The sequence below is a fragment of the Pseudomonas sp. SMSB3 genome, from assembly GCF_052041965.1.
GTDB lineage: Bacteria > Pseudomonadota > Gammaproteobacteria > Pseudomonadales > Pseudomonadaceae > Aquipseudomonas.
In genome coordinates this window covers 112205-160823 of the sequence record NZ_JBKGGV010000004.1, presented here as the reverse complement: position 1 = coordinate 160823, position 48619 = coordinate 112205, and the positions used below count along the sequence as shown (strand labels likewise).

Genomic DNA, 48619 nt, shown 5'->3' with positions numbered 1-48619 from the left:
GTCGTTCAAAGCAGCTGGACGGTTTCTACGCTCACTACGCGGGCGTGCTTTCATTGATTTTCCACCAGATTCGCGAAACGAAATCTAAGGCCGGAAGGCCTGTTGGATTGCTCACACTTCGAGCATGTGAGGTGTAGAAAACCAATGCGCATGGCGCATGCAAAAACCTCACTCAGGTGAATTAAACCGCATTTCTCATCGGATGTCAGCACGTCTTCGCAGAAAAACGGCGATCCAAATCGCAAACCTCGAGGCCTACAGACGGCATTGGGTCCGCATAACACACCGCAATGCTACCGGACAAATCAACGCTTCATTCCATTATTTCCGACATGACGGCCATGGCTTCAACCTCCATGACGCGGAGATCGGGGAAAATGTTTGTGAGGTCGCGGCGATTGATGCCGAGCATTGAGGCAGTTGCGGGGATGGCGGTGTAGTCCAGGCCGGACGGGCCGCCCGGAGCCACCCGCCACTGCGTGCCAAGAGCATCGAACAGCCGGAAGGCTGGCCATGCATCTGGCCAGACCTCCACCACCTCCTCCTCAATGTCATCAGGCGTCAGGCCCAGCGCCGCCAACTGCTCGACGGAGGGGCCCCGCTCATAGCAGGCCCGGGCCGCCGCCCTCAGTTTCCCAGGCGGGCCGGGCTGTAGGCAGCCTGGTAGGCATCGATGACCGCCTTCGGAGCGCCGGTGCAGGTGCACACCAGGTCTACGATGGCCTCAGTACTGAACTCGTCCTCCAGATCCCAGCCAGTGACGATCTCGCCCAGCTGCTCGGCCTGCAGGGCGATTTCACCGGTGGTGACCTCCTCCCAGTTTGCCCCGTCCTTCTGGGCCTTCGCCGCCCAGGCGTCGCGCGCCTTGTTCCAGCGATCGAACATCGCGGACAGAGCTACGCGGTCCATGTAGCGGAATTGGAACTCCACCGGGGCCGGCTCGGCGCCAATGCGCGGAACCTGCACCACAGCGGCAAACGTGGGGTTCTGCGCGATCTTGATCTTTGCCATGAGTACTCCTTACGCGCCAGCCAGGTAACGAAGCGAGCGAGCCGACAAGCCGACGCTGATGGTTCGGGTCATCACGTTGTTCCGCTCCATGGTTGGGTCGGGCGTGATGCTGACATAGCCCGGGTACAGGATCTGGTCGCCGTTGCGGAGCTTCATGCGGATCACCGTCAGCTCTTTAGAGGCGTCGTAGCCCTCCACGGTTTCGACGTAGGCAGCACTGGGCTGATCCTCAACCGAGATGGTCAGGGACCGAGGGTTGCGGTTCGACGGATACTGCTTGTCGTCGTCATCCTCCAAATACCCGACGGTAGTGTACTGCTGCTCACCACCTGCGGAGTTGAAACCGGTCACCTTGGAAATCTGCACCCAGTCCGATACAGGCAGAACGGAGCCGACGCCTGCGCCAGCGGTGAAAAATTCGGCGTCGCTGGTGTCCAGGCCGGCCAAGGAGAAGCTGTCGGCGGCGACCCCGGAAGCCTTGACGGCTCGGTCGTTGATCAGCGCCCAGCCGGAGTTGACCAGCAGAATGTCGCCGTTCGCGATGCTGTGGCCGACTGCGGTAGCGACCGGCGGCTTTGCGTTGGACAGCGCGGTGAACGGGACGGCGGCGCCGATGACGCGTGCGATTTCCAGCACGGCGCCGTTTGGCAGCGGGAAGCGTGCGGCCATGTTGTGTTTCCTCTTGATAGCCCGCCGGGCGGCGGTTGGTTATGCCCCAGCGGGCGGTTGGTCCGCGACACCGCGGTAAGTGAAGCTGGCCGGAACCGTGTAAGTTGCCGACTCGGGAATGGTTGGGCCCTGGTCAACCGGTTCGGTGACTAGGCCCTCGAAGCCGTTGCGGCTGAGTTCCGAGTCAACCCGGAAGAGACTCGAAAGCTCGCCGACCAAGGCCTCGGCAGTAGCTAGTGGCTGGCCAGCCGGGCAAACGATGCTGACCTGGTACACGCCGGTGTACTCGTAAGCCTCTCCGCCCAGGTAGCGGCAGGTGGTGCCGGCCGGGAGCAGGTAGGCACGCAGGTAGGTCTCGCTGGGCTCGGCCTCGAACTCCTGCTCGAAGTTCGCCACTCGAATCGGGCGCGCCGAGGCCCAGGCCATCAGCTTGATTTCAATAGCCTGGCGGGCTCGTGCATGGCTCATACGCGGTTGTTCCTGATGGCTTCGTCGACGATGCGCTGGAAGTTGGCCAGGGTCACTCGGACCATGCCGTTGGGTGCCTGGGTGGAGTGGCCGTACTCGAGCGGAATGGCATACGCCAGGTTGTTCACGATGTAGGCCGTCTGGCCGATGGTAAGGGCCTGCACCTGGGCTATCAGATCGGCGATCGTCACGCTGCCCGATGGGTCGATGCGATCCAGCTCACCGGTCGCCGGCGAGTCGATGGAGAACTGCCAGTTACCCCGGAACCGCCCGCCGACGTAGCCCTGTCCCGCTACCAGGCCGTTCACAGAGAAGTTCTGCTCCCGCTCGGTCTTTGTCAGGGGCTTGGCGTACTTCACACCCTTGCGCAGCTTACCGGCCTTGGTGAAGTTGCTCTCATTGAGGTTGATCAGGGTGTTGCGGACGGCCACCTTGAAGTCGTAGGCGTCGGCAGCGCGGGTATTGGCCGCCCTGTGAGCCACGTTGGCGGCCCAAATCTCCGGATTGCCTACGGGTGACATGCGGATGACGCTGCTGCCGATCTCGATCACGATCTCGCGGAAGGTGGCGTCCAGCGCTTGCTCGGCCTGCTCGGCGAAGGCCCGGATGCTTTCGGCAAAACCACCCTCAAGCCCGCCGTACCGCTGCGTCATGTGTGCGCCGCGTGGCATGGTCACTTCCTCAGTTGAATGGTCCAGGTGGCCTGGGCAGGATCCTCGGACACGTTGAGTGCTCGATAGCCGCTCACCTGGTCGCCAATCTTGGGCGCCGCAAGGGTTTCGCTGGTCTGGCCGTCCCGCTCTTCGAACAGCTCGTTCTGCAGCACCAGCAGCTTCACGTCTTCGGTCTGGATGCGTGAGCCGTCGATCTCCTTGGCCAGGTAGCTGCCGAACACGCCTCGCCCGGTGTAGTGCACAGTCGACGCCGGCATCGTGCCGCCGATGGCCGGATCGTAGCCGCCCTTTATGGAGCGCGACCCCGCTACCGGTCGAACTGCATCGGCCAGCCCTTCTGGATCGTCGAACGCCTCGGCCAGGTCCGCTTGGATTTCTTCGCGCATGCTCATCGACTAGATCCTCTTGAGCAGCACGGTGCCCGGGCGGCGGGTCCAAGGCGCGATCAAGTCCAGTGCGAAGTTCTCGGCGGTTGAGCGATCGGTTGAGCCGGCGACGTAGGTCTTGCTCGTCGAGGTACCGGCCTGCGCCGAAACAGTCTTGCTCTGCACCTCGCGCTGGGTGTCCTTGTAGAGCTTGCCGGCTGCGGCCAGCTTGGCCACCTGTGCGCCGGCGCTGACGATTGCGTCCGGCACCGGACTGGGTAGTGGACGCTTGATCTTGGCCGTGAGCCAGGCGTTGGCCATGACCACAGCAAGGACCGCATCACCGGCACCTGCCCAGCCCTGGCCGAGCTTTGCATCGACGTCAGCAACGGTGATGAAGTCGGTCATCGCTTACTCCTGCGGGATCAGGACTTGCAGGTCGGGCTTCTTCGCGCTGGCGTCGAACTCGATACCTTTGGCGGTGAGCCATTCCTTCAGCTCGGGGACGTTCATCTTGTGCGGGTCAGTTTCAGGCTGATCCTGGCCGCCTTGGTCGCCAACCTTGATGCCGGCCGCCTCGTAGGCCTCGACGATCTCGGGCGCCTCGCCCTCGACCACAACCTGCGTTGCGCCGTCGATCACTCCGAAGAACTGGTCCAGACGGCGATAGCAGGTGCCGCGCTCGCTGCCCGGGGTGTTGGTGTAGATGACTTTCATGCTGATCTCCTGCGTAGGGCGCCAGGCCGGCGCCCCGCATCATGGGGTCAAGGAGTGGCGGTGCCGCTGATGACTGCGGCGAACGGCACCTGTTTGCGGTCGAAGACGCGCTTCCAGTTGGCCGCCGACGCGTACTGGGCGGCAGTCGGGCTCAGGTTGCGGTTCTCGCTGCCCTGCCAGCTGAAGCCGGCCGGCTGGAGGATGTAGGTCTTGCGCTCCCACAGCACCTCGGCACCGCCGCCGTTGCCGCCATCGGGCTTGCGCTGCATCTCGACCGGCATGTGCGGGTCGCCCTCGCCATAACCGAAGGCGCCCTGGCCGAAGAACAGCGAGAGGAACTGACCTGGCGCGTAGGTCAGGCCATCGTCCATGAACACTGGCTTGCCCAGATAGGTGGCCAGGATGATCTTGCCCTGCGAGTCGCGCAGGTACTCGATCATGTCCTGCTTGACCATCTGGTTCATGACGACCGAGTGCACGCCGATGGCGCCGAACATGTCGGCGGCGTCGCCTGCGGTGAACGCGGCATCCTGGAATGCGTTGGCACTGATCGAGGCGCCCGCATCCTTGACCATGTCGCCGCCGTTCTGGGCGATGTTGGCCGCGATGATGCCGCGGCCGGCGCCCATCAGGTAACGCTGCCACTGGCGCGTCCAGTACGTGCCGAAGCGGTTGCGGATGTGCTGCATCGGCTCGGAGTTGGCCAGCTCGGCGGTCAGGTCGGAGACGCCGTAGCCTTTGTTGAGGTACAGGGTCCGCGCGCGCATGCTGCCCTGCTCGGCCTTGCCGACGGCGCCGAGGTCGTCGGGGTCATCGTTAGAAATGTTCGGCGCCTCATCGGCGTCGAGATCCTGCCAGTAGCTGATTTCGGAGGTGCCCTGGCCGTTCTTGGCGATGTTGTCCAGGGTGGCCGAGCGGGTGATGATGCCGGACTCGTAGACGGCGGTCTTCTCGGGCGAGTTCACCGGCTCCAGAGTGCCGTAGTAGTCGGCAACGAAGATGTCCGACAGTTGGGTAGATGCCATGGGTTAGGTTCCTCGGGTGGCTTGGAGTTTTTTGAATGCGTCGGGGTTGTCACGAGCCATCGCAGCACGCTCGGTCTCGGTGTACTCGCCCCATTTCTTCGTGGCCTTGCCACCGTTGTCGCCGGTCTGTCCGGCACCCTGAGCCCTTGGCCACAGGTGGGTAGCGGTTTCGCGCAGCGATTCCGCCCATTCGAGGGGAGACAGCGGGGTCTTGCCGTCCTTCCCGTACACGACTTCGCCGGCACGGTCAGTGGCAACAGGCTCACCGTCTTCGCTCAGTTTGAAGGTGCCGCGGGCGCGGAGGATGATGTCCTCGGCAGCCTCAGGCAGCGCGCCGGCCTTGATGGCGGCAGCGCGGATGGAGTCAGCCAGCACCTTGTCGCTGTACTTGGCAGCAAAGGCTTCGGCCTTGTCGGCGCGCTCGTTGGCGGCCTTGACCTGCTTGTCCAAGTCGGTGCGCAGGCGCTCGGTGCGGCGGCTGATGACCTCGTCCAGCTTGCCCTCGGCGATCAGCTTGGTCTCTTCGTCCTGCCCGGCCTTGGCCAGCAGACCCTTGACCGCTTCAATATCCAGACCGTCGAACTGGCCTTTCAGCTTGTCCAGTTCGGTCTTGATGGCCTTATTGGATCCGATCAGCTCGGTGTTTTTGGACTTGAGGCCCGAGACCTCGCCGTCCAGGAATTTCTGCACCTCGCCGCCGAGCGCCGCCTTCAGCGCGGCAGTTTGGGTTTCGTCGAGGGTGAGGCCATGGGCGGCCGGGTCGAAGTCAAAAGGCATGTCGCTATCCCCTGGGGACTGGTGAGCCCGCCTGGCGGGCAGAAAAAAGCCCCGCAGTGCGAGGCCGTAATGCGCGCCACGAAACCGTGGCTACGTGTTTTGTGGCGCAGATCAGCTAATACCGGCCCTCTCGAACGCCAGCGGCTCCAGCTCCTTGAGCTGGTCCAACGTCAGAGGCTTGAAGTTCTTGTCCAGTTGCAGCGAGGCGAACCGCTCAGCAGTGAGCCCGCCATCGCGGAATAGCTTGGCGCGCACCGGCCCCAGCGCCGCGACCTGGAACGCCGGTGGCTGCGTTTTCAGCCACTGGTAGTAGCTGAGGCTGGCGGAGACCTGCGCGCCACCAGAAGCACCCACTGAGGCGCGTGTTGCACCCTTCGCAAATGCCGCGGACAGCTTAGTGATCGGTGTGATAGTCGTGCGGCAGTTGATGTGGAAAGGCGGCACCGGGCCCTTCCCTAACTCAAACTCGCGACCGTCCAGGCTCTTGCACTGCTGGCTGGTCTTTCGGTCGAGGGTAGCCACGATCCGGTAGCCCGGGACGAACTCAGCGTTCGCGGCCAACGTCTCCATTCGCGCTGTTGCGGAGACGTGCTGCACGGCGGTGTACACGACTGCCTTAGCGTTGCGGTTGCTGACCGCCAGCACGCCATCGGTGAAGTTCTGTGCGGCTGTGCCGCGGATGGCCTGGGTTATCTCGGCATTTGTCTGGCCCTGGACTACGCCAAGGCGGATGGCGTTGGTCACGCGGGTGGATTCATTCCTCGTCCAGCCGCTCAGGAAGGGCTTCAGCAGCGTACCGCCTTCGATCCCTGCTACCTGAAGAGGCTGTGTGTTGATCGCGGCCCGGATCAGCGCGTCTGTCGGCATGATGGCGTCGATGAGCAGCGCCTTCGCCAGGCTACGGCTTTCGAAAGCGGACAGGTACTGCGCGATGTCCACCAGGTCGGCCTGCATGCGGTCGCCGAAGGCTTGGTAGATGCCCAGCAGCTTGCCGCCAACTCTCGACAGGAACTCTTCCAAGCGACTTCGGCTGTAGGTGGTCAGCTCGCGGCGTGTGAGTTGGTCCCGCACCTGCGTATCCACCTGGCGCAGGATCGTCTCAAACTTCTTGACCTCACCGGCCTTTAGCCGCTCCAGCAGCACCGCGTGCCGACTGACCTGCTCCAGCAGCATTTCGTCCGCCGTCTGCGTTGGTTTCGTCGCCATCGTCAATGTCCAAGTTGATGCCGGCTGACTCGCGCTCGTCGCTGATCAGCCCGGCCTCTTCGTCGTAGGCCCGCTCGGGCAGCTTGCCAGTGGTGAGGTACTGCCAGTAGGTGTCGGCGCTGATGGTTCCGGCCATGACGCTCTTCTGCAGCTCGGCCAGCACCTGGGCATTGACCTCGGGAATGATGAACTCAGGCTTGACCTTGAACACCACCTCTTCGGGGTTGTAGCCGGTCCACTCCGCCGCGTAGCGTAAGGCCTGTTCAATCGCGCTGGCAGCGGTGATCACTATGCTGTGCAGCGTGGCGTGCTGGTCGTTTTGGCGCGTCTTGCGGGCCTCGCCCGACTCGGTGCCGGACACGTCCATGACCTTGGCGCCAGCCTCGAGGGCTGCGCTCTTTTGATCGGCCATGGCGGTGCGTACCGCCTGCACCCCAGCGCCCTGAAACTCGAGGTAGCCGCAGGTGCCGGTCTTGCCAAGGTCCCAAGCCGCCGACGGCCCTGTCACGCTCAGCTCGACCTCTTCATCCAGGCCGGATACCCAGGGCTGCGGGTGGCTCGTCTGGTGCAGCGCGGTGAAGTAATCAGCACTGAGCTGGTAGGACTTGATCGCGGCCCGTGCCATGGTGAGCAGCGGGATCTCGTCGACGTCAGGCGAGTTGTCGGTCGAACCACAGTAGATGACCGGGATGTACTCGAGTCCGCGCACCAACTGGTTGCCAGAGCCGACCGTCCCGAGCGGCTTCTCGTCCTCAATCAGCTCGCCAGCCTCATTGCGGACTGCCGTGTAGCAGACCTCGCCGTCCATGTAGAACTCGCGGTAGACCGTCTGACAGTCGTGGCTGTAGCGATCTTCGGCCTTTTTGCGGAACTCGCGGAACACGGCCAGCACCAGATCTTGGCGCCCGCCTTGGTCGGCAGTGTCCCAGTTGATGCCATTCCGGGCAGCGTAGGTTGCGAAGTACGGCTGGCCCTTGTCGTCCACGTTGACCACCAGCGGTACTCGGCCGTGTGAGATCGTCTGACGCACGATGCGTAGGAACAGCTGGGTCAGCCCGAAGCCGTCGGCGGTGGCGTTCTCTTCGACGCCCTTGAGGCCGCTGGGCAGCTTCACCTCAGGGATGAGCCGCGACACCAGGCCCATCATCGAGCGCAGCGAGTCGCGCACCCAGTGTTCGTACTGCGCCCGGGCGGTGTAGTTCTGGTAGAGGTACGCATTGGCAGCGCCGTCCAGCTTCTCCGCCTCGACCATTCCGCTCGGCTTGGGCAAGTTGCGTACGTTGGCCTTGATGGCGCATTCGCCCTCTAGGGCATCGTCCATCATCCGCCACTCATCGATGTGGACGTCGTAGTCAGGGTTAGTCGATTGGACAGGCATTACGCCAAACCTCCGATGCGGCGGGTACCAGCCGACTGTGTCTTGATTGGGAAGCGCTTGGCGATGAAGTAGCCAGCGGCGTCGTTCATGTGGTCGTGCCCTTTCTTCGGGTCTTTGTCCGGCTCGCCCTTGTCCGTGTAGGTCTGGCGCTCCAGGCACTGCGTGAGCTGCGGGCACTGGTCAATATTCACCTTGAGGCGACGCTCTCCATATGTGTTCAGGAACATGGAGTTGACCGCGTTAATGCGGTCCTTGACGCCAGGATTCTGCGAGTCGACCACGACGGTGAAGCCGGCCTTCTTTAGCAGGGACAGGTCCGACTCACTGGCGTTCTTGCTGCTGGTGTTCTGTCCGCTGGCGTCTGGATACACGGAGATGCCATGCCCAGGAAATCGCGCCTTGATCTTCTCGATCATCTCCGGCGTGTCACGCACCGAGTGGAATTCGTCCAGCGCCAGCGGCAGGCCGTCACGCACGACGTATACCACCGCAGCCATCTTCATGACGTTGAAGTCCATGCCGATGTGGAGAGCCTCACCTGGCTCGATGCGCGCGCTGGTGCGGCACTCTTTCCGGTCGAAGGTGTAGTAGACGACACCCGCGTAGTTTTCGAATCCGGCTTCGTATTCCTGGCGGAAGGTACGCGGGTCCATCTTGCGGCGGGCCGCATCCAGCTCCTCGGCTGGGACGTTGCCGCCCTGCAGTGAGGTGTACTGCCAGCTCTTGTGGTCGGGCTCGCCGCCAGGCTGTCCGTCGCGGTAGGTGTCGTAGCAGTGGTTGAAGCCCTTCGGTGTGCCGATCCGCAGCGCATGACCGCCCTTCCTCGACTCCCCCGTCTGAGGGATCGTGTACTGGCAGGTCGAGAGCATGGGACGCAGCACTTCTTCCCATGCTGCCCATGGGCAGTCGGCCCACTCGTCCACTAGCACAAAGAACAGACCGGAGCCGCGAAGGTTGTCGTAGTTGTCTAGGCCGACCACACGCATGATGTGGCCCGACTTAAGCGTGATCGCGCACTCGGTCTCGTTTGGGCGTGCCGCGCGCCAGGCCTCAGGAATGGCCTGCTTCAGCCGGCGCCAGAATACCCGCTTGGCTTGTTTGAACGTAGGCGCGCCGTACCAGATCTCGTCCTCAACGCTCACGCCCCACTCCGCAGCCAGCCGGGCCGCGCGGCGCATTTCTGCCTTGCCAAGGAAGGTCTTGCCGAATCGACGCCCGCACACCGCATCACGGAAACGCGCCTCAGGCTGAAAGCCCCACACGTAAATGTTCGCCTGCTTCGGCGTCAGCTTAACCGGCGGGTCATAGGTGCGGGGTAGTCGGGGCATTCTCGTCTGGCTCCAGCGTGTACTCAGCAACGGCGTGCTGCTGGTCCGCCTGGGAGCCCAGGGGCTTATCGGGTTCGATCTTGCGGTTGACGTACATGTCGCCGCACTCTTTGGCGGCCTGCTCGTACAGCTGGGCGGTAAGCGCCAGGTTGCGCATGTTCTCGGCCTTCTCGGCCATACGCCCGAGGCCGCGAAGGCGAAACGCACGGTTGGCGATCGGGATCTCAGCTGTCTCCTCGCGGAAACGCTTGCGGGTGTCGTTGAACAGATCGATCCACTTCTGAGCAAGGCCACGCCCTGCGTACTTGGTCGGGTCATGCCCTTCGCACGTTTGGCGGCTCAGCTCGATGCCGAATTCCTTCTTGACGGCCTCCACCACCTGCGACGGTGTATCGAAGCAGGCCAGAGCCTGAACAATGAAGGCTTTGACCTCGCTTCGTAGTGCTGCCATGTGAATGTCGTCCGTCAGGACCTGTCAGGATTCAGGCCGACTTGAGCAGGCAGGTTCCGCAGGCCCTCGCAATGTTGATCTTGGCCACCTCGGGCGGCCGGCTTGCAGCGTCGATCAGCTGCTGTACGTCGTTGCTCGCACCGTAGCGACGAACCACACCGATGAACTCTTCGATGTCGTGTCCACGCATCTCCAGCTTGGGCAAGCCGTCTTGGGTGAACTTGGGTGCGCCGTACTGATCGGTCGCTTGAGCGATGTGGTAGAGCTGATGCTCGACCAGGGCGCAGAACTCCGCTTCTGTGCACTGGGCGCAGTAGTCGGCTGCCAGGGTGATGAGGAACTGAGGCTCTTCGCCGAACCACTCACGCATCTGCTGCTCTTGCCGGGCCTTCTGCCAGCCGCCTGCGCGGTGCATCACCTGCTCAGCTTGGCCAAGGACTGTTCTGCCCTTCTTCGCGAATGCAGAGGAGGCCCACAGCACACCGATACTCGCATCGATGAGGTGGGTGTGCTCTTCGTTGTGGATGCTGCCGGTGGTGGCAAGGATCTCGGCCTGTATCCACTCCCACACATCAGGGGTTGGCTGCAGGGTTAGCCATAGCGATTCGAGCAGGTCGGCCGGCGGCATTGGTCTGCTCATGGCTCACCTTCCTCTTGAAACGGTGGCCATGGGCCGGTATTTATAACGATCAACTCAACTCAAGGTGAATGGCATGTCTAAAACCCTTCAGGAAGATGCGTTACACGCTGGCGTGGATATGCGAATCCAACCAGGTTCTAAGCGCGCATATGCCGTGGCAGCGGCTCTTGAACTCATTGCTACGCGCGCATCAAGCCCGACTTCGGTGGATCTCGAAGAGGAGCTCAATAACCTTTCAAAGTACGCTGATCAGATCCAGGCTGCCTTGAAAGGCTGATCGATTCGTGCCGCTTTCCCGTGCGGCACACCTATCCTTCCCCACCATCCAGCAGCACGTCGATCAGCTTTTGCTCGGCCAGCCTGAACAGCGCCAGGGCCTGCAGGTCATCCGCTGCCGGGCCGAACCCGAATATCTCGACCTGGCCCTCGGGGCTGCGCATGGCCAAGGTGCCGATGTTGCACGGGGGAAGCTCGCCGCTATCCAGCTGGTCGGCGATCGTGCGCAGCGTCTTGGCTGCATTGCGCCAGTTCTCGCGCTGAAACTCGACGACCTTCATGTGACCACCATCTTGTGCGTCTCGGCGTGCGCGTGACCATGCAGCAGGCCAACCAGCAGACCCTGCGGAAGCCCCGCATCCTTCGCAGCCTCAATGGCTTTCGCCAAGGCAGCGTCAAGATCTGCTACCGCAGCAGCGATGTCCTGGCTCACCGGTAGCGCGTGTCGGATTCGAGTCACGTTGCTCATGGGTACTCCCGCGCCACGAAACGGCGCATATCGATTTTGTGGCGCGTCTCAGGGTGTAAAACGGTTGAGCGCTTCCCCGGCCCTATCTACAGCTTGGTCTGCCTTGTCGGCTGCTTTGGTGGCTGTAGTTGCGGCTTTCGACGCCTTGGCCGCTGCACTACCCGTCTGCCTGGCCAATTCATCCAGGCGCTGATCACGCTGCTGGCTGGCTTCGTCATAGGCGCTGCGGATCTCGGCGACCTGTTCCAGGTAGTTCCGGGCTAACGCCCATTGGGCGAGCTGGTAACCGCCGAACCCGCCACCCACTACAAGCAACAGGGCGATCACCCAAACCTCAATGCGGCGCCACCAGCGGCGGGCGATAAATTCAAGTGCGCATCTGTCCATCACGACATACCTCCGAGCTTGGTGCGCAGGCGGGCGATCTCTTCGCTTTGCAGCGATACGCGCTCAGTGAGCTGGCCGACTTGACTGGTCAGCGCCTCGATCTTCCCTTCCATGCGCCCAACGGTGGCAGCCAGGTCGTTGCGTTCCTTGGCGAACTGGTCAGCCCGGGCTTCGGCGAGCTTGCGTGCCTCGCGCTCGGAGTCGAGCAGTTCGTTCAGGCGGCGCACCGTACCGATGTCGGCATTGTCCATCGCGCGATCGGCCGCATCTTTCGATAAAAACTTGCGCAGCCAAAGGAAGCCGCCCAGCAGGACGGTGCCCGTACCGCCCAGCCAGGTGGCTGTGCCTGGGCCGAGATCGGTCGGGTCCATCAATTTCTCCTGAAAGGAATGAGCTGCGGCGAACGTCGGGGCCGGTAATTCTGTTGTGTCGGACAGCGCGACTTGATGTCACACTTCAAGATCGATTTTTCTGCCCTACCAGGAGCGCCGCAGTGCCCAGGTCAAGAAGTCACTATGAAACAACTCTGCGCCTCTATCAGGCTGAAGCAGAGATGGCCTACATCCTTGATGTTTTTGGAGATCACCTGGCAAAGACCCACCTACTGCCGCCAGACCTGTATGGTATTTCGGCAGTAAATTACTATCTGATGCAGAAGCACAACTGGACTAAATCGCAGCTTGAGCAAATGAGCTCTGAAGAAAAGCGGTTTGCTCTGAGTGCCGAGATGACCGGCTACAGACTCCCGCCTGAAGCTCAATTCGATAGCTGAGACGAGATTGTCTCGCAGGACAGGCGCCGAACCCCAATGAAAGGCAAAAAAAGCCCGCGCTAGGCGGGCAAGGGAGGGTCTGTAAATTAGATCTGGTGGCTGTAGAACAGCGAGTATGACTCGATGCCGTCGTTCGGTTGCTTGATGCCAGCGTTGGAATAGTGGATCGCTCGGATACCGACCTTTTGCGTTTCGCCAATCTTCAGGCCTGCACCAATACGGTCTTCGAAGTTGAAAGCCGAGCCGAACTCCTGGTCACCTGCAGAGGTGCCCGAGAACACTGCGAGCCCAATCCCCGCTTCGATGAAAGGCTTGATGTTACCGCTGCCAAATTCATAAACGAACACAGGGGCGAAGGACAGCGAATGGGCTCCACCAGAAGCGTCTCCAGCTTCCCAATAGGTGTAGCCAGCATCCCAGTACCCGGTTAAGCGGCCGGTGCTGCTCTCAAACCAGCTCTTGTCCCAGTTGAAGCCCACAGCTGCGCGAGCGGTCAAGCCGCCCTGACTAGTTGCACCGATTGCGCCAGATAGATCAGCAGCCTGTGCACTGGTGGCCAATAGGGAGAACACCGCAGCAGCGATGATTTTTTTCATAATCACGGAATCCTGATGGTTTTTCTTAGCAAGCTATCAGAATCATAGTGCTATCAATTCGTTCCGTGCACTCTGAAAAATCAGGCATTCACCAAAGTTTGTGTTCTTCGGGACTCTTGATGGCCTCTCGGGGCAATAAAAAAACCCGGCTCAGTGGCCGGGCTCTATGTGCCATTCCTCAATGTGCGCAGGAATGACAGGATGGACAAATATTGCGACATTGCGACATAAACGTCAAGGATTTTCGAAAATCGCGTTTTCGCTAGAGTCGAGGGCGCGCAGCACCCGTCCGATCTGCTCATTGACATGGTCATACTTGAATGAAGCATCCTCCAAAAACTTGTTCGATTCAGATTCGCTGCCGGCAACGCTAACACTTGTGCAGGTCAGGCTCAGGTCCAGGATCGCTGCGCGCAATGCTTCGTCTTGCACCCTCACTCGAAACAGCGTTACCTGCCTGAAAGCCACTCTTGATTTTTCATCAAGATCATTAGGAAGCTTACCCTTACCCCATTTGCCCGAATCTCTCCAACTGGTGATATCTGCAAGATTCACTAAGCCGGTGCATCGCATTAATTCCAGTAACGCCTCCTGCAGTTCAGGCAATAGCTTTCTCTGGGTTTCAAGCCGATGCATCAACAGCACCTCTTGCCGCTTTTCGAATCTGACGCGATGCTCGATTGAGGCCTTACGGGACTCAGCAAGCCAGTCAAATAGGCCCTTGAGTACAGCGCCGGCTATGAGAGTCACTACGGGAAACCAGATGGATGGAGTCAGCTCTTCCATTAAAAAACCTTTTGGAATGTGAGTTGCCCCCCAAAAATCTGGAAGGCATTTGATCGCCGGCTACGCGGATCAGCCGTCAAGCTGCTTCGGAATTTAGCACGCCTACTGCCTCCAGCATGTGCTGTGCTTCGACCAGCGCTTCGTTGACCAGACCTTCGAGCGAGCCGCGAATGGCCTTGCTCCAGCGCTGGTATGTACGCTCCGTTAACCCTTGATCGTCCCAGGTGGTCATGTCGTAGTTAGAAGCTGCCAGAACGATCATTTCACCCGGCCGCTGCTCGGCAACCGCCTGGGCGTGAGCGTTGGCGCGCCGCACATTGCGCTGGGCGGCCTGGTTGCGCCATTCCAGTTTGCAATGCTTCTTGCAGCCACAGTTGTCTTTGCACTCCACCGGCTTGGCGGGCTTGATTTGGGTGGCAATGCGCTGCACACCTTTGCGCTGCTCCGGTACGGCCCACACCAGTACGGCTTGCTGCGTGAATCGCTTGGGCGCTGGCGTGGGCACCACTGGTACCAATCTGCCGATCGCATCCACCTTGCGCCCCTTGTGCGTGCTGTACTTGGCCAGCAGCGCGTGCCAGTGCCTGGGGCTGAGCTGAGCATGCAGCATCTTGTGCACAATACAATCGGCCAGCAGCGCCGCGTCTTTGCCGGTGATTTCCCCTTTCAGTTTGCTGGTCTGCACCCGGGGCTCAACGCTGCAACCGCCCGCGCTGTTGATCGTCTCGGCCGCCAGGGCGCGCACTACTGCGGATATCACGTTCTGATACTTCATGCTGCGGCCCTCCGGAGGTCCTTGAGTTTCTGGCGATAGGTGGCCTTGATGGCCTGCAGGTCTTCAATGGTGTAGCGGCGCGGCGCCTGGTCAGCCTCCAGAGCTTCGACTGCGGCCAGCCCGATGCGCTGGATCAGCCCCAAGCGGTACTCGGCTACGTTGCCCGAGAGGTAGCGGTTGTCGTGTTTGCTTTGTGCGTGGCAGTTGTTTTCATCGAAGCGGAGGTGTGGGGCAGCACCTGTACTGCGATAGTGCCCCGCATCTACGGCGTTGCCGTTCCAGTCCAGGGGCCGGCCGCTGGAGATGCACGCATACCCCGCCAAACGGTCCCGCTCGCGTATGTAAGCGTTGAACGCCTGCTGGGCCTCCCGCAGGTGCTCCCCCTTCGTCTTCAGCTTTTCCCGGCGTTCCTGAAGGTCCTGACGCTTCTGCTTGGTGATGGCCTTGGCCGCTACCTTCTGCAGCTTCGGGTCTTTGGCCATGGCCAGGGCGCATGCCGGGCTGCATACCTTCTGCGTCGAAAGTATGGGCTTGAAGCGCTGGCCGCAACCTGGCGCCTTGCACTTCTTGGGCTTGATCTCGGCTACGCGCATGGCTCGGCCTCCTTGGCTTTCTGCTGCTCGAGGGCGAAGTCGCCGCGCAGGGGCATGAGATGCCTGGGCTCATGGATACCGAAGTCGAAGCTCACAGTCTCGCCGTCGATTACGGCCGCCAGTCCTTCCCCACTGATTGTCCAGCAGGGAACGTCGTCCTGCCGGTACATGCGCCCGTTCGGCGCCAGATAGATATCGCCAGGCTCAACGTACTCGCGAAGCTCTCCGTGCTTTCCGATGTTCTCGGTCAGCGAGTTGGCTCCCACGATGACCACAAGGTCACCCGGCTTGAATTGATGGCTCATCAGTAACGCCCCTCCCACAGATCCTTCTGGCTCCACCGCACCTGGTGCTCGGCGCCGAACGCCTGAATCCACTCCAGCAGGCTCGCGCACTGCTTCATGCTGAGCTGGCTTGTGCGCTCGTACACGACGTCGAAGCCGTTGCCGTCCACCGCTGGTATCAGCTGGGGCTGTTCGCCGCTCTCGCGCAGCCAGGCGGCTGTCAGGAGGCGCTTCCAGATCAGGACGTCCCATTTCTTGCCGGCGTGCTCGACCTGCTTGGCGATATCGCTCAAGCACGCGTGAAGTTTCTTATTCTGCTCGCCGCTGCGGTCCTGGTCCTTGATGACGATCTTCTTGGGGCGGGTGAAGTCCTGGGCCTGGAGCACACCCATCAGGCGGTTGGCGTCGGCCATGCTGTGCATCACGAAGTCAGTCATAGCTTCCTCCGATCATGGAAGTTCCCGCCGCGGCGCTTGAACGTTGTATTGACCTGGGCGTAAGCGGCATGCCCAGCATCACGCAGGCTCACATCGGGGTTGTCCGCGTAGCCCTTCCAGACGACCTCGTCCCCGGCTTTCCCGGAAAGAACGAGCAGCAGCGCCTGGGGATCGCACTTGACGTCGTCAGCCTGAATCCACTTGGCGACTGTACGCAGGTATTCAGCCAGTTCGTTGCGCTTCGCTTGCTCGGAAGCAACTCGACGGTTATGAGCAGTTCGCGAGGCTGGGAACTGATGGATTTCAGCGGTCATGGCTGCACCTCACACTCAGGCCAGATCAACTGCGCCTCACGCAGCGCGCCGGCTTGATCCAAGCTCTGCTCCATCAGCACCATCTGGAAGGCCTTGGGGCCTACTATTACGGTCCATACGCGCTTCATGGGGTCACCTTCAGGCCTTGGGCCTCAATGCAGCGGCCACAGTCTTCCAATGCCAGCCGGTACAGCCCACCTGAGACATCAATAGGCAATCCAACCACCAGGGCCTCGCGGGAGGCCAGCCAGCCTTTCTGGAACGACTCCCAATCGGCCTGGGCCATCGGATCGATGTAGTTGTTTCCCTTCGGCGGCTGGCGGCGATGGTCGCGGGAGTTGGTGCGCTCGAAGGCATCGCGCATTTCGCGCATTTTGTTGGTGTCCATCAGTGCTGCTCCAGGTTCAGCCCAAAGCCGTCACAGGCTTCGCACTTGTGGTCGTCATAGCCATCGGGAGTCATGCCGCCTACCCGGCCTTCCCCATGGCATTGCTCGCAAATGAGAGCCGTACGGTCCTCAAGCACTCCAATCCAGGATTGAGGGATGAACTTGCCCGCGTACGGATCTGGGTCGGCGTAGAAGGCCTTGAGAGCGTGAGCGATGTTGCGCATCGCGATCACTTGCCTGGTAGTCAGGTAAATCTTCATACCCCCTCCCCAGCCGGCTGCTCGGCGCGCTTGATGTTCAACTGAGCGACTGCGGCGCGTGTCTGCCGCTTGCGCAGATAGGTTTCAACTCGGCGGCGCTGGGCATCCTTGACGCGCTGACGGTCTTTTTTGGCTTGAGCTGCCTGGATGATGCAGCGGACCTCGGCGAGCTTTTGCCGCATCTCGGGACTGGCTTTCTCCCGCACCTGTCCGTTGATCAGCCCAGCAATAGCTAATCCATCCTCGCGGGGCGGCGCGATGCGCAGGTGAGCAAGATGCTTTGCACCAGCTTCTTGGCTGATCAGCTTCGAACGCACGGCGGATTCGATCGCGGTTACGCGACGCGCAGGGTCGTAACCCAGGGAGACTTCCCACTTGGCTGGGGTCGCCTCAGCTCTTGCTGCGATGACCAAGCGCTCATAGGCGCTCATGAAGGCCATACGCGCGCCGACCTTGTCGCCAGCCTCCAGCACGGGACCTGAAGCGGTCATCGCCTGGCGAATCTCGGCGGTCATCACCACGGTCTCGCTTTCGTCGCTGGCCGACAGGGCTATGGCCCAGGCCTCGTCCTTGCCTGGGTGGCCATCAGCGGCCTGGGCGTGCTTGAGGATCGCGGCCACCGTCAGCCGACCACCTTCACGGCGACAGTTGCGGAGCGCACCGCTCAGAATGGGTTCGCTGTACTCGCGTAGGTCCTCGACCATCAGCAGTGCTGCGCCCTGGGTGAGCTGCTGACCCATCACCTCTGCGGTGGCGAACAGGGACAGCAGCAGTTGGTCTTGCTGGTCTTCACTCAGCATGGGTTGCAGCCCTCTTGGCTCGCTGCGCTTGCAGCGCCTGCTCGGCAGCGCTGACGTTGGCTTGGGTTTGCTCGATCTGGCGGGCAGTGGTGCCAGTCATCTGGCGATTGGTGACCCACTGGGTGTGGTATGCCTCGGCGTTCTGGAGCAGGTCACCAAGGCTGTGCAGGCGGTTGACCAGCTTGCTGTCGTTGATCCGGACGAAGTACGCGGCGACGTGATGGGCAACGTCGATACCGAGGCGATCCACCAGCTGGCCGATCTGGCCACCGGCCTTGGCGTTCCACACTGGCCATGCGCCGTGGCGGCTGCGGTAGGCCATGGCGTAGTTGGCCCAGGCCTTGAAGGTTTTGCAGGTTGGATCTTTCGGCCCTGGCATGTCGGCTGGGATTTCGCAGCGCGGCGCATCGGACGAAACCAAGGTCAGCGCGGCAGGTTGCGACGGCAGAGCCGGGGCGTCCTGCACACTGTGACTGGTACCCTGATTGGTATCCTGATTACTGGTATCCTGATTTGTCGGAGATTTTTCCGACCCAGGCGCGGATTTTTTTCCGACCTTGCTCGGAGATTTTTCCGACCCTGCTCGGATTTTTTTCCGAGGTGATGGCTCGGATTTTTTTCCGACCTTCTCTTTGTTGGTCGGATATTTTTCCGACCCGTCCAGTTTCTTGTTCCACTCCTTTCCCTTGGTAGTGAGCTGCACGAGCGTGATGTTGTTGGTGCTCGAAAGGTTGATCAGGCCGGCGCCTGCAATCGCCTTCAGCAGGCGATAAGCGGTATCTGGCTTGTCGGTGAGCAGCGGCAGTTCCTCGACGATCTTTGCCTTACTCAAGGCGTAGAAATCGCCCTTGTCCGTCTTGACCAACTTGGCCCAGCTTGGGCACTCGTAGACGAACGCGAACAGCAACGCCTGCTGGGCATTCAATCCCCAGTCCAGCGCCTTCGCCTGGTTGATCGTGACGGTGAACTGCATGTCAGTCCCACCCCAGCGGGCCCGGCCGCTTCTTCTCAGCCTTCAGCCCGATCCTGGCCATGGTTTCCAATGCGGACAGGTACTCAGCCGTTACGACGACAGCTGTTTGCGGTACAACGCGGAGCCCCAGCATCGCCTGGACCTTGGCCCAGCGCTGGTACTCGCCGTCGTTCCAGCGAGAAACTGTCGACTCACTGCAACCCGTTTCCAGGGCAATACGCTTTTGGCTGACCTGTGCAACCCGCTGCAAGATCAGGGTCTCGATCTCTCGGGCAATGTCGCCTTCGCTTAGGCTTAATTGGCTCTCAGACATGATCAGGCCACCCACTGCAACTCAGGCCAGATCACGTCCCAATCCTCTGGACGCAGGGATTTACGGGTCAGAAGCCCGTTACTCACGCGTTCAAGGGAAGAGGCCAGCATCGCCGACGCCTGCTTGTTGCCATATGCAATTTGCTTCAGGTAGCCACGGCTGGTGCCGGTCTGCTCAACGTCCGCGTCCGAGGCGGTTTTCAGCCACTCCAACAACTTGGTGTGCTTGGTTCGCATCACGAATCTCCTCTGTGATGCGTAGATTATTACCGCTCGGTAACGTTTTATCAATACCGGATGGTCATTTACCGAAAAGTAATGGCCATAGAGAATCGCGCAATGGAATTACGTGAAGTGCGCAGGCATAACCTGCAGAAATTGATGGATCGTGAGTACGGTGCTGGCGTCCGTGGAGCTCAGTCGCGCCTGGCCGTCAAGCTTGGCAAGCCCCAGAACTTCATATCTCGCTGCCTTGCCTCACCAGAAAGCTCTGGCTCCAAGACCATAGGCGAAAGCTTCGCTAGAGAGATTGAGCTGGCGTTCGATCTGCCTCGTTACGGTCTCGATGCGCCCCTGGAGCTGAATTCAGAAACGATCAACATCGAAGGCCTGCCTGCCCCGCTGGCCCAGAAGATCAAAAGCTACCGCAACCTGGTGGACGTGCCTCGCTACGACGTAGAGGGGTCCATGGGCCCAGGCTCGGAGCCGCCTGATATCAACATGGTTGTTGAGCACATGAGCCTGGATGCGAACTGGGTACGGCAGAACCTGACCTACACCAAGCTGGAGAACCTGAAGCTGATTTCGGGCCGTGGCGACAGCATGGCGCCGACGATTCGCAGCGGGGATGCAGTGCTGGTCGATGCTGGCGTTACCACCGTCGAGGACGATGCCATCTACTTCTTCCTTATGCGCGGGAAGCTGCAGATCAAGCGCATCCAGCGAGGGCTGGACGGCCTGACGATCATTTCGGACAACGGCCAGTACCCGCCGATTGAGGTGCCTGGGGACCGCGAAGCCGACATCACGGTACTGGCCCAGATCATTTACTGGTGGACCGGTCGGAGCTTCTAGCCATGACCCTAACCTAGCCCAGCCTTACGTGTGGAATGGACAGCCGATGTAACTGCTTCGCAAGGCGCAAGCGCGCTGCTGAGGTTGGGATGTGGCGCTCTAAGTCGCCACCTTAACTTACTTACATTTCAAGGAGTTAGAAGTGAAAAAGGGTTTGATGATCGCCACCCCAAAACAGCATGCGCTTGACTTGGGTGTAGAAGTGCAGCGCGATGTCAATGGCGTCGAAATGGGTGTTCTAGAAAACGGAATTACCTTTCTGACCCAGCGTGGATTGGCCTTGGTAACTGGCGCACATCGAAGCGCGATCCAAGATATCACCCAAGAATGGGAGGATCACTACGATGATACCGTCCTCACTAAGGACCGGATCTCATTCATCAAAAAATACCTCTTAGATCGCGGATATACGGACCGCAAGCTCTATATTGAGACGGAAAGAGATGGCAGCCCCCACTATGCCTATCCGGACATTGTCTGCATGGCAGTTCTGGAGTACTACGCCTTCGAGACAAGATCGCCGAACCAGGAGGCTACCGACAATTACCGACGGTTCGCCGCTTACGGCCTCCAGCGGTTCATCTACGACTCTCTCCAGTACACTCCCGGAGACAAGTGGCAGTATCACCATGAGCGCGTCTCACTTCTCGCTAACAATGCACCTGATGGCTACTTCATCGTTTTCAACGAGATAACTGGCCTTATTGTTGATCTCATCACCGCAGATTTGACGGTCAATCACAAGACCATCCCTGATATCAGCGTCGGCCAAATGTGGGCTAAGCATTGGAAGGCTCAGGCGCTTGCCAACAGCTTTGGCGAGCGTATCCCGTGCCAACACAACTACCCGCCCCGGTATCCTCAGGCTTTGAGCAACCCTCAAGAAGCTAACGCGTATCCAAACGTCGCGCTGGCGGAGTTCCGGCGTTGGTTCAAGAACGACTACCTGGTGACAAAGTTCCCGGCCTACATTCTGAAGAAGGCGCACCTCCTTCAGGGTGGCCAACAAGAGGCTGCACGCATCGGTAGCATGTATTCACCAACGATGTTGCGCTGACCCGACCCAGTTACAAGCCCGCCTCGGCGGGCTTTTTCCATGTCTGCGTGATGGCTCATAGCCAGAGTGGTAGGATGGTGATTTCTCGGAAATAGCAAAATGCGCAAGCTCCTTCTAGCTAGTTTGTTCACTTCTCTTCTGTGGTCAACCCTGGTCTCCGCTGAGCCGACCTATATCGAAAAAATGACCGGCCTTCCCGCCATCTGCAGCATTGATGCGATTGAGCAAGAGACCAAGGTTTGGGATGCAGAAAGAAGGTTTGGCGAGGGCAGCAAGCGCTGGTCTAAAGCCTTCCATCAACGCTTAGATGCGGTCAGGACCTGTGTAGAGGACGCCAAGCACAAAGGGAAAACCTTGTACAAGGCCGAGACAGATCGTCTGCCTTTACTGAAATCAGAACTGGCCGACATGTATGTTTCATGGCTCGGATATCTGGACCACCTCATTGACGACGACCGAGATAGCTATGAGCGCCAGTATGAGCTTTCTGCAAATCGGCTGAAAGCCCAGATCGATTCGATGTAGCCATGGCCTTGCCCAACGAGCCCGCCTAACGCGGGCTTTTTCTCTGGGCGTCAAGCCTTACCGCCGTAGCGCTCCCATGCCAACATCATTTCTTTGATCGCGCGTTTTTGTGACTCCGGCAGAATAAAGTCGTTGTAATACTGCTTCCCGTCGAACCTGATAGTCACCTTTTTGGCATCTGTAATTTTTCTGAGCATGGCCTTGTTCTCGGCAATGGTGTCCGACCACTCCCAGATTCCGCCGTAGGCGTTATCTCGCTCGAAGTCGAGACTGCCAAGCTGGAAGGTCTGGTCGTCAGCCTTGATTGTCACGCTCTGGACGAATAGCCAACTGTCAGAATGATATTGGAGCTTGAGCCTCAACGGCATAACCCTGGAGTTCTCGCCTTCCAGCCCGAAGTACAGTGACATGTAGGTGTCAAGAGTAGGGATGGACTTATGGGACACCCAGGTTATCCCTTTGATCTCATCGGTATTTTTCTTCAGGTTCTTATCCAGCCTAGCTAGAGCTGCCCTCGCCTCCTCCGCCTTCTTTGCCTCGACTGCCAATCTTTCGGCTTCCGCAGCCTTTTCCTCGCTTTCAATGGCATCAAGCAGAGCTTTTGCCGTGGCCGCTTCTGGTTTTTCTGGGTGGCGTGCAATCAGGTCTTGCAGGCCTGCTTTCGCAGATGCGTTACCTCCGGCAGCTTTGGCGTCCTTCGCTCGCGCCAGCAGCCTTTGAGCCCCATGTTTTTCACCATCCAGTTCCGCCTTGAGCGCGACGACCTCAGACTGCAGCTTGCTTACCTCTCCTTGAAGCTTCTCAGCCCTATCCCTGTCGGCATTCCCGCATCCGGCAAGCGCCAACCCAACAGCCAATGTAACAACCGCCCTCTTCATCGCCAGAAGCTCCTTGTGTAGTTGGGTGACTCTATCAAAACGCCATCACCCACACGACACCTTGCCATGAGCTTGTGCGGGCTTTCTGTGGGCGGGCGAAAATTTATTACCAAAAGGTGTTGACCTGAATTATTACCGTGCGGTAACTTTAATCCATCGAGGCATTACACAGCCCCTCGACAGGCCCTCAAGCCGACCGCTCTTTCACATTGATGGGAACCTCGCGGATCGATCCCGGCAACGGTACAGCGCGAGCAATAAATTCGATCCCCATGCCAGCTCTGGAACTGGTGAACAGACCGCATTGCCTCTACCGGCGACCGGCGATCAGACAGCCCCGAAAGGCTGCCCACGACAGGGACAACCCTGTACGGCTGACGAAGGTGAAACGCCTGAACTGAGAGAAAGACCCGGGCATGCAATGCGCCCCGCCATCCCGGCGGTAATGGGACAGAACGATTCACTGAAGCACCTGGGCGACCGGGTGCTTTGGGAATCCACTGGAGGAACACGACATGCACTTGAAAGACCAGGGCTTCAAGTTCTGCATCAGCCCCGACAAGCAGCGCGGCCGATGGCTGCACCCGACCGAGTACAGGGTTCTGCACCCCGACTGGACCGACGTAACGGAATGGCCTGATGAGCAGTTGCTGGCTTTCCTGATGCCGGCGCTCAAGCAGCAAGAGTTGTTCGCAGCATGACGATTTCACTGGCTGGCCTTGGCGACAGGGCCAGACGGGAAATCAGTGTGGGACGTAACAAATTGGCCCAGCAATTAGATGCTGGGCCAAAATGGTGAGTTAAAGCAATGCAGTGGACAGCATACCCAACGCCCCTAGGACGAAGCCAATGAGCGCTCCCCGCCCTGGTGTCTCATGGAACAGAGACCACACAACTACGGGCTCGAGAAGCAACAAGGAGGTGACTGATACCACGGTGACGATCCAGATATCACCGACTGCAACGTATCCAAGCCAGTATGCCGCCAGTAGACAAATCCCCGCAAAACACATAAGTGCCAAGGGGTAACTGATAGCTCCCCACGAAGCACTTCCTGTCTGAGCAAGTTTAGCGACTACCACCTCACTGTAGATTGCACAGAACTCACCGACCACCATCAATCCTAGAGCAGAAACTCCGAGTAGTTCTTTGGACATATCAAAAACTCCTTCGCATTCAGGGCAATATTTTTCCGCTCCCAGCTAGCAATGCCGCTGACCAAGAGCTCGTTGCATGAATACGAAGCAGCCTTGAATAGGCCTGAATTACCGAAATACTGTCCCATGCTCATGTCCTTTCAAGGAGGTGAGTCCCAGCATCAAACTGAGACACCGCTCAGATAATACGGCCCCTGAACCATTCTGAATACAACACCACGTCAGCCTGACGTTAACTGCCCGATGCCCTGCTCCCCATCGCAGGGTTCATCGGAGTGTGATCTGAATGCGCAGGCTGATGCGACTAACGTCCCGCGTGCTAGTCACGAAACAAATTGGGCGGCCAAATACCGACACCGCCAAAGCCGGAGATCAGCGCCGGCCAGATCACACCCCGATACACCCCGCATCCCCTTCCCTTCACATATGACCGCATTGGCAGGCGCCAGGCCACCTTTCACGGTGGGTTTGGTCGCCCGCGCCTGAGGAGCAACTCAAGCTCAGAGGTTTTTCATGAGCCACCCACTTGTCTTTGGCGTTGGCGTGAACGACGCCGATTACGTGGTATCCCCGTCTCGAAGCGAAAACGGGAAGATCACCTTCAAGTACATATGCCCTATCTACGCCAGGTGGATAGCAATTCTCAGGCGCTGCTACCACGCGCCGAGCAGGCCCAGCAGGCCAAGTTACGAAGGCTGCACTGTTGCCAATGAGTGGCATCGGTTCAGCGCATTCAAGAGTTGGATGGAAGGCCAAGACTGGCAGGGCAAGGACGTAGATAAAGACCTGTTGGTTAAGGGAAACAAGGTTTACGGCCCTGATACCTGCTGCCTGATAAGTCGGTCAATCAATTGCCTGGTGAGGGAAATCGCCAAGAACGCCAAGAGCGAACACGGCCTTCCGCCTGGGGTCGATTTCGATCCGAAGCTCCAGAAATACCGCTCACGGGCTCACTGCGTAATCACCGGGAAAAGAATCCATTTTGGTTATTACGCAACGCCAGACGAGGCGCATTTAGTCTGGCTCAGTTTCAAGCGCGATCAGGCTGAGATCCTTGCCCAAGAACAAGCAGACCAGCGTGTAGCTAACGCTTTGAGGCGGCTCTATGCGAGTGACCAGCCCCTCCCTTCCCCACCCACCGAGTAACCCACCACCTGGAGGCGACCATGGGCGCACTTCGAACAGCACAATGGCAGTACGACAACCAGTTGCCTCCTGAGGTGAGTGAAACGCCCCAGGAGCGCGCAGAGCGCCACTGGGTCGAGGAAGGCATCGACCAGTTGATGCGCGGTGCGGACTACCTGTTTCAGCGCCGTATGCGGCCCCATCAGGGCGTGACGCAAGAACGCTTCGCCGAGGCCGTAGACGAGTTCGCCATGGGCCAGCTCGGCCTGCAGGGGGCGAGCAAGTCGGTACTGGGCAGGCTGGTCCTGGCTGCCCACTTCAAGATCGGCAGCGAGGCCCGCTGCGCGGCAGACGAGCTGCTGGCGGTACCAAACACAGATTCGGTGCTGCGCGAGATTGCGCGCGCCCTGCTCCAGCCGATGGTGAAAGACGGGCTGCTGGCCGAGGCCGAGGAGGCCGAGTGAACGCTCATGAATTGGCTGTAGGCGCCATTGATGGCGCAATCCAAAACATGCTTCTGCCAGGTTCCGGCGCTATTGAAGACGCCAAGGCCGAAACCCTGGTGGTCGCCTACTTCTCCCTCCTCGCCATCGATGACGTGGAGTTCAAACACTACTGCGAGCGCATTCGGCGTATTGCCGTAAGGCGCAAGGAGGCTGCGTGAAAGACCCCAATTGGGCGGAATGCCCTGAAGCGACCCATTTCGACCCGGTGGACCAGAACTTCCTGCGCGAAGTTGGAGAAGCCTTGCTGCTGTTCAACAACAAGCGTGGCTGGATTGTTCCCACCTACACCGCCTACGGCCTGCGTATCGAGGAGTGCCAGCGACCTTTGCTCAAACGCCCGGCGTGGAATGGCGAGGGCCTGCCGGTCGTTGGCGAAACAATCGAACGCCTCGACATTAACGCCAACTGGGTTGATGCGGTTGTCATGTATGTAGGCACCGATCGCGTGGCGCTCCGCGATCCTTCCGGCCAAGAGTTCGTGCCTAAGCTCCATGAGCTTACCGAGAGCTCTGACTTCAAGCGGTTCCGCCCAGTCCGGACCGCAGAACAGATCGACGCCGAACAGAGAGCCGCTGAAAACAGGAAGCGCCAGATAGACGACATGTACCAGGGCCTATCGCACAGCAACGCCAGCGAGACACGGAGAATCTGTGCCGAGCTCTTCGACAAGGGATATCGCAAGCAGGAGGCATTATGACCACGCCAATCGTTATGACGCTCATCGACGAGCAGATCGCCGAACTGCCCGAGTCGATGGCCCTGCCAGATGGCCGGGTGCTGATGGTCTTCAAGGGGCCGACTTTCGCCGCAGCGATGCACGAAGCCGAGCTGGCCAGCATCGAGAACCCGCAGGCCTGGAGCTGCCGTGCCTGCTGGTGCGGGGTGTGGACGGTCGGGTATGAGGTGCGGGCATGAGCCAACGCTACTTCCACAGTAATCTTGACCTGATTAAGTTCAAGGAGCGGCTGCGTCATTATCTGGGCGGTGGGTTCCGAAGCCCAATGCACAAAGAGTGCATTCTTGCCTCCATGCGCTCAATCGCGAAGAACCCGCAGTGCCACTGGTACGGCGTATCGAAGCTTCAGCCAGTTCAAAACTTCAAGCGCATCCCTAAGCCAAACCTTCCAGGGTGACGCCATGACTAACTATCAACGCGCCCGTCGCCTGATCATCTGGCGCGGCTCCTTCTCTGCCCTATTCGCCTGCACCGCCTTCATGCTGGCCAGCGCGCTGGCTGGCCACATCACGAAATAGGAACCCAACATGCCAATCGATCCTCGGGCAAACGCCCCCGAGCGCATTGCTGCGCCTGCTCCGCTGCCTCACGTCAGCCGCAGGGCACTCAAACGCGTCAAGAACCCTCTCCCCGCCCCGTGCGAATGCCGCTACTGCGGCGACCAAGTGGAGCTGGTGTGTAACTCGGAAATCTACAACGGTCGCAGCTATGGCGACTGGCCCTACGCCTACCTCTGCTCCGGGTGCTACGCCTATGTCGGCCTCCACCCTGACACGGACATTCCGCTCGGCACCTTGGCCGACAGCGCGCTTCGCGCCGTCCGCAACCGTTGCAAGGCTGTCTTCCACAAGCACATCGCCGACATCGGGATGGGCCGCACTCAGGCCTACCGCTGGCTCGCTGAGCAGATGCAGATCGACGTTGGCGTTTGCCACTTCGGCTGGTTCGAGCAGGCGGACTGCGAGCGTGCCGAAGCGCTGGTGAAGTCAGCAGTTCCTCAAACAGCAATGGCACTGGCCTTCGCCAGAGCTCGATAACCCTACACATCAGCGCCCACCGCATGGATGGCGCGGGAGATTCGTATGTCCTGGATTGTGCTGATTGACCTTCGCGAGAACAACGGCCACTTCATCAACATCGTTGATGAGCACGACAACATCGCCCAATTCCCAACTCGCGAAGATGCCATTGCGGCAGCGCGCCGCAATGAACTGAGCGAGTTCTATCCCGCCTACGCAATCAGCGTGGACGAGGAAGAGATCGAGTACATCTGAATCACACGCACCCGAGCCCGGCGGGCCCTTAGGGGATAACCGGACCTACCCGGAGCGTAAGCGGCGAGAGCGCGCAACCATCAACCGCAGCCAGGGCCTGGAGCGTACCTCCGTGCCTGGGTGACCTGGCATTTTTCCAACCCTCAACCGGAGGCGATCATGAGCAACGCCGTTGCCACAATCTCCCAGGACATTTACGGCACCCGCGACTCCTTCGCTTCGGTGCTGACCGACCGCTCGCTCAACTTCGAGCGCGAGGCCGAGTTCGCGATCCAGACCCTCACCGCCAACGACTACTCCATGAAGCTGGCCGTGCAGAACCGGCAGTCGGTGGTCAACGCGGTGACCAACATCGCCGCCATCGGCATCAGTCTCAACCCGGCAAAGAAGCAGGCATACCTGGTGCCGAGAGACGGCAAGATCTGCCTCGACATCAGCTACATCGGCCTGATGGATCTGGCCATGAACACCGGCGCCATCCGCTGGGCCCAGTCGGAACTGGTCTACACAAGCGACAACTTCGCGCTCAACGGCTTCGACAAGCCACCGACTCACTCCTACAACCCGTTCTCCAAGGATCGCGGCGAGGTGATCGGCGTCTACGTGGTGGTCAAGACCGCCGATGGCGACTACCTGACCGAGACCATGAGTGTGGACGAGGTCAATGCGATCCGTGACCGCTCCAGCGCCTGGAAGGCCTGGATCTCAAAGCAGAAGTCCTGCCCATGGGTTACCGACTGGGGCGAGATGGCCAAGAAAACCTGCGTCAAGCGGGCCTACAAGTACTGGCCGAAGACCGAGCGCCTGGAAGAAGCCATCCACTACCTCAACACCGAGGGCAACGAAGGCCTTCAGCAAAGCAACGGCAAGCCCCAGGCCGATGCCGATCTTGCGCGACGCTGGATCGACCAGGCCGTATCGTGCCAGTCGGTCGACGCGCTGCAGCAGATCTGGCAGGCCGGCCTGGCAGACATCAAAGCTGCCAAGGACATGGCCGCGTACAGCCAGTTCAAGACGCAGGTGGAGAAACGCCGCGCCGAACTGCTTGAACTCGAACCCGCAACTTTGGAGGGTGAAGCACAATGATCCTCATCGAATGCGAACAAGGCAGCGCCGAGTGGCACCGGGCGCGTGCCGGCTGCATTACTGCCAGCATGTTTGGCGTGGCCAGGTCGCGCACTGGCGGCTTGGACGAAAAGCAGCAGGCGTACGTGACAGCCATGCTGTCTGGCTCAACCGAGGCCGAGGCCCGAGCGGCTGCAGGCTACAAGACAGCACCGCGCGCCGAGTCGATACAGCGCGCCCTGGAGGGCAAGCCAGTCGGGCAGCCAACCGAAGCTGCCCTGAATTACGCCTTCAACCTGGCCGTGGAGCGAATCGCCGGCGAGGCACTGGATAACGGTTTCGAGACATGGCAGATGAAGCGCGGCCACGAGCTGGAGCCCATGGCCCGGATGGAGCACGAGATGCAGACAGGCCTGATCGTGCAGCGGGCCGGCTTCGTCACCACCGACGACGGCGCGTTCGGCGCCAGTGCTGACGGCCTGATCGGCGAGGACGGTGGCAGCGAATACAAGTGCTTCATAGCTCCCGACAAGCTCCGCGCCTTCCACATCGACAACGACGCCAGTGGGATCATGGACCAGGTACAGGGCTGCATGTGGATCACGGGCCGCAAGTTCTGGCACGTCGGCATGTACTGCCCCGCCCTGGAAGCAGTTGGCCGCCAGCTCTGGTGGGCGGAATTTAAGCGCGACGATGACTACATCGAACAACTCGAAGCCGATCTCTGGCAGTTCAAGCTGCTGGTGGACGACTTCGAGGCCAAGCTGAGGAGCAAGGCAGCATGAACCCATCGATCGACCTGGAGGCCGCAAAAGCGGCCTTCCTTTCCTCTGGAGGCAGCATCATCGTGCTCGACGGTTTCCAGTACGTGCCGCACCGGCCACACCGCGACATCGAGAAGAAGCGCGCCGTCGAGCCGAAGCCATTGAGCATGAAAGCGCAGAAGCGCCAGGAGCAGCTTGCAGAGCTGCGCAAGCTGGCCAAGACCATGACCTACGCCGAAGCCATGGCGCACACTGGCCTGTCGCAGACCACGCTGTATCGGGCTTCCATGGAAGGACAATTCTTCTTCCGGCCTGACCCCCGGCGCGGCGCCGGCTTGAAGGAAAGGGCCTATGCAGACCCTCAAGCGGACAAAGCCCTGGCCCAGCAGATCATCGAGCTGCGGGATGCCGGATTGAACCGCTCCCAGGCCAAGACCAAGTTGGGTATTTCCGACCGCAAGTTCTGCCGCGTCATCCATATGTTCGGCGTCGATTACCCCAAGGCTGAGGGCAAACGATGCGACGGCCCAATCTGAAAGCCCAGGTCCGCCAGCGCCGGCGGCAAGAACAGTTCCACCTGCCGCCAAGCGGCCTCACGGAGCATAGACATGCAGAAAGCACCTTCTGGAGTGGTAACCCTGCCGGCCTGGCTGAATCGGCCGGTGAAGAAGCTGTACAACACCCGCAGCGGCGGGCAGTACCGGCCTGATGACGTGGCCCTGGCCTTCGCGCTGAGCCTGCGCATGCATGACAGCGCCGACCACCTGCGCAGGCTGGCCCGGCGCCTGGTCGATAAGGTCTGCCTGGAGCACCAGCCAAACATGAAGCGCCTGGCCCGCGAGCCTGACGACGCCAAGGTGTTCGACGCAGCGCTCAAGATCATCAATCGGGTGTGCGACCTGCTGGAGTACGCACCGGGCACCCGATTTGTGCGCAATGGAGGCGATGATGGCTCTGACGCAGCAGCAGCGTGACGAGAAACGCCGCGCCAAGGCCGAGCGCCTACAGGAAGAAGACCTGCGCATGAAGACGCGCGCCGGCACCCGCCAGGCCCTGGCCGAGATCATGCAGTGGGCCGAGGTCGAGGAAAACGGCGAGGCCATGACGCTCATGATCCACCGCATCCATGAATTAGGGCCTGAAGCGGCCCGCCACTTCCTCAGTGCCCCGCGCCACGAAATAGTCATATCCGATTTTGTGGCGCGCCGACTCGATCAGTTCAGGATCGGCCGGCAGATGCGCGAGCCAATCCTGGCGATCGGCGATGACCCGGATGACGCCGGAATCTATGTGATCGAGCACATCAAAGCTTCGTGAAGGATTTCGTCGTGCCGAACGGCGGATAGATCGACATGCTTTCCTTCACTTCGTATTGGGCGACCAGATTACCCTGCGCATCAAGCTCATCGTAATAGTCGAAATCGGTATCCCGGCCTTTACGCTGCTCGCTTTTCGACCTGGTGTAAACGAGCTGATGATCATCAGGAATGCCAATCAGCTTGCGGTGTTCTTCGCTCATTTCACGCTCCTTGCCCGGCCCCATGCCGGTCACCCGTAATACCCCATCCCAAACCAAATTGCCACAATGCCGCATCCGGCCACGGAGGGCGGCGCACGCATGGAGCAAGCCATGACCTACACGCTCCACCTTGGCGACTGCATCCAGGCGATGCGGGCCATGCCTGATAACTCGGTCGACAGCGTCGTAACGGATCCGCCCTACGGGATCCGCTTCATGGGCAAGAGCTGGGACGGTGCCGACATCGAGGCCCGAGCCAGCTACCGCGCCAGCATGCCGTCGCACGCTGCTGCCTGCGGCCCGAACGGCGGGCACCGCTCCGTAGCGGCCGAGGCCGGCAAGTACGACTTGACGCCAGCCGGCATGCTCGCCTTCCAGGCCTTCACGCTCGAATGGGCCACCGAGTGCCTGCGCGTGCTCAAGCCTGGCGGCCACCTGCTGTCGTTCGCCGCAGCTCGCACCTACCATCACATGGCAGTCGGCATCGAGATGGCTGGCTTCGAGATCCGCGACCAGATCATGTGGGTGTTCGGCAGCGGCTTCCCGAAGTCGCACAACCTCAAGGGCGAGCGCGAGGGCTGGGGCACCGCGCTGAAGCCTGCGCACGAGCCGATCTGCATGGCGCGCAAGCCATTCGCCTGTACCGTGGCGGCCAACGTCGCATTGCACGGCACCGGGGCGCTGAACATCGACGCCTGCCGGGTCACTCCAACGGGTGAGCGCCTGGGCGGTGGCGACGAGAGCGGAAAGGCGTCCAAGCCCGAGGGCTGGGCCAGGCCGTGGATGGATGATCCCGACCACGTCGCGAAACACAACGCGAAGGTGACGGCGAATGTGGACAAAGCCACCCATCTCGGCCGCTGGCCCGCCAACCTGATCCACGACGGCAGCCCAGCCGTGAGGCTGGCTTTTCCTGACGCTGTCGGTCAGCAGGGTGACTTGAAAGAGACAGGTCGCGCCCGCCCTTCCTCAGGGCGATTTGGCGACATGGCTGCTCCGCATGCGCACGCTGCCAGGATCGAAACTGATAAGAGCGCCGCTCGCTTCTTCTACTGCGCCAAAACCAGCCGCATGGACCGCAATGAGGGGCTGGGCACTGGAGAACAGAAGGCCGTCAACACCAACGCCACCATGCGCAAGATCGAGGATGCCGACTGGCCCGCCCGCAACGGTAACCACCACCCAACGGTCAAGCCGACCGACCTGATGGCCTACCTGCTGCGCTTGGTAACCCCGCCGGGCGGCACGGCGCTCGATCCATTTATGGGCAGCGGCAGCACTGGCAAAGCGGCCATGCGCGAGGGCTTCCAGTTCATCGGCTGCGAACTTGATCCGGAGTACTTGGCGATCGCCAAGACGCGCATCGAGCATGAGCAGACCAAGGTTGCCGCGGCACGCGAGAGCGTTGCAGCCACCGAATCGCAGCTGAGCCTCTTCGGTAGCTGACCGCCCCACCACTTCCCACTCAGTCACGCCACCCCGGCGAGGTATCCCCATGCCCACAGAAAACCGATCCAGCAACACAGAGATGGTCAGCGTGCCGCCATACATTGGCCTGGAGCCGCTGGTTGGACGTTACTACCCCGCCCAATGCCGCCGCTGCGGTTGGGTAGGCAGCTCCGAAGAGTTGACCGAGGAAGATGCGCAGTGCACACGCGACGTTGGTGACCGCCTGTGCCTGGGCGACTGCGACGAACTTGAACGCCATGATCTGCTGAACATCATACAAGCCATGTCAGCCCGGCAGCCCCACCCCGAGCCTATAGCGTGGATGGTTGGTACTGCCTTCTGGTGGACCAAAGAAGAGGCAGAGCGCGACGCGGCGGATACTGGGCTGCCGATTGTTGGGCTGGGGCCTATGGCTGGGGTCGCGCCAGCCGAACAGCACCAGGGCGAGCCGGTGGCGCTGCCTGCGCGTTTGCCTGAGCATCGTATCGACTCTCACGGCTGGAACGCCTGCCTCGACGAGATCGCCAAGCTGGGCCCGCTCTACACCCGAGCCGATCCTGGCGAGATTGAGCGGCTGGCTATCCTGCTTCGACAAACGCAGGTCAAGCATGCCCAGGAGCGCGACGCCCTGCGCGCCCAGCTGGCGGAGTGTGAAGCCATGGCCGCGATGATTGCCGAGCGCGAATGGGCCGAACACGCTGGAACCGGCCCGGTGTCCAGCAAGGTCGAAGCCGCATTTACCCAGTTGCACAACGATCTGCATCAGGCCTTCGAGAAGATAACCGAGCGGGATGCGCTGCTCGATCGCGTCGTAGGTCACGCCAATTTCTGGCATGACCACCCATACGCCGAAGTCGTTGAAGCTATTGCCAAGGATTACAAGGCCCTATCCACCAACGCAAATTCGGAGGTGAAATCGTGACCGATTCAATCGTTTCAACCCTTCGCGCCATGGCCCGCAACTACGCTGGTGGGCACAGCTGGGATCACTTGGACGGCGAAGCGGTATCGCAGGCGGCGGATGAAATTGAGCGGCTGCGCGTCGTCATTGAGCAGCAGAAAAGCCTGATCGAATCGTTGCGCGCGGAGCTGGTCGAGTCGTACAGCACCGACGCCAGCGCAGAGCCGAGCGCGCCGGTTGAGCACGACCATGACGCACTTGTGGCGGCAGCTTGTGTGCTGCGCAGCCAAGGTCTTAGGAATTTGTCTGAAGCTGTGGAGGCAGCCCGCGCCGCCCTGGAGCGGAAGCTGCAGGTGAAGTCGTGAAGACACACTTCGCGCCATTCACCGACCTGGATGACCTCGAGCAAGCGCCCTGCGGTACCTGGCTAGGGGAATCCTCCGAGCTGTCTGGCGACTGGGCCAAGGTCGATTGCCAAAGGTGCCATAAGCTCAAGAGCAGCATCACCAAGGCCTTAGCGGCCGAGGAACACACCATCGTCGAGCAGATGGGCGACATGGCGGCATTCATGCGCGCACAAGCGTAACCGCCCAAGAGCACATCTGTACTCCACCCCGCTGTAACGCCTCTCCCCTCTATTCACTGCCGCGATATGGCGGCCAAGGAACCCGCATGCCTGCAAAACAGTATCCGCTGGAGGTGCAAAGCGTCGGCAGCGACACCTACATCGCAATGAGTAAGGGCCACCACGACGTCGATGTGTTCATGGCTGAAGCTGTGAAGGAACACCCGGGCTGGTTCTTGGGCGGACCGCAGCACAAATGGTGCAAGACGGTGCCGGATCGCTCGGGCGAGTTCGCGCACCGATACGTGTTCGTGGAGGAAGGCACGCCAGGCTCATGGCCGGCGACTTACTGCTGGGAGTTCGGTGAGGACTACAAACGCTACAACGCCGAGGTGCACCCATGATCGGCTGGCTAATTGAAGTTCTCACATACGGTGCCATCGGCGCGCTCATCGGCGCTTCGTGGATGAGCCAGCACAAGGGCGAGCAGGCGGCGCCGTGCGTTACCCATCACGAGCGCCAGCTATCCCCGCACGAAACCCAACCCGAACCTACACCCGCTATGGCGCCTGGGCGCTGGATTGATGAGAGGTATGAGCTGTGAAAGCACTATCAATTAAGCAGCCATGGGCCTGGCTGATCATTCACGGCGGCAAGGACGTCGAAAATCGAACTTGGCACACGAAAATGCGCGGGCGGTTTCTGGTGCATGCGTCCAAAGGCATGACCCGTGCCGAATACAACGAGGCGACGTGGGTTTTCGGCCCGCTTGGCGTCGAAGTTCCGCGCTTTGAAGACCTGGAGCGCGGCGGAATCATAGGCTCAGTCGAGCTGGTCGACTCTGTCGATTGCAGCAACTCGCCTTGGTACTCGGGAGATAAGGCGTTCGTGCTGCGCGATCCTAAGCCTATCCCTTTCATCCCCTTCAAGGGGCAGCTTCAGTTTTTTGAAGTGCCCGAAGGCTTGCTGCCATGACCAAACTGATCAAAGTGAAGACGGGCGACCTGGCCGGCGAGGCGCTGGGATGGGCCGTCGGCAAGGCAGAAGGCCTGGACCTGTTCCTAGCGCCGCCGGAGTACGGTAACCCGTGGCGGGTGTTCGCTCGCTACCAGGCCAGCGAGACCGAGCACACCAAGCGCTACAACCCATGGAAAGACTGGGCGCTGGGTGGGCTGTTGATCGACAAGCACCACGTGCAAACGAGCTTCAACGGCAGCGGCTTCAGCCGGAGCCCAACCGGAGAGTACTGGTGCGCTTATGTGTGCAGGCCGAGTGGTCAGCAGGAGTTCCCGAGTGGTGGTGGACCTAACGCGCTGACTGCCGTCTGCCGGGCAATAGCACAGGCCAAGCTCGGCGATACCGTCCAGGTGCCGAAGGAGCTGGTCCAATGATCCCGCGCAAAGGCTACCTGCGACGAAAGCTCGAGGCGACTCTCCTACGCTTTGCCGCCAGCATCCTGATGCACCGCCATTGCGCCAGGTCGCTAGTTGTCAGTCGACGCGACAACAACGACATGTGGTACATGGCCGAAAAGCTCGAGTCCATCGCCGATCGCATCTCCAGCGGCTACCCGAACGCTTAACCCCTCCCCTCACTACTCAAGCCCGCCGACATGCGCGGGCGAGGATGTCTCATGGCCATTTTCATCTGCTCATGCACGAAGCTCAGCAAATGCCAGTCGCTTGGCGATCAAGTGCGCGTGGTTGCCATGCGCCGCGGCAATGGCTGGCAAACGATCCGCGACGACCTGGCGCGCCTGGCTGAAGAGTGGTTTGGCCGCGAGCCGGCCAGGACCAGAAGCGAGATGCGCGCCGTATGCGAAGAAGTCTTCCGCACCAACTGACCAACCTGCCGCCACCGGCGGCGTGGAGACCACCATGGCGAATGCCACAGCAGCAAAGCCATCCAGCATTCAGCCGCGGTTTATCCGGTTCGGCGATGCGCCTGGCTATCTCGGCATGTGCCGGGACGAATTCAACAAAACGGTGCGCCCGAACGTGCGCGAGTTTCCCATTGGCAAACAGGGCGTGGCCTTTGACCGCCAGGAGCTCGACGAGTGGGCAGATGCTTACATCGAAGCCAAGGCAATTGAAAAAGCCACCGGACAGGACAACAATCGGCCCCGCAGCGAGCGCCGAGGAGATGATACATGGCGCGAAAAACGATCACCGGCCTCTACGAGAAGGGCGGTGTCTGGCAAATCGACAAAGTCTACAAAGGGGAGCGAATTCGAGAAAGTACTGGAACTGGTGACCGGGAAGAGGCAGAGCAGTACCTGATCCATAAGCTCGAGCAGCTGCGTCAAAGGAAGGTATATGGCGTTCGGCAGGTCCACACCTGGGAGGAGGCAGCGATGCGCTACCTCCTTGAGGTCAAGGATCAGCCCTCCATTCACCTGACTGCCTTGTGCATGAAGCAACTTCACCCGTACCTAGGCCACCTGCCGCTGACCCACATTGATGACCAGGCACTGGCGCCGTTTATCAGGGATCGGCAGACAGAAAAGGTTCTGCCGGATGGGACCATTGAAAAGGCCGTGAGTAATCGGACGATCAACATCGCCATTGAGCGCGCGGTCCGGGTTTTGACGCTCTGCGCCAGGAAGTGGCGAGACGAGGATCGCCGGCCATGGCTGGACAGTGTGCCCATGTTGAGGAAGCTCGAAGAGAAAAAGTCGAGCCGTAAGCCCTACCCAATGTCATGGGAAGAGCAGTCGATCCTCTTCAACGAGTTACCGGGCCACCTGCAAACGATGGCCCTGTTCAAGGTAAACACGGGCTGCCGGGAGCAAGAGGTGTGCAAGCTGAGGTGGGATTGGGAGATATCGGTGCCGGAACTGGGAACCAGTGTTTTCCTGATCCCTGCTGACTTCGGCGGGAGACACGCCCGATCGGGCGTAAAGAATGGCGACGAGCGCCTGGTGGTGCTGAACAGCGTGGCCAAGTCGATCATTGAAAGGCAGCGCGGGATCAGCAAGGAATGGGTATTCCCATACAACGGCACAGCGATGCACCGAATGAACGATTCGGCATGGAAGAAGGCACGGGTGAGAGCGGCGAAACTCTGGCAGGAGGAAAACCTTCGCCCCGCTCACCCTGGATATGCCTCGATCAGGATTCACGACTTGAAACACACCTTCGGTCGACGACTGCGGGCAGCAGGCGTTACTGAAGAGGATCGGAAGTCACTGCTCGGGCACAAGAACGGCAGCATCACCAGCCACTACTCCGGCGCTGAGCTGGGGAAGCTGATTGAGGCTGTGAACATGGTATCAACAACTGACTCTCGCGGGCCGGTGTTGACGATCTTGAAGAGGAAAATCGGATGAAGTCCCGAAAAACTCCCCACATGCAAAAACAACAAAGCCACCCGGAGGTGGCTAAGTCGTTGAAATATATGGTCGGGACGGAGTGATTCGAACACTCGACCCCTTGCACCCCATGCAAGTGCGCTACCGGGCTGCGCTACGCCCCGACTGGGCTTGAAGCATGTTCTCGATGTTGCCAAGAACGTTGAAGAATGTACCCTAAGCTCATGATTAATGGAAGCTTTTTTCTCAAAAAATTTTCCACTCATCAGAAACCGCCAAGCTACTTCTTCAAAACCACCAATACATCTTCCAATTCGACGATCATCTGCCGAATCAGCTGTTTGTACTGGCTCGACTCATCCTTCACCTCATCACTGGAAAGCCGCAAGCGCGCCCCGCCGATGGTGAAGCCCTGATCATACAGCAAGGCCCGGATCTGGCGGATCATCAGCACGTCTTGGCGCTGATAGTACCGCCGGTTGCCCCGCCGCTTCACCGGATTGAGTTGCGCAAACTCCTGCTCCCAATACCGCAGCACGTGTGGCTTTACGGCACACAACTCGCTGACTTCACCGATGGTGAAGTAGCGTTTGCCCGGTATGGGGGGCAGTTCGTCGTTATGGCTTGGTTCCAGCATAGGCCTCAACCCGGGCCTTCAACTTCTGCCCTGGACGAAAGGTGACGACGCGCCGTGCGGTGATCGGGATCTCTTCCCCAGTCTTGGGGTTGCGGCCCGGCCGCTGACGTTTGTCGCGAAGGTCAAAATTGCCGAAACCGGACAATTTGACCTGCTCGTTCTCTTCAAGTGCGTGCCGAATTTCTTCAAAAAACAGCTCGACCAACTCCTTGGCCTCACGCTTGTTAAGCCCCAGCTCCTCGTACAGCCTCTCGGCCATCTCAGCTTTCGTCAGAGCACCCATGCCGTTATTTCCTTAACGTGGTGTTCAACCTTTGTTCGAGCGAGGTGAGGATGTTGTGCAGGGTAGTGTTCACCTCATCGTCGTTAAGAGTGCGCGATGGATGCTGCCAGGTCAAGCCGACGGCCAGGCTTTTTCTATCAGGATCAATACCTTTACCCTGGTAGACATCAAACAGCCTGAGGTCTGTGAGCCATTCGCCTGCATTGTCACGAATTACGTCAAGCACTGCTTGAGACGCTACATCACGTCCTGCGATCAAAGCCAGGTCACGACGGGTTTCTGGGAACTTGGACAATTCGCCGAATTTAGGCAGGCGGCCTTCGACCACATCTTCCAACACCAGCTCGAAGACGAACACCGGGCGGTCCAGGTCCAGGGCTTTGGCAAGCTCCGGGTGCAGGGCGCCGAGATAGCCGACATCCTTGCCGTCACGCTGGATCAGAGCAGTCTGGCCAGGGTGCAGGGCCGGATGCTTGCCGGCGACGAAGGTGAAATCGCTCAGCGCACCGCTGTAACCCAACAGGGCTTCGACATCGGACTTGACGTCGAAGAAGTCGAGGCTGTCACGGCCGTTGGCCCAGCCCTCAGGCAGGCGGCTGCCGGTCACCACGCCGGCGATCATTGGCTGCTGCTGCAGATCGCCGAGCTGGCCGACAAAACGCAGACCACTTTCGAACAGGCGCACGCGGTCTTGTTGGCGGTTGAGGTTGTGCTGCAGCGCCTTGACCAGGCCGGGCCACAACGAGGCGCGCATGGCGGCCATGTCATTGGAGATCGGGTTGGCCAGCAACAGCGGCTCGACGCCTGGGCTGAACAGCTCGAACAGCTTGGGATCGATGAAGCTGTAGGTAATGGCTTCCTGATAGCCACGGGCTACCAGCAGGCGACGCAGGTTTGGCAGCTCACCACGGGTTTCCGGACGCGCTTGCGGCGCCAGGCGCGCTTGCGGGTAACGCACGGGCAGGTTGTTGTAACCGTACAGACGAGCCAACTCTTCGATCAGGTCGACTTCCAGGCTGATGTCGAAGCGGTGGCTTGGCACGTTGACGGTCCACTGCCCTTCCCCAGCCGCTCGAGTCGTCAGGCCCAGGTTGTTGAGCAGTTGCTCGACCTGCGCCGGGTCCGTTTGCATGCCCAGCATCTGGCTGATGCGCTCAGCGCGCAAGGTTACCGGGGCGATGTTCGGCAGGTGCTGCTCGCTGACGGCTTCAACCACCGGGCCGGCTTCGCCGCCGACGATATCAAGCAGCAGCTGAGTCGCGCGCTCGATGGCTTCGCGGGCCAGTTGCGAGTCGACACCTCGCTCGTAGCGGTGCGAGGCATCGGTGTGCAGGCCGTAGGAGCGCGCTTTACCGGCGACGGAAATCGGCTCGAAGAAGGCGCTTTCCAGGAACAGGTCGCGGGTCTTCTCAGTGTTCACACCGCTGTGCTCGCCGCCCATGACGCCGGCAATCGCCAGTGCCCGGGTGTGGTCGGCGATGACCAGGGTATCGGCACGCAGGGCCACTTCCTGGCCGTCGAGCAACACCAGCTTTTCGCCCTCCTCGGCCATGCGCACACGAATCCCGCCGTTGATTTCAGCGAGGTCGAAAGCGTGCATCGGCTGACCGAGCTCAAGCATCACGTAGTTGGTGACATCGACGGCCGCATCGATGCTGCGCACGTCGCTGCGACGCAGGCGCTCGACCATCCATAGCGGCGTCGGCTTGCTCAAATCGACGTTACGGATCACGCGGCCCAGGTAACGTGGGCAGGCCGCTGGCGCGCTCACCTCGACCGGGCGCACTTCGTCATGCGCAGGCGCAACGGCTGGCACCAGCGGGCGGGTGACCGGTACGTCATACAGCGCGCTGACGTCACGGGCAAGGCCGGCGATGGACAGGCAGTCACCGCGGTTCGGCGTCAGGCCGATCTCGATGCTGGCGTCGTCCAGGCTCAGGTACTGGCGGATATCCTCGCCAACCGGAGCGTCGATTGCCAGTTCCAGCAGGCCGTCGTTCTCTTCGCTGATCTGCAATTCGGCTGCCGAGCAGAGCATGCCGAACGACTCGACACCGCGCAGCTTGGCCTTCTTGATCTTGAAGTCGCCAGGCAGTTCGGCGCCGATCATGGCGAACGGAATCTTGATGCCAGGGCGGGCGTTAGGCGCGCCGCACACGACCTGGAAGGTTTCCTGACCGTTGCTGACCTGGCAGACGCGCAGCTTGTCGGCGTCTGGGTGTTGTTCGGTGGCGAGGATCTCGCCCACTACGATGCCGCTGAACTGGCCGGCAGCGGGGGTGACGCTGTCGACTTCAAGGCCGGCCATGGACAGGCGGGCGACCAGTTCGTCACGGGAGACTTGCGGGTTTACCCAACCGCGCAGCCACTGTTCACTGAATTTCATGCTGTTCTCCTAGAAAGTGCGTCGATTGGGCCTAGCGAAATTGCGCCAGGAACCGCAGGTCGTTATCGAAGAACAGACGCAAATCGTTGACGCCATAGCGCAGCATGGCCAGGCGCTCGGCGCCCATGCCGAAGGCAAAGCCTTGGAACTCATCAGGGTCGATGCCAGACATGCGCAGCACGTTGGGGTGGACCATGCCGCAACCCATGACTTCCAGCCAGCCGGTCTGCTTGCACACACGGCAACCTTTGCCGGAACACATCACGCACTGGATATCGACTTCCGCCGAGGGCTCGGTGAACGGGAAGAACGACGGGCGGAAGCGCACGGCCAGTTCTTTTTCGAAGAACACCCGCAGGAATTCTTCGATGGTGCCCTTGAGGTCGGCGAAGTTGATGCCACGGTCGATCAACAGGCCTTCGACCTGGTGGAACATCGGCGAGTGGGTGATATCCGAGTCGCAGCGGTACACGCGGCCAGGGCAGACAATGCGAATCGGCGGCTGGCTGGACTCCATGGTCCGCACCTGCACCGGCGAGGTGTGGGTGCGCAGCAGCATGTTGGCATTGAAGTAGAAGGTGTCGTGCATCGCCCGGGCCGGGTGGTGACCAGGGATGTTGAGCGCTTCGAAGTTGTGATAGTCGTCTTCGACCTCTGGGCCTTCGGCGATGCCGTAGCCGATGTGGGTGAAGAACTGTTCGATGCGCTCGAGGGTACGGGTGATCGGGTGCAGCCCGCCGGTGGTCTGGCCACGGCCTGGCAGGGTCACGTCGATGCATTCGGCGGCCAGGCGAGCGCTGAGCTCGGCCTCTTCAAAGGCGGCCTTGCGTGCGTTGAGCACGACGGTCACGCGCTCTTTGGCATCGTTGATCAGCGCGCCGACCTGCGGGCGCTGTTCGGCTGGCAAGTTGCCCAGGGTCTTCATCACCTGGGTCAGTTCGCCCTTCTTGCCGAGGTACTGAACCCGGATCTGTTCCAGGGTAGTGATGTCTTCAGCGCGCTCGACAGCCTCCAGGGCTTGCGAGACCAGCGCATCCAGGTTTTCCATGTACAGACTCCAGATACGAAAATAGGGGAAGAGCTTTGAAGGCTCTTCCCCTATCGATGACGTTCAATGCCCGGCGGCGCATGCACCGCCGGGTGATTGTCGCGGGTACTTAAGCCAGAACGGCTTTAGCTTTCTCGACAATCGCAGCAAACGCCGCTTTTTCGTTCACTGCCAGATCGGCCAGAACCTTACGGTCGATTTCGATCGACGCCTTTTTCAGGCCAGCAATCAGACGGCTGTACGACAGACCGTTGGTGCGGGCACCGGCGTTGATACGAGCGATCCACAGTGCGCGGAACTGACGCTTCTTCTGACGACGGTCACGGTAGGCATATTGACCAGCCTTGATGACAGCCTGCTTGGCAACGCGGAATACGCGCGAGCGTGCACCGTAGTAGCCTTTAGCCAGTTTCAGAATTTTCTTGTGACGCTTACGAGCGATGACGCCACGCTTAACACGAGCCATGAGTAACTTCCTCTATCTAAACCAGAATTAACGTACGCGCAGCATGCGCTCGACTTTTGCTACGTCGGACGGGTGCAGCAAGCTGGCACCGCGCAGTTGACGCTTACGCTTGGTCGACATTTTGGTCAGGATGTGGCTCTTGAAAGCGTGCTTGTGCTTGAAGCCGGAAGCGGTCTTCAGGAAGCGCTTCGCAGCACCGCTCTTGGTTTTCATTTTTGGCATGTTGGAACTCCGCATTCGATAAAATTACACAATAATCATCAGGCCTGCCGTGCCCGGGAGATTACTTCTTCTTTTTGGGGGCGATGACCATCATAAGCTGGCGTCCTTCCATCTTAGGATGCTGTTCCACGGTGCCGTATTCCACGAGGTCAGCTTCGACCCGCTTCAACAGCTCCATGCCCAGCTCCTGGTGGGCCATCTCACGACCACGGAATCTCAGAGAGATCTTGGCCTTGTCCCCATCGGCAAGGAAACGTACCAGGTTGCGTAGTTTTACCTGGTAATCCCCTTCTTCCGTCCCTGGACGAAACTTGATTTCTTTAATCTGGATCTGCTTCTGGTTTTTCTTGGCTTCGTTGGCCTGCTTCTTCTTCTCGAAGAGGTGCTTGCCGTAGTCCATCACCTTGCAGACAGGCGGTACCGCGTCTGCAGAGATTTCCACCAGATCCAGCTTCGCTTCTTCAGCGATACGAAGCGCTTCATCAATCGAGACGATGCCAACCTGCTCGCCGTCTGCGCCAATTAACCGAACCTCGCGGGCCGAGATATTCTCGTTGATCGGGGCCTTCGGTACAGCACGCTTATCATTTCTCATTTCACGCTTAATAGTCATTACTCCGATTCTTGGCGACCACGCCGGGAAACCGCTTGTGTCAGCAGCTCGGTGAACTGGGCGACGGGCATGGAGCCCAGGTCAGCGCCTTCACGAGTACGCACAGCGACGGTTTGCGTTTCGACTTCGCGGTCCCCTATAACCAAAAGGTACGGGACCTTGAGCAAAGTATGCTCGCGGATTTTAAAGCCGATCTTCTCATTTCTCAAGTCCGACTTGGCACGGAAACCGCTACCGTTCAGTGCATTTTCCACCTGGAGGGCGAAATCGGCCTGTTTGTCGGTGATGTTCATGATCACCGCCTGGGTCGGCGCCAGCCATGCGGGGAACACACCGGCGTAGTGCTCGATCAGCATGCCGATGAAGCGCTCGAACGAGCCGAGGATGGCGCGGTGCAGCATGACCGGGCGCACGCGGCTGTTGTCCTCGGCAATGTAGCTGGCGTCCAGGCGCTCAGGCAGGTTCGGGTCGTACTGCAAAGTGCCGCACTGCCAGTTACGGCCCAGGCAATCGCGCAGGGTGAACTCGATCTTCGGTCCGTAGAACGCGCCCTCGCCCGGTTGGTATTCCCACTCCAGGCCCGATTCGTTCAAGGCATCGGCCAGCGCACCTTCGGCACGGTCCCACAGCTCCTCGGAGCCGACACGCTTGGCCGGACGGGTGGAGAGCTTCATGGCGATGTCGCTGAAGCCGAAGTCCTTGTAGACGTCCAGGGTCAGCTTGATGAAGTCGGCCGCCTCTTTCTTGACCTGCTCCTCGGTGCAGAAGATGTGGGCATCGTCCTGCACGAAGCCGCGCACGCGCATGATGCCGTGCAGGGCGCCAGACGGCTCATTGCGGTGGCAGGCACCGAATTCGGCCAGGCGCAGCGGCAGGTCGCGATAACTCTTCAGACCCTGGTTGAACACCTGCACGTGGCACGGGCAGTTCATCGGCTTGACCGCGTAATCACGGCTTTCCGACGACGTGGTGAACATGTTTTCGGCATAGTTCGACCAGTGGCCGGAACGCTCCCAGAGAATGCGGTCGACCACTTGCGGGGTCTTGATTTCCTGGTAACCGTTGGCGCGCTGGATCTGGCGCATGTACTGCTCGAGCACCTGGTACACGGTCCAGCCGTTGGCATGCCAGAACACCATGCCGGGCGCCTCTTCCTGCAGGTGGAACAGGTCAAGCTGCTTGCCGATCTTGCGGTGATCGCGTTTTTCGGCTTCTTCGATGCGCTGGATGTAAGCCGCCAGCTGCTTCTTGTCGGCCCAGGCGGTGCCATAGACGCGTTGCAGCTGTTCGTTCTTGGCATCGCCGCGCCAGTAGGCGCCGGACAGCTTGGTCAGCTTGAACGCCTTGAGGAAGCGGGTGTTCGGCACGTGCGGGCCGCGGCACATGTCGACATATTCTTCGTGATAATACAGGCCCATGGCCTGTTCATCGGGCATGTCTTCGACCAGGCGCAGCTTGTAGTCTTCGCCACGGGCCTTGAACACGTCGATGACCTCTGCACGCGGGGTCATCTTCTTGACCACGTCGTAGTCTTTCTCGATCAGCGCCATCATGCGCTTTTCGATGGCAGCCATGTCTTCAGGCGTGAAGGGCCGCTCGTAGGCGATGTCGTAATAGAAACCTTCATCGATCACCGGACCGATGACCATCTTGGCGGTTGGGTACAACTGTTTCACCGCGTGGCCGACCAGGTGGGCACACGAGTGACGGATGATCTCCAGTCCCTCTTCATCTTTAGGGGTGATGATCTGCAGGGTGGCGTCGTTGTGGATCAGGTCGCAGGCATCGACCAGCTTGCCGTCGACCTTGCCGGCCACGGTCGCCTTGGCAAGGCCGGCACCAATAGATGCGGCGACGTCGGCAACGGATACGGCATGATCGAACGAACGTTGACTGCCATCGGGAAGAGTAATAACGGGCATGGCGCCTCCTCTCCTAGTGGTGACCCCTACCAAAGGTCACGTGGGTTGGGATGAGCCAGTACAAGATCCGACCTGCCTTCCCGCCGGGAAGCCTGCCTCACAGTGGCAGAAGCCTTTCGGCTTGCCAGGACGAACCAGAGTGACTGGAAAATGAGAAATAGCTGCAAGCTGCCAGAGGCGAGCTGCAAGCCGACCATGCTAGCACGCGGGTTGCAGGGCCGGCAGAAATATTTGGAAATTACATCGCCTGGATGAACTAACCCAGGAAAAGTCCTATCAGACCTTGGGAAGCAACCTACTCTTGATGAGACCTTAACCCAAGGAGTAACTGGTTATGCGAGTACCGTCTCTTCTGGCCCTGGCGGCCACTGGCGCCCTGCTGCTACCGATGGCTGCCACTGCCGGCAACTTCCCCGCCGGGAAGGAGGCCGCATACATGAACCAATGCACCCAGGTGGCAACCGACAAGGGCCTGGATGCCGCGACCGCCAAGAAGCACTGTGACTGTGGTGCCCAGGCGATCAAGCAGAATTTCACCGACAAGGAGATTCAGGACCTGGATAGCAAGGATGGCGTGGACACCAAGCTGATGCAGAAAGCCCAGTCGGTCGTACAAGCTGCCTGCAAGCCGAAATGAGCCTGGCGCGGGTGTGACCGACGCACTATTTGCCTCGGATCAATATCCTGCGAAGGTAAACAGCGCTAGATGCGCAGAATTAGACTATGATGTTCCCGTGCTCCGTAGCCTCGGCCGCATTGCACCACTGAAAAAACTAAATGTTCTGGAGATTCACCTCATGTCCAATCGCCAACAAGGCACCGTCAAATGGTTCAATGATGAGAAAGGCTACGGCTTCATCACCCCAGCAGGCGGCGGCGACGACCTGTTCGTACACTTCAAAGCCATCGAATCTGACGGCTTCAAGAGCCTGAAAGAAGGCCAGACTGTTTCCTTCGTCGCCGAGCGCGGCCAGAAGGGCATGCAGGCTGCTCAGGTTCGTCCGGAGTAATTCGGGCAGCTGTAAAAAAACCCGCCACGTGTGGCGGGTTTTTTTATGGCCTTCTGGCTGGCATCGCCCACCAGGAGCGATGGGCAGACCTCTCAGCCGCAGTTGACGCGGGTTACCACACCCTGCTCGTCAACATTCAGGTTCAAGCGCTCGGAGCGGTACTCCAACGTCACCACATCGCGCGGCTTGAGAATGCGCGCCATTTGCGAGCCGCTGGCCTTGCGTGCTTGCTCGAGCAGGTCGGCACTGCCTTGTTTGCCGATGGCAAAATCAGCACCACTGGCCTGGCAGCGACCATCGTTGCTGGCTGTGCCATCGACCGCCTGGCCACCGCCGGAGCTGCCGCCGGTGCTGCAACCAGCCAACACAGCAGCAACCGCCAAGGTCGCCAGCAACGCACGGGTACGGAACATGAATCCTCCTAAAATCGATCTGGGAACTGCCTGATCCGACAGTTCCACCAAGAGTTTGTTGCAAAACCGTGCAAGTCTGCCCGAACTGCGCCCGCTTCGGCCAACGGCAATCGTGACCGAATTTTACCGCTCAGCCGACGAGTCGCTTGGTTCGAGCCGCAAAGTCATGATTTACTTTAGGAAGTGAAGGCACAGTGCCTTCTTCGAACGCCAGGATCCGGTGTTCGCCCCTCCGCCCCGGGCCCCAGCGAGACCTCTTCATGAGCACCCACAGCATCGACGCCAACATCAAGGTCAAATGGGCCGAGGGCCAGAGCGCCTACAGCCCCGGCACCCCCGAGGAGCTGCTGCTGATTGCCATCGATCTGCTGGTGCGCGACCGCGGCAGTGACGCGGCGCGCAGCTTCATCGACCAGGTCTTCGAGCGCTACGCGCCGCATGGGGCTATGGCAATCGAGCCAGGCGCTCGCTGAGCAAATCGAAGAATCCTTGAGCGTTGCCGGCGTTGATCCACAGCACGTTGGCAGGCTGCTTGAGGACCCCATACCAGTCAGCGACGGTCTGACCGAAGCCTGGCCCCTCGCGGCTGTCGACGCTCATGTGAATGCGTCTGCCGCTGAACAGCTCAGGCTTGAGCAGATAGGCGATGACACTGGCATCGTGCACCGGACCGCCGGGCATGCCGTACAGGTCCATGTCGTGCTTTATGTAGGCCTCGAGGATATCGACCACCTGCTTGCTGGTCTTGTTGTTCACCGCGGCCAGCTGTTTCAACCGCGCATCGCTGGTCAGCACTTTGTGCGTGACGTCCAGCGGTAGATAGGTCAGCTGCACACCGCTGGCCAGCACCACTTCAGCTGCGTGCGGGTCGGCATAGAGGTTGAATTCGGCAGCCGGCGTGATGTTGCCCCCGTTGAAGTGCGCGCCGCCCATTACCACCACTTCCTTGATGCCCTTGGCGATCTCTGGCTGCTGAATCAGCGCCAGGGCAAGATTGGTCTGTGGCCCGAGCATGGCCAGGGTAATGCTGTGCGGCTGCGCTTGACCCAGGGTATCGATCAGGTATTGCACGGCGTTGCCGTCTGCCAGTGCTTGTTTCGGCTCGTGCACCTGTACCCCGGTAAGGCCCTCTTCGCCATGGACTTCTGCGGCGTAGATCGGCGTGCGCACCAGTGGCCGGCCTGCTCCGGCATACACGGGAATGTCTTCGCGCCCCGCCCACTCACGGGCCAAGCGCGCATTGCGCGAGGTTTTTTCCAGGCGCACGTTGCCGGCCACGGTGGTGATTGCGCGGATATTGAGTTCCTCGCGCGAGGCCATCGCCAGGAACAGCGCCACCACATCATCGGCACCGGGGTCGGTGTCTATGATCAGCTCGCGCGGGGCGGCCTGCAGGCTGGTGGCGGCAGCAGCGGCCATGAGGGTCAATCCTTGTAGCAGTGGTTTGAGCATGGGGCACTCCTGTTGCCGAAAGAAAACATGCGGCGTTAAAAGGTCACGCCGGAGACCAGGGCGATGTTGCTGTAGGGCTGACACTCGCCGGTACGCACGATGGCCCGGGCATTGCGGGTCAGCTGCTTGAAGGCTTCGTGATCGAGCCATTCGCGCTTGCCGAGCTTGCCTTTCAGACGCTCGATCTCGACCAGCGCCGGCGGCACCACCGCTTGCATCTGTTCAGCCAGAACGTGCCGCTCCACCTGCAGCTCGCTCAATACCGCGCGCAATACGCTGGTGAAATCCGGGATGCCCGGGCACAACGCCAGGTCAATCAGTTCGACCCCAGGCGGTACCGGCAACCCGGCATCACCGATCACCAAGATGTCACCGTGCCCCATCCCGGCGATGGTGCGCGACAGGGCGATGTTCAGCAACGCGGTCTTTTTCATGGGATGAGCTCCGCCAGGTACGGAATCGACGGCTGCGCCCCGGCGCGGGTGACCGACAAGGCTGCCGCACGCTGACCGAAGGCGATGGCCTGGTCCTGCGTCTGGCCCTGCACCAGCGCTGCGGCAAAACCGCCAATGAAGGTGTCACCGGCCGCCGTGGTATCCAGCGGTCGCACGTGCGGCGCCGGAAAATGCCGACTGCCGGCACGCTCGACCAGCAATGCGCCCTGCGCGCCCAAGGTGACGATGACCTTGCCAGCGCCCATGTGCAACAGGCGCTCACCGGCGCGGCGGGCGCTGTCCAGGTCGGTGACCGGTTCACCGGTCAACGCCCCGGCCTCGCTTTCGTTCGGCGTTAGATAATCGATGTTGGCGAACCAATCCGGCGGCAGCGGCCCTGTAGCCGGGGCGGGATTGAGGATGACCTGCTTGCCGAGCTCGCGACCTCGGGCAAGCGTCCAGGCTACCGTCTCGGCAGGCACTTCCAGCTGGCAGATGATGACCTCGGCCGCCTGCAGCAGGGCATCGAAACGCTGTACCGAGGCAGGCGTCAGCAGGCCATTGCCGCCGGGTATGATGACGATACAGTTCTGGCTGGCAGCATCGACCGTGATCAGCGCCACGCCGCTGGAACTGCCTGGACAGACGCTCACCGCCTGGCACTCGACCCCTTCAGCCTGCAACGCCTGGCGCAACT

Annotated in this window: 82 protein-coding genes and 1 tRNA gene (1 of these 83 only partly in view); 34 read left to right on the top strand and 49 right to left on the bottom strand. The window is 60.3% G+C overall.

Annotated features, from left to right (window positions below):
- Window positions 1-313 precede the first annotated feature (313 nt).
- The 15 genes from ACLEJW_RS09305 to ACLEJW_RS09235 form a co-directional block, all read right to left on the bottom strand.
- Window positions 314-580, bottom strand: a complete 267-nt coding sequence (locus ACLEJW_RS09305) for a DUF1799 domain-containing protein (RefSeq protein ID WP_440777433.1) — start codon at window positions 578-580, stop codon at window positions 314-316.
- Between the two features lie 47 nt (window positions 581-627).
- Window positions 628-1011: a phage tail assembly chaperone gene (locus tag ACLEJW_RS09300; RefSeq protein WP_440777432.1), complete on the bottom strand. Its 384-nt coding sequence runs from the start codon at window positions 1009-1011 to the stop codon at window positions 628-630.
- A gap of 9 nt (window positions 1012-1020) precedes the next feature.
- Window positions 1021-1680 (bottom strand): phage tail protein, encoded by a 660-nt coding sequence (locus ACLEJW_RS09295; RefSeq protein WP_440777431.1) that lies wholly within the window; start codon window positions 1678-1680, stop codon window positions 1021-1023.
- 39 nt (window positions 1681-1719) lie between these two features.
- The gene (locus tag ACLEJW_RS09290; protein WP_440777430.1) at window positions 1720-2148 is read right to left on the bottom strand and encodes a phage tail terminator-like protein; all 429 of its coding nucleotides are present in this window, start codon (window positions 2146-2148) and stop codon (window positions 1720-1722) included.
- Window positions 2145-2819, bottom strand: coding sequence for a hypothetical protein (locus tag ACLEJW_RS09285; protein ID WP_440777429.1), 675 nt, complete (start codon window positions 2817-2819; stop codon window positions 2145-2147). Before ACLEJW_RS09285 ends, ACLEJW_RS09290 begins: the two co-directional genes overlap by 4 nt.
- A 2-nt stretch (window positions 2820-2821) precedes the next feature.
- Window positions 2822-3214 (bottom strand): hypothetical protein, encoded by a 393-nt coding sequence (locus tag ACLEJW_RS09280; protein WP_440777428.1) that lies wholly within the window; start codon window positions 3212-3214, stop codon window positions 2822-2824.
- Between the two features lie 3 nt (window positions 3215-3217).
- Entirely contained in the window at window positions 3218-3595 is a 378-nt protein-coding gene (locus tag ACLEJW_RS09275; RefSeq protein ID WP_440777427.1) for a hypothetical protein, read from the bottom strand.
- Window positions 3596-3598: 3 nt separating this feature from the next.
- Window positions 3599-3904, bottom strand: coding sequence for a HeH/LEM domain-containing protein (locus ACLEJW_RS09270; RefSeq protein ID WP_440777426.1), 306 nt, complete (start codon window positions 3902-3904; stop codon window positions 3599-3601).
- A gap of 47 nt (window positions 3905-3951) precedes the next feature.
- Window positions 3952-4929 carry a major capsid protein gene (locus ACLEJW_RS09265; protein WP_440777425.1) on the bottom strand — a complete coding sequence of 326 codons (978 nt, stop codon included), beginning with the start codon at window positions 4927-4929 and terminating at the stop codon, window positions 3952-3954.
- A gap of 3 nt (window positions 4930-4932) precedes the next feature.
- Window positions 4933-5706, bottom strand: coding sequence for a hypothetical protein (locus tag ACLEJW_RS09260; protein WP_440777424.1), 774 nt, complete (start codon window positions 5704-5706; stop codon window positions 4933-4935).
- 111 nt (window positions 5707-5817) lie between these two features.
- Window positions 5818-6879, bottom strand: coding sequence for a minor capsid protein (locus ACLEJW_RS09255; protein ID WP_440777423.1), 1062 nt, complete (start codon window positions 6877-6879; stop codon window positions 5818-5820).
- Window positions 6821-8290: a DUF4055 domain-containing protein gene (locus ACLEJW_RS09250; protein ID WP_440777422.1), complete on the bottom strand. Its 1470-nt coding sequence runs from the start codon at window positions 8288-8290 to the stop codon at window positions 6821-6823. Before ACLEJW_RS09250 ends, ACLEJW_RS09255 begins: the two co-directional genes overlap by 59 nt.
- The gene (locus ACLEJW_RS09245) at window positions 8290-9618 is read right to left on the bottom strand and encodes a terminase (protein WP_440777421.1); all 1329 of its coding nucleotides are present in this window, start codon (window positions 9616-9618) and stop codon (window positions 8290-8292) included. Before ACLEJW_RS09245 ends, ACLEJW_RS09250 begins: the two co-directional genes overlap by 1 nt.
- Window positions 9593-10069: a DUF2280 domain-containing protein gene (locus ACLEJW_RS09240; RefSeq protein ID WP_440777420.1), complete on the bottom strand. Its 477-nt coding sequence runs from the start codon at window positions 10067-10069 to the stop codon at window positions 9593-9595. Before ACLEJW_RS09240 ends, ACLEJW_RS09245 begins: the two co-directional genes overlap by 26 nt.
- 31 nt (window positions 10070-10100) lie before the next feature.
- Window positions 10101-10709 carry a putative metallopeptidase gene (locus ACLEJW_RS09235; protein WP_440777419.1) on the bottom strand — a complete coding sequence of 203 codons (609 nt, stop codon included), beginning with the start codon at window positions 10707-10709 and terminating at the stop codon, window positions 10101-10103.
- Between the two features lie 73 nt (window positions 10710-10782).
- Between ACLEJW_RS09235 and ACLEJW_RS09230 the strand changes: the two genes are divergently transcribed.
- Window positions 10783-10986 carry a hypothetical protein gene (locus tag ACLEJW_RS09230; RefSeq protein ID WP_440777418.1) on the top strand — a complete coding sequence of 68 codons (204 nt, stop codon included), beginning with the start codon at window positions 10783-10785 and terminating at the stop codon, window positions 10984-10986.
- 31 nt (window positions 10987-11017) lie between these two features.
- Here ACLEJW_RS09230 and ACLEJW_RS09225 read toward each other — a convergent pair whose 3' ends face one another.
- Genes ACLEJW_RS09225 through ACLEJW_RS09210 form a run of 4 tightly spaced genes read right to left on the bottom strand, consistent with a single transcriptional unit; the run spans window position 11018 to window position 12212 of the window.
- Window positions 11018-11266, bottom strand: coding sequence for a hypothetical protein (locus ACLEJW_RS09225; protein ID WP_440777417.1), 249 nt, complete (start codon window positions 11264-11266; stop codon window positions 11018-11020).
- Entirely contained in the window at window positions 11263-11454 is a 192-nt protein-coding gene (locus ACLEJW_RS09220; RefSeq protein WP_440777416.1) for a hypothetical protein, read from the bottom strand. Before ACLEJW_RS09220 ends, ACLEJW_RS09225 begins: the two co-directional genes overlap by 4 nt.
- Before the next feature lie 48 nt (window positions 11455-11502).
- On the bottom strand, window positions 11503-11841 hold the full coding sequence (locus tag ACLEJW_RS09215; protein ID WP_440777415.1) for a hypothetical protein: 339 nt from the start codon (window positions 11839-11841) through the stop codon (window positions 11503-11505).
- Window positions 11841-12212 carry a hypothetical protein gene (locus tag ACLEJW_RS09210; RefSeq protein WP_028634947.1) on the bottom strand — a complete coding sequence of 124 codons (372 nt, stop codon included), beginning with the start codon at window positions 12210-12212 and terminating at the stop codon, window positions 11841-11843. Before ACLEJW_RS09210 ends, ACLEJW_RS09215 begins: the two co-directional genes overlap by 1 nt.
- A 182-nt stretch (window positions 12213-12394) precedes the next feature.
- Between ACLEJW_RS09210 and ACLEJW_RS09205 the strand changes: the two genes are divergently transcribed.
- Window positions 12395-12613, top strand: coding sequence for a hypothetical protein (locus ACLEJW_RS09205; protein WP_440777414.1), 219 nt, complete (start codon window positions 12395-12397; stop codon window positions 12611-12613).
- A gap of 86 nt (window positions 12614-12699) precedes the next feature.
- On the opposite strand, the gene ACLEJW_RS09200 is transcribed toward ACLEJW_RS09205, so the two are convergent.
- The 14 genes from ACLEJW_RS09200 to ACLEJW_RS09135 form a co-directional block, all read right to left on the bottom strand.
- Window positions 12700-13209, bottom strand: coding sequence for an acyloxyacyl hydrolase (locus tag ACLEJW_RS09200; protein ID WP_440777413.1), 510 nt, complete (start codon window positions 13207-13209; stop codon window positions 12700-12702).
- A 234-nt stretch (window positions 13210-13443) separates the two neighbouring features.
- Window positions 13444-13995, bottom strand: a complete 552-nt coding sequence (locus tag ACLEJW_RS09195; RefSeq protein ID WP_440777412.1) for a hypothetical protein — start codon at window positions 13993-13995, stop codon at window positions 13444-13446.
- Between the two features lie 76 nt (window positions 13996-14071).
- A complete protein-coding gene (locus ACLEJW_RS09190; protein ID WP_440777411.1) occupies window positions 14072-14770 on the bottom strand; it encodes a hypothetical protein in 699 nt (232 codons plus the stop codon).
- Complete coding sequence (locus ACLEJW_RS09185; protein ID WP_440777410.1) at window positions 14767-15363, bottom strand: recombination protein NinG; 597 nt, start codon at window positions 15361-15363, stop codon at window positions 14767-14769. Before ACLEJW_RS09185 ends, ACLEJW_RS09190 begins: the two co-directional genes overlap by 4 nt.
- A complete protein-coding gene (locus ACLEJW_RS09180; protein WP_440777409.1) occupies window positions 15354-15668 on the bottom strand; it encodes a hypothetical protein in 315 nt (104 codons plus the stop codon). Before ACLEJW_RS09180 ends, ACLEJW_RS09185 begins: the two co-directional genes overlap by 10 nt.
- Window positions 15668-16084, bottom strand: a complete 417-nt coding sequence (locus ACLEJW_RS09175) for a recombination protein NinB (RefSeq protein ID WP_440777408.1) — start codon at window positions 16082-16084, stop codon at window positions 15668-15670. The genes ACLEJW_RS09180 and ACLEJW_RS09175 overlap by 1 nt, the downstream gene beginning before the upstream one ends.
- Window positions 16081-16398 carry a hypothetical protein gene (locus ACLEJW_RS09170; protein WP_440777407.1) on the bottom strand — a complete coding sequence of 106 codons (318 nt, stop codon included), beginning with the start codon at window positions 16396-16398 and terminating at the stop codon, window positions 16081-16083. Before ACLEJW_RS09170 ends, ACLEJW_RS09175 begins: the two co-directional genes overlap by 4 nt.
- Entirely contained in the window at window positions 16395-16526 is a 132-nt protein-coding gene (locus ACLEJW_RS09165) for a hypothetical protein (RefSeq protein WP_317870803.1), read from the bottom strand. The genes ACLEJW_RS09170 and ACLEJW_RS09165 overlap by 4 nt, the downstream gene beginning before the upstream one ends.
- On the bottom strand, window positions 16523-16786 hold the full coding sequence (locus ACLEJW_RS09160; RefSeq protein ID WP_440777406.1) for a hypothetical protein: 264 nt from the start codon (window positions 16784-16786) through the stop codon (window positions 16523-16525). Before ACLEJW_RS09160 ends, ACLEJW_RS09165 begins: the two co-directional genes overlap by 4 nt.
- A complete protein-coding gene (locus ACLEJW_RS09155) occupies window positions 16786-17046 on the bottom strand; it encodes a hypothetical protein (protein ID WP_440777405.1) in 261 nt (86 codons plus the stop codon). Before ACLEJW_RS09155 ends, ACLEJW_RS09160 begins: the two co-directional genes overlap by 1 nt.
- Window positions 17043-17846 carry a hypothetical protein gene (locus tag ACLEJW_RS09150; RefSeq protein WP_440777404.1) on the bottom strand — a complete coding sequence of 268 codons (804 nt, stop codon included), beginning with the start codon at window positions 17844-17846 and terminating at the stop codon, window positions 17043-17045. Before ACLEJW_RS09150 ends, ACLEJW_RS09155 begins: the two co-directional genes overlap by 4 nt.
- Entirely contained in the window at window positions 17836-18819 is a 984-nt protein-coding gene (locus ACLEJW_RS09145) for a phage replication protein (RefSeq protein WP_440777403.1), read from the bottom strand. Before ACLEJW_RS09145 ends, ACLEJW_RS09150 begins: the two co-directional genes overlap by 11 nt.
- Before the next feature lies 1 nt (window position 18820).
- Window positions 18821-19132, bottom strand: coding sequence for a transposase family protein (locus ACLEJW_RS09140; RefSeq protein ID WP_140174336.1), 312 nt, complete (start codon window positions 19130-19132; stop codon window positions 18821-18823).
- 2 nt (window positions 19133-19134) lie between these two features.
- Complete coding sequence (locus tag ACLEJW_RS09135; protein ID WP_440777402.1) at window positions 19135-19368, bottom strand: hypothetical protein; 234 nt, start codon at window positions 19366-19368, stop codon at window positions 19135-19137.
- 102 nt (window positions 19369-19470) lie between these two features.
- Here ACLEJW_RS09135 and ACLEJW_RS09130 point away from each other — a divergent pair, with 102 nt between their 5' ends.
- From ACLEJW_RS09130 to ACLEJW_RS09120, 3 genes are all read left to right on the top strand, one after another.
- A complete protein-coding gene (locus tag ACLEJW_RS09130; protein ID WP_440777401.1) occupies window positions 19471-20205 on the top strand; it encodes a S24 family peptidase in 735 nt (244 codons plus the stop codon).
- 142 nt (window positions 20206-20347) lie between these two features.
- Entirely contained in the window at window positions 20348-21262 is a 915-nt protein-coding gene (locus ACLEJW_RS09125) for a hypothetical protein (RefSeq protein ID WP_440777400.1), read from the top strand.
- Window positions 21263-21361: 99 nt separating this feature from the next.
- Window positions 21362-21787, top strand: coding sequence for a hypothetical protein (locus ACLEJW_RS09120; RefSeq protein WP_440777399.1), 426 nt, complete (start codon window positions 21362-21364; stop codon window positions 21785-21787).
- Between the two features lie 50 nt (window positions 21788-21837).
- Here the strand turns inward: ACLEJW_RS09120 and ACLEJW_RS09115 are convergent, their stop codons facing one another.
- A complete protein-coding gene (locus ACLEJW_RS09115) occupies window positions 21838-22665 on the bottom strand; it encodes a hypothetical protein (RefSeq protein ID WP_440777398.1) in 828 nt (275 codons plus the stop codon).
- Between the two features lie 515 nt (window positions 22666-23180).
- Here ACLEJW_RS09115 and ACLEJW_RS09110 point away from each other — a divergent pair.
- Window positions 23181-23366 carry a hypothetical protein gene (locus tag ACLEJW_RS09110; protein ID WP_440777397.1) on the top strand — a complete coding sequence of 62 codons (186 nt, stop codon included), beginning with the start codon at window positions 23181-23183 and terminating at the stop codon, window positions 23364-23366.
- A 99-nt stretch (window positions 23367-23465) separates the two neighbouring features.
- On the opposite strand, the gene ACLEJW_RS09105 is transcribed toward ACLEJW_RS09110, so the two are convergent.
- The gene (locus ACLEJW_RS09105) at window positions 23466-23822 is read right to left on the bottom strand and encodes a hypothetical protein (RefSeq protein ID WP_440777396.1); all 357 of its coding nucleotides are present in this window, start codon (window positions 23820-23822) and stop codon (window positions 23466-23468) included.
- 744 nt (window positions 23823-24566) lie between these two features.
- Between ACLEJW_RS09105 and ACLEJW_RS09100 the strand changes: the two genes are divergently transcribed.
- The 13 genes from ACLEJW_RS09100 to ACLEJW_RS09040 all read left to right on the top strand — a co-directional run bounded on the left by ACLEJW_RS09100 (window position 24567) and on the right by ACLEJW_RS09040 (window position 30609).
- Complete coding sequence (locus ACLEJW_RS09100; protein ID WP_440777395.1) at window positions 24567-24968, top strand: hypothetical protein; 402 nt, start codon at window positions 24567-24569, stop codon at window positions 24966-24968.
- Between the two features lie 20 nt (window positions 24969-24988).
- Window positions 24989-25411: a hypothetical protein gene (locus ACLEJW_RS09095; RefSeq protein WP_440777394.1), complete on the top strand. Its 423-nt coding sequence runs from the start codon at window positions 24989-24991 to the stop codon at window positions 25409-25411.
- Window positions 25408-25611: a hypothetical protein gene (locus ACLEJW_RS09090; protein ID WP_440777393.1), complete on the top strand. Its 204-nt coding sequence runs from the start codon at window positions 25408-25410 to the stop codon at window positions 25609-25611. The genes ACLEJW_RS09095 and ACLEJW_RS09090 overlap by 4 nt, the downstream gene beginning before the upstream one ends.
- On the top strand, window positions 25608-26150 hold the full coding sequence (locus ACLEJW_RS09085) for a hypothetical protein (protein ID WP_440777392.1): 543 nt from the start codon (window positions 25608-25610) through the stop codon (window positions 26148-26150). Before ACLEJW_RS09090 ends, ACLEJW_RS09085 begins: the two co-directional genes overlap by 4 nt.
- Window positions 26147-26368, top strand: coding sequence for a hypothetical protein (locus ACLEJW_RS09080; RefSeq protein ID WP_440777391.1), 222 nt, complete (start codon window positions 26147-26149; stop codon window positions 26366-26368). The genes ACLEJW_RS09085 and ACLEJW_RS09080 overlap by 4 nt, the downstream gene beginning before the upstream one ends.
- Entirely contained in the window at window positions 26365-26586 is a 222-nt protein-coding gene (locus tag ACLEJW_RS09075) for a hypothetical protein (RefSeq protein ID WP_440777390.1), read from the top strand. The genes ACLEJW_RS09080 and ACLEJW_RS09075 overlap by 4 nt, the downstream gene beginning before the upstream one ends.
- Window positions 26587-26716: 130 nt before the next feature.
- Complete coding sequence (locus tag ACLEJW_RS09070) at window positions 26717-27226, top strand: zinc-finger-containing protein (RefSeq protein ID WP_440777389.1); 510 nt, start codon at window positions 26717-26719, stop codon at window positions 27224-27226.
- Between the two features lie 45 nt (window positions 27227-27271).
- On the top strand, window positions 27272-27463 hold the full coding sequence (locus ACLEJW_RS09065) for a hypothetical protein (protein WP_440777388.1): 192 nt from the start codon (window positions 27272-27274) through the stop codon (window positions 27461-27463).
- Window positions 27464-27622: 159 nt separating this feature from the next.
- Window positions 27623-28549, top strand: a complete 927-nt coding sequence (locus ACLEJW_RS09060; protein ID WP_440777387.1) for a recombinase RecT — start codon at window positions 27623-27625, stop codon at window positions 28547-28549.
- Window positions 28546-29313, top strand: a complete 768-nt coding sequence (locus ACLEJW_RS09055; protein ID WP_440777386.1) for a lambda exonuclease family protein — start codon at window positions 28546-28548, stop codon at window positions 29311-29313. Before ACLEJW_RS09060 ends, ACLEJW_RS09055 begins: the two co-directional genes overlap by 4 nt.
- Window positions 29310-29828, top strand: coding sequence for a hypothetical protein (locus tag ACLEJW_RS09050; RefSeq protein ID WP_440777385.1), 519 nt, complete (start codon window positions 29310-29312; stop codon window positions 29826-29828). Before ACLEJW_RS09055 ends, ACLEJW_RS09050 begins: the two co-directional genes overlap by 4 nt.
- A 72-nt stretch (window positions 29829-29900) precedes the next feature.
- Window positions 29901-30266 (top strand): DUF7740 domain-containing protein, encoded by a 366-nt coding sequence (locus tag ACLEJW_RS09045; RefSeq protein ID WP_440777384.1) that lies wholly within the window; start codon window positions 29901-29903, stop codon window positions 30264-30266.
- The gene (locus ACLEJW_RS09040; protein WP_440777383.1) at window positions 30241-30609 is read left to right on the top strand and encodes a hypothetical protein; all 369 of its coding nucleotides are present in this window, start codon (window positions 30241-30243) and stop codon (window positions 30607-30609) included. The genes ACLEJW_RS09045 and ACLEJW_RS09040 overlap by 26 nt, the downstream gene beginning before the upstream one ends.
- On the opposite strand, the gene ACLEJW_RS09035 is transcribed toward ACLEJW_RS09040, so the two are convergent.
- Window positions 30596-30811, bottom strand: a complete 216-nt coding sequence (locus tag ACLEJW_RS09035) for a hypothetical protein (protein ID WP_440777382.1) — start codon at window positions 30809-30811, stop codon at window positions 30596-30598. The two genes, ACLEJW_RS09040 and ACLEJW_RS09035, sit on opposite strands and share 14 nt — an antisense overlap.
- Window positions 30812-30922: 111 nt before the next feature.
- On the opposite strand from ACLEJW_RS09035, the gene ACLEJW_RS09030 reads away from it, so the two are divergent.
- The 12 genes from ACLEJW_RS09030 (at window position 30923) to ACLEJW_RS08975 (ending at window position 37054) form a co-directional block, all read left to right on the top strand.
- Window positions 30923-32257, top strand: coding sequence for a DNA-methyltransferase (locus ACLEJW_RS09030; RefSeq protein WP_440777381.1), 1335 nt, complete (start codon window positions 30923-30925; stop codon window positions 32255-32257).
- A 49-nt stretch (window positions 32258-32306) separates the two neighbouring features.
- Window positions 32307-33182 (top strand): hypothetical protein, encoded by an 876-nt coding sequence (locus tag ACLEJW_RS09025; protein WP_440777380.1) that lies wholly within the window; start codon window positions 32307-32309, stop codon window positions 33180-33182.
- Window positions 33179-33526: a hypothetical protein gene (locus tag ACLEJW_RS09020; protein ID WP_440777379.1), complete on the top strand. Its 348-nt coding sequence runs from the start codon at window positions 33179-33181 to the stop codon at window positions 33524-33526. The genes ACLEJW_RS09025 and ACLEJW_RS09020 overlap by 4 nt, the downstream gene beginning before the upstream one ends.
- Window positions 33523-33747 (top strand): hypothetical protein, encoded by a 225-nt coding sequence (locus ACLEJW_RS09015; protein ID WP_440777378.1) that lies wholly within the window; start codon window positions 33523-33525, stop codon window positions 33745-33747. Before ACLEJW_RS09020 ends, ACLEJW_RS09015 begins: the two co-directional genes overlap by 4 nt.
- 86 nt (window positions 33748-33833) lie before the next feature.
- Window positions 33834-34130, top strand: coding sequence for a hypothetical protein (locus ACLEJW_RS09010; RefSeq protein ID WP_440777377.1), 297 nt, complete (start codon window positions 33834-33836; stop codon window positions 34128-34130).
- Window positions 34127-34330 (top strand): hypothetical protein, encoded by a 204-nt coding sequence (locus ACLEJW_RS09005; protein WP_440777376.1) that lies wholly within the window; start codon window positions 34127-34129, stop codon window positions 34328-34330. Before ACLEJW_RS09010 ends, ACLEJW_RS09005 begins: the two co-directional genes overlap by 4 nt.
- Window positions 34327-34701 (top strand): ASCH domain-containing protein, encoded by a 375-nt coding sequence (locus ACLEJW_RS09000; RefSeq protein ID WP_440777375.1) that lies wholly within the window; start codon window positions 34327-34329, stop codon window positions 34699-34701. Before ACLEJW_RS09005 ends, ACLEJW_RS09000 begins: the two co-directional genes overlap by 4 nt.
- Entirely contained in the window at window positions 34698-35117 is a 420-nt protein-coding gene (locus tag ACLEJW_RS08995; RefSeq protein ID WP_440777374.1) for a phage protein NinX family protein, read from the top strand. Before ACLEJW_RS09000 ends, ACLEJW_RS08995 begins: the two co-directional genes overlap by 4 nt.
- Entirely contained in the window at window positions 35114-35308 is a 195-nt protein-coding gene (locus tag ACLEJW_RS08990) for a hypothetical protein (RefSeq protein WP_440777373.1), read from the top strand. Before ACLEJW_RS08995 ends, ACLEJW_RS08990 begins: the two co-directional genes overlap by 4 nt.
- A 51-nt stretch (window positions 35309-35359) precedes the next feature.
- Window positions 35360-35569 carry a hypothetical protein gene (locus tag ACLEJW_RS08985; protein ID WP_069017414.1) on the top strand — a complete coding sequence of 70 codons (210 nt, stop codon included), beginning with the start codon at window positions 35360-35362 and terminating at the stop codon, window positions 35567-35569.
- Between the two features lie 34 nt (window positions 35570-35603).
- Window positions 35604-36005, top strand: coding sequence for a hypothetical protein (locus ACLEJW_RS08980; protein WP_247732010.1), 402 nt, complete (start codon window positions 35604-35606; stop codon window positions 36003-36005).
- A complete protein-coding gene (locus ACLEJW_RS08975) occupies window positions 35891-37054 on the top strand; it encodes a tyrosine-type recombinase/integrase (RefSeq protein WP_440777504.1) in 1164 nt (387 codons plus the stop codon). The genes ACLEJW_RS08980 and ACLEJW_RS08975 overlap by 115 nt, the downstream gene beginning before the upstream one ends.
- A 69-nt stretch (window positions 37055-37123) precedes the next feature.
- On the opposite strand, the gene ACLEJW_RS08970 is transcribed toward ACLEJW_RS08975, so the two are convergent.
- The 9 genes from ACLEJW_RS08970 to thrS all read right to left on the bottom strand — a co-directional run bounded on the left by ACLEJW_RS08970 (window position 37124) and on the right by thrS (window position 44613).
- Window positions 37124-37200: transfer RNA gene (locus ACLEJW_RS08970), tRNA-Pro, on the bottom strand.
- Window positions 37201-37316: 116 nt separating this feature from the next.
- Window positions 37317-37673 (bottom strand): MerR family transcriptional regulator, encoded by a 357-nt coding sequence (locus ACLEJW_RS08965; protein ID WP_145182685.1) that lies wholly within the window; start codon window positions 37671-37673, stop codon window positions 37317-37319.
- A complete protein-coding gene (ihfA, locus tag ACLEJW_RS08960) occupies window positions 37654-37956 on the bottom strand; it encodes an integration host factor subunit alpha (RefSeq protein ID WP_003250679.1) in 303 nt (100 codons plus the stop codon). Before ihfA ends, ACLEJW_RS08965 begins: the two co-directional genes overlap by 20 nt.
- A 4-nt stretch (window positions 37957-37960) precedes the next feature.
- Window positions 37961-40342: a phenylalanine--tRNA ligase subunit beta gene (pheT, locus tag ACLEJW_RS08955; RefSeq protein ID WP_440777372.1), complete on the bottom strand. Its 2382-nt coding sequence runs from the start codon at window positions 40340-40342 to the stop codon at window positions 37961-37963.
- 31 nt (window positions 40343-40373) lie between these two features.
- Window positions 40374-41390 carry a phenylalanine--tRNA ligase subunit alpha gene (gene pheS, locus ACLEJW_RS08950; protein WP_440777371.1) on the bottom strand — a complete coding sequence of 339 codons (1017 nt, stop codon included), beginning with the start codon at window positions 41388-41390 and terminating at the stop codon, window positions 40374-40376.
- A 109-nt stretch (window positions 41391-41499) separates the two neighbouring features.
- Entirely contained in the window at window positions 41500-41856 is a 357-nt protein-coding gene (gene rplT, locus ACLEJW_RS08945; protein WP_003250671.1) for a 50S ribosomal protein L20, read from the bottom strand.
- A 27-nt stretch (window positions 41857-41883) separates the two neighbouring features.
- Window positions 41884-42078: a 50S ribosomal protein L35 gene (rpmI, locus tag ACLEJW_RS08940; RefSeq protein ID WP_003250667.1), complete on the bottom strand. Its 195-nt coding sequence runs from the start codon at window positions 42076-42078 to the stop codon at window positions 41884-41886.
- A 61-nt stretch (window positions 42079-42139) separates the two neighbouring features.
- Window positions 42140-42691 (bottom strand): translation initiation factor IF-3, encoded by a 552-nt coding sequence (gene infC, locus ACLEJW_RS08935; protein WP_178108280.1) that lies wholly within the window; start codon window positions 42689-42691, stop codon window positions 42140-42142.
- Window positions 42691-44613: a threonine--tRNA ligase gene (thrS, locus tag ACLEJW_RS08930; protein ID WP_145182676.1), complete on the bottom strand. Its 1923-nt coding sequence runs from the start codon at window positions 44611-44613 to the stop codon at window positions 42691-42693. Before thrS ends, infC begins: the two co-directional genes overlap by 1 nt.
- Before the next feature lie 334 nt (window positions 44614-44947).
- Here thrS and ACLEJW_RS08925 point away from each other — a divergent pair, with 334 nt between their 5' ends.
- Together ACLEJW_RS08925 and ACLEJW_RS08920 are read left to right on the top strand one after the other, a co-directional pair.
- Window positions 44948-45250 (top strand): hypothetical protein, encoded by a 303-nt coding sequence (locus tag ACLEJW_RS08925; RefSeq protein WP_145182673.1) that lies wholly within the window; start codon window positions 44948-44950, stop codon window positions 45248-45250.
- A gap of 160 nt (window positions 45251-45410) precedes the next feature.
- A complete protein-coding gene (locus tag ACLEJW_RS08920; protein ID WP_003250656.1) occupies window positions 45411-45623 on the top strand; it encodes a cold-shock protein in 213 nt (70 codons plus the stop codon).
- 92 nt (window positions 45624-45715) lie between these two features.
- Here the strand turns inward: ACLEJW_RS08920 and ACLEJW_RS08915 are convergent, their stop codons facing one another.
- Window positions 45716-46036 carry an I78 family peptidase inhibitor gene (locus tag ACLEJW_RS08915; RefSeq protein ID WP_313296609.1) on the bottom strand — a complete coding sequence of 107 codons (321 nt, stop codon included), beginning with the start codon at window positions 46034-46036 and terminating at the stop codon, window positions 45716-45718.
- Between the two features lie 260 nt (window positions 46037-46296).
- Here ACLEJW_RS08915 and ACLEJW_RS08910 point away from each other — a divergent pair, with 260 nt between their 5' ends.
- The gene (locus tag ACLEJW_RS08910; RefSeq protein ID WP_145182667.1) at window positions 46297-46509 is read left to right on the top strand and encodes a hypothetical protein; all 213 of its coding nucleotides are present in this window, start codon (window positions 46297-46299) and stop codon (window positions 46507-46509) included.
- On the opposite strand, the gene ACLEJW_RS08905 is transcribed toward ACLEJW_RS08910, so the two are convergent.
- The 3 genes in view from ACLEJW_RS08905 to rbsK are tightly spaced (at most 35 nt apart) and all read right to left on the bottom strand, a layout consistent with a single transcriptional unit that may run on beyond the window.
- Entirely contained in the window at window positions 46481-47488 is a 1008-nt protein-coding gene (locus ACLEJW_RS08905) for a nucleoside hydrolase (protein ID WP_313296606.1), read from the bottom strand. The two genes, ACLEJW_RS08910 and ACLEJW_RS08905, sit on opposite strands and share 29 nt — an antisense overlap.
- A 35-nt stretch (window positions 47489-47523) precedes the next feature.
- Complete coding sequence (gene rbsD / locus ACLEJW_RS08900; protein WP_145182661.1) at window positions 47524-47922, bottom strand: D-ribose pyranase; 399 nt, start codon at window positions 47920-47922, stop codon at window positions 47524-47526.
- Window positions 47919-48619, bottom strand: partial view of a ribokinase gene (gene rbsK, locus ACLEJW_RS08895; RefSeq protein WP_145182657.1) — the 3' portion only. It continues 208 nt past the right edge of the window; only the last 701 of its 909 coding nucleotides appear in the window; its start codon lies off the right edge, out of view — the gene reads right to left on this strand; its stop codon occupies window positions 47919-47921. The genes rbsD and rbsK overlap by 4 nt, the downstream gene beginning before the upstream one ends.

Bases quoted from the DNA above. Each gene is read 5' to 3' on its own strand.
- ACLEJW_RS09210 (WP_028634947.1), bottom strand. From the start codon at position 12,212: ATGGACCCGACCGATCTCGGCCCAGGCACAGCCACCTGGCTGGGCGGT.
- ACLEJW_RS09215 (WP_440777415.1), bottom strand. From the start codon at position 11,841: ATGGACAGATGCGCACTTGAATTTATCGCCCGCCGCTGGTGGCGCCGC.
- ACLEJW_RS09225 (WP_440777417.1), bottom strand. From the start codon at position 11,266: ATGAAGGTCGTCGAGTTTCAGCGCGAGAACTGGCGCAATGCAGCCAAG.
- ACLEJW_RS09040 (WP_440777383.1), top strand. From the start codon at position 30,241: ATGGCTCTGACGCAGCAGCAGCGTGACGAGAAACGCCGCGCCAAGGCC.
- ACLEJW_RS09135 (WP_440777402.1), bottom strand. From the start codon at position 19,368: ATGCGAACCAAGCACACCAAGTTGTTGGAGTGGCTGAAAACCGCCTCG.
- ACLEJW_RS09170 (WP_440777407.1), bottom strand. From the start codon at position 16,398: ATGACCGCTGAAATCCATCAGTTCCCAGCCTCGCGAACTGCTCATAAC.
- ACLEJW_RS08925 (WP_145182673.1), top strand. From the start codon at position 44,948: ATGCGAGTACCGTCTCTTCTGGCCCTGGCGGCCACTGGCGCCCTGCTG.
- thrS (WP_145182676.1), bottom strand. From the start codon at position 44,613: ATGCCCGTTATTACTCTTCCCGATGGCAGTCAACGTTCGTTCGATCAT.
- ACLEJW_RS09255 (WP_440777423.1), bottom strand. From the start codon at position 6,879: ATGCTGCTGGAGCAGGTCAGTCGGCACGCGGTGCTGCTGGAGCGGCTA.
- ACLEJW_RS09140 (WP_140174336.1), bottom strand. From the start codon at position 19,132: ATGTCTGAGAGCCAATTAAGCCTAAGCGAAGGCGACATTGCCCGAGAG.
- ACLEJW_RS09030 (WP_440777381.1), top strand. From the start codon at position 30,923: ATGACCTACACGCTCCACCTTGGCGACTGCATCCAGGCGATGCGGGCC.
- ACLEJW_RS09075 (WP_440777390.1), top strand. From the start codon at position 26,365: ATGAGCCAACGCTACTTCCACAGTAATCTTGACCTGATTAAGTTCAAG.
- ACLEJW_RS09145 (WP_440777403.1), bottom strand. From the start codon at position 18,819: ATGCAGTTCACCGTCACGATCAACCAGGCGAAGGCGCTGGACTGGGGA.
- ACLEJW_RS09035 (WP_440777382.1), bottom strand. From the start codon at position 30,811: ATGAGCGAAGAACACCGCAAGCTGATTGGCATTCCTGATGATCATCAG.
- ACLEJW_RS09120 (WP_440777399.1), top strand. From the start codon at position 21,362: ATGCGCAAGCTCCTTCTAGCTAGTTTGTTCACTTCTCTTCTGTGGTCA.
- ACLEJW_RS09060 (WP_440777387.1), top strand. From the start codon at position 27,623: ATGAGCAACGCCGTTGCCACAATCTCCCAGGACATTTACGGCACCCGC.
- ACLEJW_RS09080 (WP_440777391.1), top strand. From the start codon at position 26,147: ATGACCACGCCAATCGTTATGACGCTCATCGACGAGCAGATCGCCGAA.
- ACLEJW_RS09280 (WP_440777428.1), bottom strand. From the start codon at position 3,214: ATGAGCATGCGCGAAGAAATCCAAGCGGACCTGGCCGAGGCGTTCGAC.
- ACLEJW_RS09230 (WP_440777418.1), top strand. From the start codon at position 10,783: ATGTCTAAAACCCTTCAGGAAGATGCGTTACACGCTGGCGTGGATATG.
- ACLEJW_RS09105 (WP_440777396.1), bottom strand. From the start codon at position 23,822: ATGTCCAAAGAACTACTCGGAGTTTCTGCTCTAGGATTGATGGTGGTC.
- ACLEJW_RS08920 (WP_003250656.1), top strand. From the start codon at position 45,411: ATGTCCAATCGCCAACAAGGCACCGTCAAATGGTTCAATGATGAGAAA.
- ACLEJW_RS09115 (WP_440777398.1), bottom strand. From the start codon at position 22,665: ATGAAGAGGGCGGTTGTTACATTGGCTGTTGGGTTGGCGCTTGCCGGA.
- ACLEJW_RS09275 (WP_440777427.1), bottom strand. From the start codon at position 3,595: ATGACCGACTTCATCACCGTTGCTGACGTCGATGCAAAGCTCGGCCAG.
- ACLEJW_RS09260 (WP_440777424.1), bottom strand. From the start codon at position 5,706: ATGCCTTTTGACTTCGACCCGGCCGCCCATGGCCTCACCCTCGACGAA.
- ACLEJW_RS09005 (WP_440777376.1), top strand. From the start codon at position 34,127: ATGATCGGCTGGCTAATTGAAGTTCTCACATACGGTGCCATCGGCGCG.
- ACLEJW_RS09045 (WP_440777384.1), top strand. From the start codon at position 29,901: ATGCAGAAAGCACCTTCTGGAGTGGTAACCCTGCCGGCCTGGCTGAAT.
- ACLEJW_RS09025 (WP_440777380.1), top strand. From the start codon at position 32,307: ATGCCCACAGAAAACCGATCCAGCAACACAGAGATGGTCAGCGTGCCG.
- ACLEJW_RS09095 (WP_440777394.1), top strand. From the start codon at position 24,989: ATGGGCGCACTTCGAACAGCACAATGGCAGTACGACAACCAGTTGCCT.
- ACLEJW_RS09265 (WP_440777425.1), bottom strand. From the start codon at position 4,929: ATGGCATCTACCCAACTGTCGGACATCTTCGTTGCCGACTACTACGGC.
- ACLEJW_RS09110 (WP_440777397.1), top strand. From the start codon at position 23,181: ATGCACTTGAAAGACCAGGGCTTCAAGTTCTGCATCAGCCCCGACAAG.
- ACLEJW_RS09200 (WP_440777413.1), bottom strand. From the start codon at position 13,209: ATGAAAAAAATCATCGCTGCTGCGGTGTTCTCCCTATTGGCCACCAGT.
- ACLEJW_RS09130 (WP_440777401.1), top strand. From the start codon at position 19,471: ATGGAATTACGTGAAGTGCGCAGGCATAACCTGCAGAAATTGATGGAT.
- rpmI (WP_003250667.1), bottom strand. From the start codon at position 42,078: ATGCCAAAAATGAAAACCAAGAGCGGTGCTGCGAAGCGCTTCCTGAAG.
- infC (WP_178108280.1), bottom strand. From the start codon at position 42,691: ATGACTATTAAGCGTGAAATGAGAAATGATAAGCGTGCTGTACCGAAG.
- ACLEJW_RS08965 (WP_145182685.1), bottom strand. From the start codon at position 37,673: ATGCTGGAACCAAGCCATAACGACGAACTGCCCCCCATACCGGGCAAA.
- ACLEJW_RS09165 (WP_317870803.1), bottom strand. From the start codon at position 16,526: ATGAAGCGCGTATGGACCGTAATAGTAGGCCCCAAGGCCTTCCAGATG.
- ACLEJW_RS09155 (WP_440777405.1), bottom strand. From the start codon at position 17,046: ATGAAGATTTACCTGACTACCAGGCAAGTGATCGCGATGCGCAACATC.
- ACLEJW_RS08905 (WP_313296606.1), bottom strand. From the start codon at position 47,488: ATGCTCAAACCACTGCTACAAGGATTGACCCTCATGGCCGCTGCTGCC.
- ACLEJW_RS09245 (WP_440777421.1), bottom strand. From the start codon at position 9,618: ATGCCCCGACTACCCCGCACCTATGACCCGCCGGTTAAGCTGACGCCG.
- ihfA (WP_003250679.1), bottom strand. From the start codon at position 37,956: ATGGGTGCTCTGACGAAAGCTGAGATGGCCGAGAGGCTGTACGAGGAG.
- pheT (WP_440777372.1), bottom strand. From the start codon at position 40,342: ATGAAATTCAGTGAACAGTGGCTGCGCGGTTGGGTAAACCCGCAAGTC.
- ACLEJW_RS09235 (WP_440777419.1), bottom strand. From the start codon at position 10,709: ATGAGCAGACCAATGCCGCCGGCCGACCTGCTCGAATCGCTATGGCTA.
- ACLEJW_RS09205 (WP_440777414.1), top strand. From the start codon at position 12,395: ATGGCCTACATCCTTGATGTTTTTGGAGATCACCTGGCAAAGACCCAC.
- rbsD (WP_145182661.1), bottom strand. From the start codon at position 47,922: ATGAAAAAGACCGCGTTGCTGAACATCGCCCTGTCGCGCACCATCGCC.
- ACLEJW_RS09300 (WP_440777432.1), bottom strand. From the start codon at position 1,011: ATGGCAAAGATCAAGATCGCGCAGAACCCCACGTTTGCCGCTGTGGTG.
- ACLEJW_RS08915 (WP_313296609.1), bottom strand. From the start codon at position 46,036: ATGTTCCGTACCCGTGCGTTGCTGGCGACCTTGGCGGTTGCTGCTGTG.
- ACLEJW_RS09150 (WP_440777404.1), bottom strand. From the start codon at position 17,846: ATGCTGAGTGAAGACCAGCAAGACCAACTGCTGCTGTCCCTGTTCGCC.
- ACLEJW_RS09010 (WP_440777377.1), top strand. From the start codon at position 33,834: ATGCCTGCAAAACAGTATCCGCTGGAGGTGCAAAGCGTCGGCAGCGAC.
- ACLEJW_RS09220 (WP_440777416.1), bottom strand. From the start codon at position 11,454: ATGAGCAACGTGACTCGAATCCGACACGCGCTACCGGTGAGCCAGGAC.
- ACLEJW_RS09050 (WP_440777385.1), top strand. From the start codon at position 29,310: ATGAACCCATCGATCGACCTGGAGGCCGCAAAAGCGGCCTTCCTTTCC.
- ACLEJW_RS08980 (WP_247732010.1), top strand. From the start codon at position 35,604: ATGGCGAATGCCACAGCAGCAAAGCCATCCAGCATTCAGCCGCGGTTT.
- ACLEJW_RS09070 (WP_440777389.1), top strand. From the start codon at position 26,717: ATGCCAATCGATCCTCGGGCAAACGCCCCCGAGCGCATTGCTGCGCCT.
- ACLEJW_RS09185 (WP_440777410.1), bottom strand. From the start codon at position 15,363: ATGCGCGTAGCCGAGATCAAGCCCAAGAAGTGCAAGGCGCCAGGTTGC.
- ACLEJW_RS09295 (WP_440777431.1), bottom strand. From the start codon at position 1,680: ATGGCCGCACGCTTCCCGCTGCCAAACGGCGCCGTGCTGGAAATCGCA.
- ACLEJW_RS09055 (WP_440777386.1), top strand. From the start codon at position 28,546: ATGATCCTCATCGAATGCGAACAAGGCAGCGCCGAGTGGCACCGGGCG.
- ACLEJW_RS09290 (WP_440777430.1), bottom strand. From the start codon at position 2,148: ATGAGCCATGCACGAGCCCGCCAGGCTATTGAAATCAAGCTGATGGCC.
- ACLEJW_RS09270 (WP_440777426.1), bottom strand. From the start codon at position 3,904: ATGAAAGTCATCTACACCAACACCCCGGGCAGCGAGCGCGGCACCTGC.
- pheS (WP_440777371.1), bottom strand. From the start codon at position 41,390: ATGGAAAACCTGGATGCGCTGGTCTCGCAAGCCCTGGAGGCTGTCGAG.
- ACLEJW_RS08985 (WP_069017414.1), top strand. From the start codon at position 35,360: ATGGCCATTTTCATCTGCTCATGCACGAAGCTCAGCAAATGCCAGTCG.
- ACLEJW_RS08990 (WP_440777373.1), top strand. From the start codon at position 35,114: ATGATCCCGCGCAAAGGCTACCTGCGACGAAAGCTCGAGGCGACTCTC.
- ACLEJW_RS09240 (WP_440777420.1), bottom strand. From the start codon at position 10,069: ATGGCAGCACTACGAAGCGAGGTCAAAGCCTTCATTGTTCAGGCTCTG.
- ACLEJW_RS09100 (WP_440777395.1), top strand. From the start codon at position 24,567: ATGGAAGGCCAAGACTGGCAGGGCAAGGACGTAGATAAAGACCTGTTG.
- ACLEJW_RS09285 (WP_440777429.1), bottom strand. From the start codon at position 2,819: ATGCCACGCGGCGCACACATGACGCAGCGGTACGGCGGGCTTGAGGGT.
- ACLEJW_RS08910 (WP_145182667.1), top strand. From the start codon at position 46,297: ATGAGCACCCACAGCATCGACGCCAACATCAAGGTCAAATGGGCCGAG.
- ACLEJW_RS09065 (WP_440777388.1), top strand. From the start codon at position 27,272: ATGTCCTGGATTGTGCTGATTGACCTTCGCGAGAACAACGGCCACTTC.
- ACLEJW_RS09175 (WP_440777408.1), bottom strand. From the start codon at position 16,084: ATGACTGACTTCGTGATGCACAGCATGGCCGACGCCAACCGCCTGATG.
- ACLEJW_RS09160 (WP_440777406.1), bottom strand. From the start codon at position 16,786: ATGGACACCAACAAAATGCGCGAAATGCGCGATGCCTTCGAGCGCACC.
- ACLEJW_RS09190 (WP_440777411.1), bottom strand. From the start codon at position 14,770: ATGAAGTATCAGAACGTGATATCCGCAGTAGTGCGCGCCCTGGCGGCC.
- ACLEJW_RS08995 (WP_440777374.1), top strand. From the start codon at position 34,698: ATGACCAAACTGATCAAAGTGAAGACGGGCGACCTGGCCGGCGAGGCG.
- ACLEJW_RS09180 (WP_440777409.1), bottom strand. From the start codon at position 15,668: ATGAGCCATCAATTCAAGCCGGGTGACCTTGTGGTCATCGTGGGAGCC.
- ACLEJW_RS09250 (WP_440777422.1), bottom strand. From the start codon at position 8,290: ATGCCTGTCCAATCGACTAACCCTGACTACGACGTCCACATCGATGAG.
- ACLEJW_RS09195 (WP_440777412.1), bottom strand. From the start codon at position 13,995: ATGGAAGAGCTGACTCCATCCATCTGGTTTCCCGTAGTGACTCTCATA.
- rplT (WP_003250671.1), bottom strand. From the start codon at position 41,856: ATGGCTCGTGTTAAGCGTGGCGTCATCGCTCGTAAGCGTCACAAGAAA.